This window comes from Thermocatellispora tengchongensis (genome assembly GCF_014202315.1).
Taxonomy (GTDB): domain Bacteria; phylum Actinomycetota; class Actinomycetes; order Streptosporangiales; family Streptosporangiaceae; genus Thermocatellispora; species Thermocatellispora tengchongensis.
In genome coordinates this window covers 241,968-298,090 of record NZ_JACHGN010000007.1, presented here as the reverse complement: position 1 = coordinate 298,090, position 56,123 = coordinate 241,968, and the positions used below count along the sequence as shown (strand labels likewise).

Here is a 56,123-nt window from a genome sequence, read left to right as displayed (position 1 = left end):
GATCGTACGGCGCGCCGCGGAGCAGGACGTCGCCGACGAGCCCGGCGGGTGGCGGCGGGTGATCCTCTCCCCGGTGGTGCCCGGGGTCAACTTCGAGTGGATCAAAGTCACGCTGCCGCCCGGGTGCGACGCCGGCGACTATCCGGCGTACGCGCCCGGATCACACGAGTTCATCGCCGTCGAGTCGGGCACGGTGCGGCTGACCGTGGCCGGCACGCCGTACGAGCTGGGCGCGGGCGACTCGCTCTACTTCGCCGCCGACGCCCCGCACGCCTACGCCAACCCCTCGCACGACACGCCGTGCACGTACTACGTGGCGGCGCTGATCATGCGCTCCCGGATGCCGCGGCGCTGAGCTGGGCCTTCAGCTCCGCTGGGGAGGTGGTCGGGGCCTGGCAGGCGAAGTGGCGGCACACGTACGCCGCCGGGCGGCCGTCGATCAGCGAACGGTGCTCCAGCAGCGGCACCTCCTGCCGCTCCGCGGGCGCCCCACGGGCGATGACCAGCCCCGGGCTGGTGGACATCAGCGCCGCACGGTGCAGCGCCGCGGTCTCGGGGGCGTCGTCGGGGCCGAGCACGGCCACCTCGACCGGGCCCGCGAGCACCGCCTCGGTCACGGCCAGCCCCCACCCGGCGAACCTGGAGTGCTTGCCCGCCAGCACGGACACGGTGCCCAGCGCCGCCTCCGCCGCCTCGCGGTGCCGGGCCGAGCCGGTCAGCGCCGCGTACGACAGCAGCGCGCCCGCCGCGCCGAACTGGCCCGAGGGCGTCGCGTTGTCGGTCGGGTCCTGGGGCCGCTGGAACAGCCGCTCGGCGTCGTCGGCGGTGTCGTAGAAACCGCCCCGGCCGTCGGCGAACCGGTCCAGCACCACGCCGAGCAGGTCGCCCGCGCGCAGGAACCAGCGGGTCTCGCCGGTCACGGCGTACAGGGCGAGCATGCCCTCGGCCACGTCGGCGTAGTCCTCCAGCACCCCGGCGTTCGCGGACGGGCGCCCGTCGCGCGAGGTGCGCAGCAGCCGCACGCCGTTCCAGTGCACCTCGTCCAGCAGCACCGCCGCACCCCGCGCCGCGCGCACCAGGTCGGGGCGGCCGAACAGCGCGCCGGTCTCGGCCAGGGCCGCGATGACCAGGCCGTTCCACGCGGCCACGATCTTGTCGTCGCGCCCCGGCCGCACCCGGAGCTCGCGGGCGGCGAGCAGCGCCTGCCGGATGCGCTCAAAGCCCTCCGGCGGGTCCTCCCGCAGTTGCAGCACCGACATGCCGTGCTCGAAGGTGCCGGCCTCGGTCACCCCGAACACCGACGCGGCCAGCGCCGCGTCCTCCTCGCCCAGCACCTCGCGCAGCTCGGCCGGGGTCCAGGCGTAGAACTTGCCCTCGACGCCCTCGCTGTCGGCGTCGAGCGCCGAGGCGAAGCCGCCCTCGGGGGTGAGCATCTCGCGCAGCAGCCAGTCGGCCGTCTCCAGCGCGATCCGCCTGGCCAGGACCGAGCCGGTCTGCCGCCACCAGTGCGCGTAGACGCGCAGCAGCAGCGCGTTGTCGTAGAGCATCTTCTCGAAGTGCGGCACCACCCAGCCGGCGTCCACGCTGTAGCGGGCGAAGCCCCCGCCGAGCTGGTCGTACATGCCGCCGCGGGCCATGGCCTCCAGCGTGGCCTCGGCCATCTCCAGCGCCCGCGCCGCGGTCGCCCCGCGCTCGCGCGCCGCGTGCCGCAGCAGGAACTCCAGCACCATCGACGGCGGGAACTTGGGCGCACCCCCGAACCCGCCCCGCGCGGCGTCGAAGGACGTGGACAGATCGCGTACGGCCGCCGCCGCGGTCTCGGCCGTCGGCGCGGGCCCCTGCGGCAGCGCGGCCCGCTCGTTCAGCGCCTCGACGATCTTGGCGCCCTGCCCGGTCACCGCCTCGCGCTCCTCGCGCCACACCTGCGCCACCCCGAGCAGCAGCCGCTGGAACTGGGCCCGAGGGAAGTAGGTCCCCGCGTAGAAGGGCGTGCCGTCGGGCGTGGCGAACACCGTCATCGGCCACCCGCCCTGCCCGGTCATCGCCTGCGTGGCGCCCATGTAGACCGCATCGACGTCGGGCCGCTCCTCCCGATCGACCTTCACGCTGACGAAGTGCTCGTTCATCAGCGCGGCGGTCGCCTCGTCCTCGAACGACTCGTGCGCCATCACGTGGCACCAGTGGCACGACGAATAGCCCACGGAGATCAGCAACGGCACGTCACGCCTGCGCGCCTCCCGCATCGCCTCCTCCCCCCACGGCCACCAGTGGACCGGGTTGTCGGCATGCTGCTGAAGGTAAGGAGAGGTCTCGCCACCGAGCCTGTTCATAAACCCAGGCTCTCACATCGTCGGAACAGCACTATGCGGGTGAGGATCACTCGCTGGTTCTTCCGGTCGACGCGGTACTCGGCGATGCCGTACTGGTCACCGGAGGCCGCGCTCCCGGCGCCGGCGAAAAACGTCGTCCATACTCGTGATCGGCAGATTCCCAGCCTCGGCCGCCGCCCGGATGCGGTCACGATCGGGATCGGTGTCGAGCATCGCCCGGCCCCACCAGGCGTTCAGCACGCCGTCCAGCTCCGGGCCCTGGTGGGCTTCCAGAAGCTCGGCGAAGAACCGGGCTCGCCGGCTTCCCCGCAGCGCATTGGAGATGCCGCCGATCGTCCGAAACACCCTCGGCTGGTCTGCCGTGCCCCCGTGGACTGGCTGAGCGCTCATGACACCACCTTTCTCGCTCCTCAGGGGACGACGAGTCCCGGGCCGTCGGCGGGAATCCCATGGGGTCTCACCTGGGGGCGCGGGGGCGGTGCGGATCGGAGGGTGGGGGCGTAGGCTGAGGTCGCGTGGATCTGGACTTCGTCTGCTCGCACGCCGGGCGGCCCGTCGGCGCGCTGACCCGGCGCGATGTGGCGCGGGCGCTGCTGGCCGTGCCCACGGGGGTGGCCCTGGTCGGGCTGCCCGACCTGCGCCGCGCGCTGATCGCGGCGGGCAATCCGCTGAGCGCGCCGTTCTGGGAGTCGGCCAAGGCCACGCTGGGGTCGATCGAGGCCGGGGTGGCCACGATCGGCGACGTGCAGCGCTGGCTGGAGTCCACGGGCAGCGAGCCCATATTGATCACGCGCAGCTACTTCGTCTGGCCCGAGGAGGAAGAGCGCGGGCCGGTCGCCGCCGAGATGTACGACCTGCTGGTCGCCCACCTCGAAGGGCTGGTCGCCGAGGGGCGGATCGACCCCGACGCGCTGGCCCGGGGCGATGTCGCCGCGCGGCACGCGTACGAGGACCTGCAAGAGGAGTGGCTGGACACGCCGCTGCCCGATGGGCGGGTGCCGCGCAACGTGGTCACCGACGAGCAGGACGAGGAGCTGTACGCCGCCTACGACGAGGAGGAGGCGTTCGCGCTGGCCGAGCTGCGCCGCCTGCTCGGCGAGCTGCCCGAGCCGCCGCGCCCCGAGGCCGAGCTGCGCGCCGCGGCGGCCCGGCTGCGCAAGACGCTGGCCGAGCCGGGCTACCCGGGCAACGTGCTGCGGGCCTGCGCCGGGTTCGAGGGGCCCAGGCTCCCCGACGACGACGTGGAGCTGTGGCTCACCGTCGCGGCCGGCGTGGCGGGCCCGATCTCCGACCTGCCCGAGGAGGAGGACACGGTCGAGGAGTTCGTCGACCTGGACGGCGAGCTGCGGCACGAGGACACCGTCCTGGCCTCCCTGTGCGCCATCCACCACGCCGACTGGCTGGCCGCGGTGACCGCGCTGGCCCGGCGCGGCCCCGGCGTGCTCGCCTCCCCCGAGCGGATCGCCCGGCTCATCGCCGAGTCCGAGGACATCGAGGTCGAGTCGGACGATCCGGACGAGGTGGAGGCGACGGAGACCCTGTTCACCTCGGTCACCCCGCTGTGGGCCGCGCTCGGCATCGTGGACGAGGACGAACTGCTGACCCCCCTCGGCTGGTGGGGCCTGCCCAAGGCCCTCGAACGGGCCTGGAGCGCGTCGGGGGAGTGAGGACTCCCTCTCCCGGCGGCCGTTCTATGGGTTCTCTAAGATCCTCGGGTCACACTGGGAACGTGGACGCGCGCATTCTGGTGGTGGACGACGAGCCCAACCTGGCCGACCTCGTGGCGATGGCGCTGCGCTACGAGGGCTTCGAGGTCGCCGCGGTGGGGTCGGGCGGGCGGGCGCTCGCCCTGGTGCCGGAGTTCCGCCCCGACCTGATCGTGCTGGACATCATGCTTCCCGATATTTCGGGCATGGAGGTGTGCCGCAGGCTCAAACTCGACGGCGTGGACACCCCGGTCGTCTTCCTCACCGCCAAGGACGCCACCGAGGACAAGGTCGGCGGGCTGATGGCGGGAGGCGACGACTACGTCACCAAGCCGTTCAGCCTGGAGGAGCTGATCGCGCGGGTACGCGTCGTGCTGCGCCGTACCCGCGTCGAGGAGCGGCGCACCGCCCGGCTGGCCTTCGCCGACCTGGAGATCGACGAGGAGGCGTACGAGGTGCGGCGCGGCGGCCTGCTCGTCGAGCTCACGCCGACCGAGTACAAGCTGCTGCGCTACCTGCTGGTCAACGCCGGCCGGGTGCTGACCAAGCGGCAGATCCTGGACCACGTGTGGGAGTACGACTTCGGCGGCAACGACGGCGTCGTGCAGACGTACGTGAGCTACCTGCGCCGCAAGGTGGACGCGCACGGGCCGCCGCTGATCCACACCGTGCCCCGGGTCGGCTACGTCCTGCGCCTGCCCCGAACGGAGCGGGAGCGCACCGGCGCCGCCGCCGCCGGGAGCCCCTGATGTCACTGCGCGCCCGGCTGACGCTGACCGTGCTGCTCCTGCTGGCCGGAGGGCTGGTCGGGGTCCCCCTGGCCACCTGGGGGGTGACCAAGGACGTCACCGCCGAGCGGGGCCGGGTCCAGCTCGACACCGCGGCGCGGGTGGTGACCCCCATGCTGGCGGCGGGCACCTCGCTGAGCGACGTCTCGCGGGACGCGCCGGCCGGCACCATGCTGCGCGCGGTCGGGGCCGCGGGCGGCGCGCCGTCCTTCTTCGAGGTGCGCGAGCGCGACGGCACGGTGGCCGAGACCCTCGCGTACGACGGGGCGCCGAAGCTGCCGGCGAAGATGCCCGCCGAGCTGTTCCCGCCGCCCGGCGGAGTGAGGTACGGGGGCGACAAGAGCGGCGGCAAGGGGCCGCCGCTCGCCGACGGAGGCGCCTGGCACCTGCGCGCGTCCTGGCTGCCCGACGGGCGCCTCCTCCTGGTGGGGGTGCGCACGAGGGAGATGGACAGCCTGGTCGGGCGGCTGACCGGGGTGCAGTCCGCGATCACGATGCTGGCGCTGGTCGTGCTCGCCGTCATCGCGTTCCGGGCGATCCGCCGCGTGCTGCGTCCGTTGGACGCCATCGCCGCCGAGGCCGGCGCCATCGGCCGCGCCGCCGCCGCCGACGGCGGAGAGGCCGCCGAGGCCCTGCGCCGGCGGGTGGAGCCCGCCGACGAGCGCTCGGAGGCCGGTCGGCTCGGGCTCGCGCTCAACGCCATGCTGGGCCGGATCGAGGCCGCCTTCCGGGAGCGGGAGGCGAGCGAGGAGCGCCTGCGCCGCTTCGTCGCCGACGCCTCGCACGAACTGCGCACCCCGGTCGCCGCCATCCGCGGGTACGCCGAGCTGTTCCGCCGCGGCGCGGCCAGCCGCCCCGACGACCTGGCCAAGACCATGAGCAGGATCGAGTCCGAGGCCACGCGCATGGGCGTGCTGGTGGACGAACTGCTGCTGCTGGCCCGGCTGGACCAGGGCCGCCCGCTGCAACGCGACCCCATCGAGCCCGGCGCGCTCGCCGCCGAGGCGGTCGCCGCGGCCCGCGCGGTCGATCCCGGCCGTCCCCTCACCCTGTCGGTGACCCCGGTCGTGGTGCTGGGCGACGCCATGCGGCTGCGCCAGGTCCTGGACAACCTGCTCGCCAACGTGCGCGGGCACACCCCGCCGGGCACGCCCGCGTCCGTACGGGTGGCGGTGGAGGGCGACACCGTCGTGATCGAGGTCGCCGACGAGGGACCGGGGCTCACACCCGAGCAGCGCGCCCGCGTCTTCGAACGCTTCTACCGCGCCGACCCGGGCCGCTCCCGCGACCGCGGCGGCGCCGGCCTGGGCCTGGCCATCGTCGCCGCCGTCGCCGCCGCCCACGGCGGCGAGGCCACCGTACGCAGCGAACCCGGCCGCGGCGCCGCCTTCACGATCCGCCTGCCCAAGGCCCCCACCCCGGCCCCGGTGCCAACGTTCAGCATCTGAAGCCCGGAATCCGAGCGCTCAGACGCTGAACGCTCAGAGCGCTCAGCCCTCCTGCCCGCGAGCCTCCTCGCCGCCCAGCAGCGAGCGGTACTCCGGGTGCCGGTCGATGTAGCGCGCGATGAACGGGCACCGCGGCACGACCGTCAGCCCGGTGTCACGGCTGGCGTCCAGGGCGGCGGCGGCGAGCCTGCTGCCCAGCCCTTGCCCCTCGAACGCCGGATCGATCTCGGTGTGCGTGAAGACGATCCGATCGTCCTTCAGCCGATACTCCGCGAACCCGGCGAGCGCGCCGTCCACGGTGATCTCGAAGCGCGCGGCCTCGGGGTTGTCGGCAACGGCGATCTCGGCACTCATGCGGAAAGGTCCCTTCGGCGATCCAGGTCGGAGGGGCGATACGAGCGGCGACTCAGCGGGCGCCGTCGCCCGCGGCACGACCCTTGCCCTGCCCGGCCGGCTCGGAACCGGCCTCATCGAGGTCGGCCTCGTGCGGCACCTCGATCTTGGAGATCTGCTTGTTCATCGACTTGATGAGCAAGAACAGGGCAAAGCCCAGCGCGGCGACAACAACGAAGCCGAGCAGCCCCGGGCTCACGTCACCAGCGGCGGCAATAACATTCACACCCACCAGTCTGCCACCAGCCACCCATGCTCCCGCCCCCAGGAGCACGCAACAGGCCGCACGCCGCCGAAGGCCGCCCAGGCCCCGCCGCGCCCCCATCGCGGCCCCCTCCGATCCGTATGGGCGCCATCGTGCCGGAGGGGCGGGTGGCGCGTCTCGTTACACGGCGGGGTGCCGGTTGCCTGCTCCCTGCTCCTGCGTGCCCCGTGTGTGGGGCTCGCAGGAGTCAGGTGTCGGCCCTGCTGGGGCCTCGGCGTGTTCCGTGGGGGGCGGGGTCAGCGGCAGGCGGCGGTGTCGGCTGTGTCTGCGGCGTGGATGCCTTCGAAGAGGTCGGACTCGGGGAGTTCGGTGTCGACCAGGGAGCGGGCCAGGTGGTAGTCCTCGGTGGGCCAGACCTCGGCCTGGAGGTCGGTGGGGCAGACGAACCAGAAGCCGTCGGGGTCTACCTGGGTGGCGTGGGCCAGCAGGGCGCGGTCGCGGACGTCGAAGTAGTCGGCGCACTGCACCCGGGTGGTGACCTCCCACTTCTGGGGGCGGTCCTCCCAGCGGGAGATCCATTCGGCGTACGGGGAGCCCATGCCGCGCTCGGTCATGGCCTCGTGCAGCGCTTCGAAGCGCTCCTTGGTGAAGCCCATGTGGTAGTAGAGCTTGAGCGGCTGCCAGGGGTCGCCGGTGCCGGGGTAGCGGTCGGGGTCGCCGGCGGCTTCGAAGGCCTCGACCGAGACCCTGTTGGTCATGATGTGGTCGGGGTGGGGGTAGCCGCCGTCGTCGTCGTAGGTGAGGATCACGTGCGGGCGGAACTCGCGTACGGCGGCCACCAGCGGGGCCGCGGCGACCTGGAGCGGTTGCACCGCGAAGCAGCCCTCGGGCAGCTCCTCGTCCTCGTTCTCGGGGAGCCCGGAGTCGACGAAGCCCAGGAACTGCTGCCGGACGCCCAGGATCTCGCGGGCGCGTTCCATCTCCTGGCGGCGCACTTCGGCGATGTTGGCCAGGATCTCGGGGCGGTCCATCTTCGGGTTCAAGATCGACCCTCGCTCGCCCCCCGTCAGGGTACAGACCAGCACGTCAACGCCTTCGGCGACGTATCGGGCCATCGTCGCCGCGCCCTTGCTGGACTCGTCGTCCGGATGGGCGTGCACGGCCATCAGCCTCAGCGGTGCAGTCACGGGATTCGGTGTCTCCTCCGGGTCGAGCGGATCAGTGGCCGGGCCGGGCGCGGTCGCGCCGTGGGCGCGGCCGGAGCGCCGTGGGCCGGGTCACTGTGCAAGACAGGTTAGTTTCTCCAGGGCGGGTCACGGGAGCACCGCCCCCGCGGGTCACAATTGTTGTGGATAACGCCGAAGGAGCGCAGGGAGATTCCGCATGGCTAGCAGCGAGGCCGACCAGGGTTGGCCGAACGTCCCGGTGCTGGGCACGCCGGACGATCTCCCCCTCCGCCCCGACCGCCCGTACCGTGCCAGCGGCTCGCAGAAGCGCGGCCGGCTGGCCGTGCACATCGTGATCGCGGTGCTGGCCGCGGTGGCCGCCGGCGGATGGGGGTACGTGATGTGGGCCGCGAAGGGCGAGACCGAGGTGATCCGCGAGGTCGTCTCCTTCGACGTGGCCCGTCCCGACTCCGTGAGGATTACCTACGAGATACACAAGCCTGACGATCAGGCGGCCCTTTGCCGGTTGCGCGCGACCGATACCGATCATGTAGAGGTCGGCACCAAAGAGGTGACTATTCCCGCTGGTGAGGCAAATGTCCGCCGCACCGACTGGCTCGACACGAGTGCCCAGGCCACGTCGGTTCACGTGCAGTACTGCTATCTCGTATAGTGAGACATTTGGGGAAGCGTTCGAGCGGTTAACTTGTTAGCCTTTCGAAATTCAACCGCGCTCGGGCGCGACCGATGGCACTGCCCCCTTACGAGGAAGCAAGGAGAACCCGTGGCCGACTCCCACGACGAGAGCGTCACCTGGCTGACCCAGGAGGCGTACGACCGCTTGAAGGCGGAGCTGGAGTACCTTTCGGGCCCGGGGCGCACCGACATCGCCAAGAAGATCGAGGCCGCCCGGGAAGAGGGTGACCTGCGCGAAAACGGTGGCTACCACGCCGCGAAGGAGGAGCAGGGGAAGATGGAGGGCCGCATCCTCCAGCTCCGCCAGCTCCTCGACAACGCCAGGGTGGGTGAGGCGCCGCGCACCGAAGGTGTGGTCGGCCCCGGCATGACCGTGACCATCCGGTTCGCCGGAGACGACGAAGAGGTGACGTTCCTGCTCGCCTCCCGCGAGGAGAGCGGCGCACCGATCGACGTGTACTCACCGAAGTCGCCGCTGGGCGCGGCGATCAACGGCAAGAAGGTCGGCGAGAAGGCGACGTACACGATGCCGAACGGCCGGCAGAGCACGGTGGAGATCCTCGAAGCCGTGCCGTACGTCGGCAACTGAGCGCCGGCGTCTGATCTCATGGCGTGACGATCCGCCGGGGTCCCGGGGAGGGCCGCCGGCGGGTCGGCGTGCCCGGATTTCAGCCAAGTGCCCCACGTTTTCCGTATAACGCGTGCATACGGGGCATCGAGTACGGCATTCTCGTGTGGCGGCGACGCTGACGGCGGACATCTGAGGCGGGAAGGGCGGTGGTGTCGTGCTCGACGAGCGAGCGCGTGCACAGCCGCACCAGCCCCCGTCCCACTACCCGGCCGTCATCTACGTGCCGCACCCCGGGCACCCGCCGTACCCGCACCATCCGGAGCCCCGGCCCGTTGATCCCGACTCCCGGCTCGGACGCCGCCGGCGGCGGGCGCGGCTCGCGCGGCGGGCGGTGCCGGTGATCGCGGCCCTGCTGGTGGGCGTGGTGACCGCCGACCTGATGCTGCTCGCCGAGCTGACCGGGCGTGAGCAGGACGGTACGTCCCAGGTCGCGCCCGACCCGAGCCAGGCGCGCCGGGTCAGCTCCGGATACGTCGCCGACTCCGGGCAGAACGCCCAGACCGCCGCACCCGTGGCGCCTCTGGGCAAGCTGAGGGTGCCCCACCTGTTCGCGGTCTCCCGGCAGGCGTTCACGCAGCGGGACCTGGAGAAGGCCGCCAAGGTGCGCGGCGTGGCCGCGCTGGAGATCGCCGACGCGGCCGAGGTGTCGCTGGACGGCAAGCGGGTGCAGACGCTGGGGGTCGATCCCTCGACGTTCCGCGCCTTCACCCCCAAGCCCACCGCCGGCTCCGACGCGCTGTGGCGCAACGTGGCCGCCGGGGACGTCGCGGTGTCGTTCGTGCTGGGCAACGACGGCGGGCTCACGCTGGGGCGCACGGTGCCCGGCAGCGGCGGGCGGACGCTGCGCGTCGGGGCGTACGCGACGATGGGCATGGGCTCCATCGACGCCGTCGTCTCCCGGCAGACGGCGCGCGCCCTCGGCATGCCGCAGAACAACGCGCTGGTGGTCAGCGCGCCGAAGGCCGACACCGCCAAGCTGCGCGCCCGGCTGCTGCGCGCCCTGCCCAAGGGCACCCAGATCATCGCGATCAACCCGGTCCTGACCGCCCCGCGCAGGCAGGCCGACACGCCCGGCACCGGGAACACCGGGAGCACCGGCGGCACCGGTGATCAGGCCGCGACCACCGTGCGCGAGTGGCCGGCCGGGTCGCTGATGACGGCCGAGCAGATCCAGGCCATGCTGACCGCGGCGGCGTCCAAGGTGGGCCGCCCGTACGTGTGGGGGGCCGAGGGGCCCGACTCCTTCGACTGCTCCGGTCTGGTGCAGTGGGCCTTCGCCCAGGCGGGCGTACGGATGCCGCGCGTCACCCACCAGCAGTGGGTGACGGGCCCGCAGGTGCCTCTCGACCAGGCCCAGCCCGGCGACCTGCTGTTCTGGCGCAGCGACCCGACCAACCCCGGGTACATCTCCCATGTGGCGATCTACTGGGGCGACGGCAAGATGCTGCACGCGCCCCGCACCGGCGACGTCGTCAAGATCGCGCCGATCTATACCCGCAACCTGGCCGGGGTGGTCCGGGTGAGCCCTCAGGTGGCGGCCGGCGTCTGATCGTTCCCGGGCTGGTCGTCCCTGGGCTGGTGGGCACTGGGGTGGTGGGCACTGGGTCGGTGGTCCGCCGGCTGGTCGTCGCCGAGCGGGAATCCGGCCTCCAGGTAGGCCAGGCACTCGTCCAGGTGCTCGGCGAGCGGGCGGATGGAGACGGGTTGGGCCCCCGGGTCGGCTTCTGACCGGGCCCAGGTGAACATGGCCGGGATCAGCGCGCCGACGAACGCGCCGGAGAGCGCGCGTACGAAGGTGTCGCCGGGGGCGCGGCCGGTCCGGGCGGCGATCGACTCCGCCAGCCGTTCGATGGCGTCCAAGAGGCCGTCCAGGGTGCGGGCGCGCAGCGCCGGGTGGCTGCCGAGCAGCCTGACCCGGGCCTGGATGGCCTGCTCCTCCTCAGGGCTGAACCGCCCGAACGCCTCGCGCACGGCGACGCGCAGGGCCGCGAGCGGGTGCATCGCGGGCGGCTGGGCGGCCAGGAGCTCCAGCACCAGCCGGTCGTAGGCGTCGTAGAGCACGACGGCCTCTTTGGTGGGGAAGTAGCGGAAGAAGGTGCTCTGCGACACCTCGGCCGCCTCGGCGATCTGCTCCACGGTCGTCGCGTCGTAGCCCCGCTCGGCGAACAGTCTCAGGGCGTGCTCCTGGATGGCACGCCTGGTCCTGGCCTTCTTGCGCTCCCGGAGCCCGAGCCTGCGCTGATGTTCCCTCACTTTCTCATTGTGGCGGCGGCGGGCGTGGTCATCGACGGGATTGCGCTGTAATGTTGATTACATGGAAAATGATGAAGCAGTATCACAGGTACGCGGCTGGTTCACCGGGCGGCTGCCCGAGGGGTGGTTCACCGGCCGGCCCGAGGTCGTGCTCGACCGTGAGGAGATCACCGTCGTCGGCGTCCTGGCCGATCCCGAACTCGGCGGCGACGCCTCCGAGGCCGAGCGGGCGGCGGCCGTGGACGGCCTGGTGCGCCGCTTCCGCGAGGAGACCAGGGAGCACCGGATCGAGATCGCCCGGGAGGCCGAGCACCGCTTCCGGCGCAAGGTGTCGTGGGGTGTCACGTGCGGCGGCTCGACAGTGATGTTCACCACACTTTCGGTGCCGGTCATGACCCGGCTGCGGCAGTCGGAGCGCCAGATCCTGGACACCTTGGTGGCGGCCGGAGTGGCGCGCAGCCGCAGCGACGCGCTGGCCTGGTGCGTACGCCTGGTGGGCAAGCACACCGACAACTGGCTGGGCGAGCTGCGCGACGCGCTGCAGCACGTGGACCGGGTCAGGGCGGCCGGGCCCGACGTCGATTCCTGAAGGCGTGCGAGGCGCCCTGCGGCGCCTTCGCGCCCGCGAATTCGCGGCGCCGGACCCGCGCGTGGGCAGGCGATTCGCGAATTTCAGTGGACTATACCTTCAATGGGATTGGTTTAGACCTGTGCCAGTGGCCTAAACCACTCGGCGGCAGTCATTCTTTAACTCGGCGCAGGATGGGTAGTACCTCCGGATCGTCGCGGCGAACGGCCCGCTGACCTCCCCGGAGACGCCATCCCGGGCGGCGGCGACGGCATGTCGCGACGGCGATGGATCGCGTTAATTAACCTGGCTGGAATCACGGTGAAACGTGACGAACGGATGTTGTGGACATCTCGGACGGCGTTTAACCCACTGGTCTACGCCAATTGGATCTAGCGCGGTTTTGTCGTCGATGATGATTTCGCCCTGAGAGTGAGGAGCCGCCGCTGTGTCCATTTCCGTTGAGGCACCCGCCCCGACCGAGCACGCCGCGCTGCGCGCGTGGGTCGATGAGATCGCCGCACTGACCGAGCCCGACCGCGTCGAGTGGTGCGACGGGTCCGAGGCCGAATGGACGCGCCTGACCAACCTGCTCGTCGAGCAGGGCACGTTCGTCCGGCTCGCCAAGCGGCAGAACAGCTTCTACGCGGCCTCCGACCCCACCGACGTCGCCCGCGTCGAGGACCGTACCTTCATCTGCTCGGAGAAGGAGGAGGACGCCGGGCCCACCAACAACTGGATCGCGCCGGCGGAGATGCGGCGTACCTTCGGCACCCTGTTCAAGGGCTGCATGCGCGGACGCACGATGTACGTCGTGCCCTTCTGCATGGGCCCGCTCGGCGGGAACATCTCGCAGCTCGGCGTCGAGATCACCGACTCGCCGTACGTCGTCGTGTCCATGCGGATCATGACCCGCATGGGCGAGGCCGCGCTGCGCCTGATCGAGGAGCGCGGCGACTTCGTCAAGGCCGTCCACTCCGTGGGCAAGCCGCTCGCCCCGGGCGAGCAGGACGTGCCCTGGCCGTGCAGCCAGACCAAGTACATCAGCCACTTCCCCGAGACCAGGGAGATCTGGTCCTACGGGTCCGGGTACGGCGGCAACGCCCTGCTCGGCAAGAAGTGCTACGCCCTGCGCATCGCCAGCGTGATGGCGCGCGACGAGGGCTGGCTGGCCGAGCACATGCTGATCCTCAAGCTCACCCCGCCCAGCGGAGAGACCCGGTACGTCGCCGCGGCCTTCCCCAGCGCCTGCGGCAAGACCAACCTCGCCATGCTCCAGCCCACGATCCCGGGCTGGAAGGTCGAGACGATCGGCGACGACATCGCCTGGATGCGCTTCGGCGACGACGGCCGCCTGTACGCGATCAACCCCGAGGCCGGCTTCTTCGGCGTCGCGCCCGGCACCGGCGAGAGCACCAACGCCAACGCCGTGAAGACCCTGTGGGGCAACAGCATCTTCACCAACGTCGCCCTCACCGACGACGGCGACGTGTGGTGGGAGGGCCTGACCGACGAGCCGCCGGCCAGGCTCACCGACTGGAAGGGCCGTCCCTGGACGCCCGAGTCGGGCGAGCCGGCCGCCCACCCCAACGCCCGCTTCACCACCCCGGCCGGGCAGTGCCCGACCATCGCCAAGGAGTGGCAGGACCCGAAGGGCGTGCCGATCGACGCCATCCTCTTCGGCGGGCGCCGCGCCACCGCGGTGCCGCTGGTGACCGAGTCGCTGAGCTGGCAGCACGGCGTGTTCCTCGGCGCCAACGTCGCCTCGGAGAAGACCGCCGCGGCCGAGGGCAAGGTCGGTGAGCTGCGCCGCGACCCGTTCGCGATGCTGCCGTTCTGCGGCTACAACATGGGCGACTACTTCGCCCACTGGCTGGAGATCGGCCGCCGTCCGGGCGCCAAGCTGCCGCGCATCTACTACGTCAACTGGTTCCGCAAGAACGCCGAGGGCAGGTTCATCTGGCCCGGCTTCGGCGAGAACAGCCGGGTGCTGAAGTGGATCGTGGACCGGATCAACGGCGTCGCCGACGCCGTGCCCACGCCGATCGGCCTGCTGCCCGCCGAGCTGGACACCGAGGGCCTGGACATCGACCCCGAGGACCTCAAGACGCTGCTCAGCGTGGACACCGAGGTGTGGCGCGAGGAGGCCGCGCTCGTACCGGCGCACTTCGAGACCTTCGGCGACCCCCTGCCCAAGGAGCTGTGGGACGAGTACCACGCTCTGGTGGCCCGCCTGGACGGGGAGTCGTAGGGCAGCTCCCCTCCCGTGGAACGGGGTCCCGCCAACGGCGCCGGGGCCCCGTTTCCCCTGTTCCGGGGGCACAATGGAGCCGGGGACACGTCGAGAGGAGGTCGGGCCCATGCCGGTCGGGGCGTTGGGGATCGGCATCGGCTGGCGTCCCGAGATCGACCTGACCGTCGAGCGGCTGCCGGGCGTCGAGTTCGTCGAGGTCGTCGCCGAGAACATCAGCCCGGCCCGGCTCCCCGAGTCGCTGTCCGTGCTGCGCGCCCGCGGCCTGCCGGTGGTGCCCCACGGCGTCGGCCTGGGCATCGGCGGCGCCGAGCCGCCCGACCCAGAGCGCCTGGCCCACCTCGCCGCCTGCGCCGAGGCGCTGGGCTCCCCGCTGGTGAGCGAGCACCTGGCCTTCGTACGCGCGGGCGGGCTGGAGGCGGGCCACCTCCTGCCGGTCCCGCGCACCCGCGAGTCGCTGGACGTCATCGCCGAGAACGTACGCCGTGCGCAGGCGGCCCTGCCCGTGCCGCTGGCGCTGGAGAACGTCGCGGCGCTGTTCGGCTGGCCCGGCGACGAGCTGACCGAGGCCGACTTCCTCGGCGAGCTGGTCGAGCGCACGGGGGTGGGCCTGCTCATCGACGTGGCCAACCTGTACAACAACCAGGTCAACCTGGGCCTGGGCGCCGGAGAGGCCCTGGACCGGCTGCCGCTGGAGGCGCTGGCGTACGTGCACGTGGCGGGCGGCTACGCGCGCGAGGGCGTCTGGCACGACACCCACACCAGGTCGGTCCCCGACGAGGTCCTGGGCGTCCTCACCGCCCTGTGCGACCGCGCCACCCCTCCGGGCGTCCTGCTCGAATGGGACGCCGACTACCCCAGCGACGCCGCCCTCGCCGCCGAGCTGGACCGGATCAGGGCCGCGATCCCCGCATGAGCGACGACGAGCGCACCCTGCGAGCCCGCCTGGCGGCCCAGCAGCACGACCTGCTGGCGGCGCTGGTGGCCGGCGGCGCCCACCCGCCGGGCTTCGACGAGAACCGCCTGCGCATCCAGGCCGCGAGCCTGATCGCCAAGCGCCGCGGCCTGGTCGCCAAGGTCGCCCCCGACCTGGTGCGCAAGCTCGACGGCCGGTTCGCCGCGCTGTTCACCGAGTACGCCCGGGGCCGCCCCAAGCCGCCGGGCGGCTCCCGCGCCGACGCGCGAGCCTTCGCCGCCTGGCTGGCCGCCAACCACCCCGGCACCGCCCCGCAGGCCCCCTCGGCCCGCCCCAGAGGGCTCCTGTCCCGCATCCGCCGCCGCACCTGACCCCGCGACCGGCGGGGACACAAAGCCGCCCCTGCACCCGTCCTCTGGGGCGCGAACCCGGTGCCTGCGCCCGCCCGGTGGGGGCGCGAACCGGTGCCTGCGCCCCGCCCCCGCCCCGCGGGGTGTGACGGCCGACCGCGAACTCGCGGGCTCCTGTGTTCGTCTAACCGGTACACGGGTGGCGCCCTGCCGGCCCTTGCTTCGCCCGGGGGTGAGGATGGAGTTCTTGATGGCCGTGGCGGGCGTGCTCGTCGCGTGGCTGGTGATCGGGGCACGGAACGCGGCGCATCGGGAGCATCGGCGGATCAGGGCGGTGGCCCCCGTGCACGTAGGCGGGCTGGACCACTACGAGCTGGCGTTCCTGGCCGGAGGGCCGCGCCGGGTGATCAACACGGCGATAGCCGTGCTGGCGCGGGGCGGCGACATCCGGGTCTCGCGCGGGGCGCGGGTGTCGCCGGTGCACGGTGTGCCGCCGTCCTCCGAGCCGGTCGAGCAGGCCGTGCTGGACGTGCTGGCGGCGCACCCCGGCGGGATGGAGCTCGCCGACCTCAGGCGGGCGGTCGGCGGCAGCGAGGCCATGGAGCGGCTGCGCTACGGGCTCATAGGGCGCGGCCTGCTCGTGCCCGACGGCGCGTTCACCCCGGTGCGCACGTACGTGCACCGGCTGCTGGCGGTGTCCGGCGGTGCGATCGTGGTGGCGGTGCTGATGATGGCGCTGGTCGCGGCCGGGCCGCCGGTGGCGTCCTTCGCGTCCCTCTTGGGGGTGGTGCTCGCGGGCGCCACCGGCGTCGGCGGGCTCGTCGCGGCGCGGAACCTGCGGCGGGCGCTGCGCAACGTGGTCAGCACGGCGGGGCACGCGGAGCTGACCGCGGCGCGGCGGCTGCACCGCAGGGGCGCGGCGCCGGTGGGGCCCGGCCTGGCGTACGCCGTGGGCCTGCCGGTCGCGCTCTACGGGCTGAACGAGCTGGACGACGCCGCGCTGCAGGAGGAGCTGCTGCGGGAGGAGGCGCGCAGCCAGGCCGTCTCGACCTCGGCCGTGTCGGGGGCCTGCGGGGGCGGGGGCACCTTCGGCGGCGGCGACTACGGGACCGTGGACTCCGGATGGGGCGGCCTCGGCGGCGGCGACTTCGGCGGCGGTGGCGGCGACTCGGGCGGTGGGTCGAGCGGCGGCGGCTGCGGCGGTGGCGGCTGCGGCGGCGGAGGCTGAGCGTTCAGGGCGGAAGCGGCGGAGGCTGAGCGTTCAGGACGGAAGCGGCGGAGGCTGAGCCCTCGGGCCGGAAGCGGCGGAGCCTGAGCCTTCTGGGCGGCAGCGGCGGAGGCTGAGCCTCAGGGCCGAAGACGAGCCGCGGCTCAGTGACGCTGTGGCCTGGCCGACTCCAGGGCGTCGGCGCAGCGGGTCAGGTGCTCGATCAGGGTGGCGGCCTCCTCGGGGGTGAAGAGCGCGGCGAGACCGCGTTCCACGGCGACCGCCGCCTCGTCGGCCTCGCGCAGCTTGGCCGCCCCCTGGGGTGTGACCCGGGTCTCGATGACGTGCTGGTGCCTGGGGTGGGGGGTGCGCTCGATCAGGCCCTGGCGCTCCATCGTGGCCAGCACCGACGACATCGTCTGCGGGGTCACCAGGCAGCGCCGGGCCAGGGCGGCCCCCGACAGGCCGGGCTCGGTCGACAGGACCAGGAGCACGGTGTACTGCGGCACGGTCAGGCCGGAGGGCGCGATGGCGGCGTGCTTGGCCGCGATCAGGTGCTGCTCCGCGCGCTTGATGTAGTGCCCGATGCGCTCGTCGATCGGAAGCCGGCTCACGGGCTCAGCGTACTGGTATCAGATCCCTTATGGTTGTCAGGGAGCGTACATAAGGGGGTATGCCGTGCCTGATCGCACCCATCGCCTCGTCCTCCCGCTCGTGGTCGTCACCGGAGTGGCGGCGGCGACCGGCGCGGCGTACGTCGTGGAGCGGGGTGAGGCGCCGCCCGCCGCCGTCACCGCCGGTCCCGCGCCGTTGCGGGACGGGCAGGCGCCGGAGCCGGACCGGCAGGCGGTCGCGGCGCAGGGCCTGGGGCTGGTCGAGATCGAGTACGTCCTGCACCGCATTCCGACCCACGCCTCCAACCAGATCGCGGTCTGGATCGAGGACGAGCGCGGCGGCTACGTGCGTACGCTGTTCGCCACCAGCTTCACCGCCAACGGCGGCTACGCCCGCCGCCCCATGTCGTTGCCGCTGTGGCGCGAGACCGCCCGCTGGGAGTCGGCCCCCGAGGCGGAGGTCGAGGCCGCGAGCAGGCCCGCCCAGGAGCCGGGGCGGCACACTCTGTACTGGGACGGCACCGACCGGCGCGGCGTGCCCGTGCCTCCCGGCAGCTACACCTACCGGGTCGAGGGCAACCTGTACTGGGAGAACCGGGTGCTGTTCACCGGGACCATCGTCCTGGGCGACACGCCGCGGGAGTCGCGGGCCACGGCGGTCCACCTGCCGGAGTCGGCGCGGGAGCACGGCGTGCTGGTCGAGGACGTGACCGCGCGTTTCTCCCCGGGCGAGCGGCTGGACCCCGCCCTGGTCACCACCTTCACCCGGGGGTCCTGACGTGCGGGCGCTGCGCGGGCGGGTCATGGGCACCGAGCTGCTGCTCGCCGGGCTCGGGCCGGGGGAGCAGGCGGCGGTGCTGGGCCGGCTGCGCGAGGTCGAGCGGGTCTTCAGCCGGTTCCGCCCCGGGAGCGACGTGAGCCGGGCGAACGCGTCGGCCGGGGCGTGGGTGGAGGTGTCGGAGCCGTTCCTGGCCGTGCTGGAGGAGGCGTGCGGCCACTACGCGCGCACGGGCGGGCTGTTCTGCCCGTTCCTGGGCGCGGAGCTGGCCCGCCTGGGGTACGACACGGACTTCGGGGTGGTGGCCGCGCGCGGGCCGGTGCGGGAGGAGCCGCCCCCTCCCGTGCCGGAGCGGCCGGTCATCGAGGTGGACCGGGAGCGGCGGCGGGTGCGCCTGCCGCCGGGGCTGGCGGTCGATCTGGGCGGGTTCGTCAAGGGGTGGGGCGTGCAGCGGGCGGCGGAGGCGCTGCGCTCGGACGGCGTGGCGCGCGGGCTCATCGACGCGGGCGGCGACCTGGTGGCCTGGCGTGCCCCCGGCGACCCGCCGTGGCGGATCGGCGTGGAGCATCCGCTGCGGCCCGAGCCCGTGGGGGTGCTGGAGCCGGCCGCGGGCCTCGTCGCCGTGGCCACCAGCAGCACCGTACGCCGGAGCTGGGCCGCCGAGGGAGGCGGGAGGCTGCACCACATCCTCGACCCGCGGACGGGACGGCCCGCGCGGTCGGGATGCGTCCAGGCCACCGTGGTGGGCGCGGACCTGGCCGCGGCCGAGGTGCACGCCACCTGCCTGGTGATCCTGGGCATGGAGGAGGGGCCCGCCTGGCTGGCCCGCGCCGACCCGTCGGCGGCCTGGATCTGCGTCGGCGCCGAGGGCGAGATGCGCGCCTCGGAGGGCGCCGCGCTGCGGGAGGCTCGCACTTCGAAAGGCAGGGCGTCGTGACGGTCCGCACGATCCTGTTCGCCATCGGCGTCTCGGCGCTGCCGTTCTGCGTGCCGCTGCTCGGGCTGACCCGGCAGGGCGGCGGCGTGGGCGTGGTCGCGGGGGTGGCCGGGCTGCTCGGGGCGTTGGCGATGTGGTGGCAGGTCCTGCTCGGCGCGCGGCAGGTGGCCGCCCGGCTGAGCCGGGACCGGGGCGCGGTCGTGGCGCTGCACCGCTGGCTGGGCGGCTGCGGCGCGTTCCTGGTGCTGGTGCACCCGCTGCTGGAACTGGTCGCCGACCGGCAGGACGCGCTGTACCTGGTGCGGATCGACTTCACCTGGGTGGAGTCGGCGTACATCTCGCTGGGCCGCATCGCGCTCGGCCTGTTCCTGGCCCTGTGGCTGACCAGCACGCTGCTGCGCGCGGCGGTGCGGCACCGGGTCTGGCGGCACACGCACTACGTGTCGTATCCCCTGGTGGCGCTGGTCTTCCTGCACGCGGACGGCGTGGGGTCCTCGCTGTCCGGGCTGCCGTGGCTGCGGGCGTACTGGCTGGCGCTGGCCTGGTCGTTCGCGCTGGTGGTGGCCTGGCGGCTGGCGGCGCCGCTGTGGTCGCGCCGCTACCGGCTGACCGGCGCCGAGCGCATCTCGCCCACCGTCACCCGGTACACCCTGGAACCCGTGGGCCGTCCGCTGCGGCCCGCCCGCCCCGGCCAGTTCTGCCACCTGCGGGCCGGGACGTGGGCCCGCTCGCGGCCGTTCAGCGTGGTGCGCGCCGACCCCGGCACCGGCGTGCTGGAGTTCGCGGTCAAGGACGCCGGGCCGGTCACGCGCAGGCTGCGCGCGCTGCCCGTGGGCGCCCTGCTCCGCCTCGACGGCCCGTACGGGGCGTTCACCAGCCAGGCCCAGGGCGGCGACGCCCCCGCGGTGCTGATCGCGGGCGGCGTGGGCGTGACCCCCTTCGTCGAGCTGGTACGCCGGCGCGGCCGGGCCGTCCGGCTGTACCACGCCGTCCGCGCCCCCGAGGAGGCGGTGTTCGCCGAGGAGCTGGCCCACCGCCTCGGCGAGCGATACGCGCCTCTGCCCCGGCCCGCTCCGGTGCACGACGGCGCGCGCTACTTCGTCAGCGGGAGCCCGCGCTTCGTGGCGGAGGTACGCGCCGACCTGCGCCGCCGGGGCGTGCCGCGTGACCGGCTGTTCACCGAGGGGTTCGAGTGGTGAGGGCGAGAGTTGCCCCGATCTGTCGTTGATGCCGGGTGTCGTGACCACCGTCCGTGGATACTGTCACTGTGTGGGGGGACTTCGCTGCGTGGACGGCTCGTATCTGAGCGTCACGCCGCTGCCGTGCGCCGACAGTGTGGGCGTGCCGTACGAGGTGACGCTGGAGCTGCGCCGCGACGGCGCGCCGTACGGCGTGGTGGGCGAGCGGTGCGGCTGGTTCCTGTCGCGGCTGGCGGCGGAGGTCGCGCGGGCACGGGCCGGGCGGGCCGGGGGGCCGTGCCGGTGGCCCGACCCCGACGACCGCTTCCCCGAGGGCGAGCCGGAGGCCGAGCTGTTCTCCTTCAGGTACCGCTCCCGCAGCGGCGTGGTGGGCGGCGGCGAGCTGCGCTGCCACGTCCGTACGCTGCCCGTGTGGACCCCGCGGGCCGGCGCGGGGCGCGGCGCGGCCGGGCGGTGGCGGGTGACCCGGCGGGCCCTGGTGGAGGCGTGGGGCGGCGAGCGGGTCGGGCTGCGCGCGGTGCTCACCTCGGGCGAGCTGGCCGCGTTCCTGGACGGGCTGGTCGGGGAGGTCGAGGAGTGCCTGACGGCCGCGGGGCGCCCGCGCGGCGGACGGGGGAACATCGCCGGAAGACTGCCGGGAAAGGCGGCCGATACGGCGTCCATGGCCCAGACGGGTCCCGAAGGCGGCGATAATTGCGTGTGACCCGGGCAGAACCCCCCGCCTCGGTGGCGGGCGCCGGAGGGAGGACTCCATGGGTGTGCGCGACCTGGTCTACCGCCTGTACGAGCGCCGGCTCGAAGCCAAGCTGTCGCAGGACCAGATTCCGCGCCACGTCGGCGTGATCGTCGATGGCAACCGCCGCTGGGCCCGTGCGATGGGCCTGGCCGACGTCGCCCGGGGGCACCGCAAGGGCGCCGACAAGATCACCGAACTGGTGGCCTGGTGCCGCGACGCCGGTGTCGAGATCGTCACGATCTGGCTGCTGTCCAGTGACAACCTGGCCCGGCCCAAGGACGAGCTCGAACCGCTGATGAAGATCATCGAGGACGTGGTCCAGGAGCTGGTGGACGACGGCTGGCACATCAAACCCGTCGGCGCCCTGGATCTCCTCCCCGATCACACGGCCCATGTGCTCAAAAACGCAAAAGAAGCGACATCACACCGTCCTGGGCTGATTGTGAACGTTGCAGTTGGGTATGGAGGAAGGCGTGAGATCGCTGATGCGGTGCGCTCACTCCTCCAGGAGCACGCCAGCAAGGGCGCGAGTATCGAGGACCTCGTCGAGGTTCTCGATGTGGAGCACATCGCCGAGCATCTCTACACGCGCGGCCTGCCTGATCCCGATCTTCTCATCCGGACCTCGGGAGAGCAGCGGCTCTCCGGATTCCTGCTCTGGCAGAGCGCCCACTCCGAGTTCTACTTCTGCGAGGCCTTCTGGCCTGACTTCCGCAAGGTGGACTTCCTGCGGGCGCTGCGTTCCTACGCCGCGCGGCACCGGCGGTACGGCTCCTGACCCCGTCACCCTCCCCTCGGCTTCCGTTCCGGGAATCCTGCTGGAAACAGCATGTGAACACCCTCTTTCGGACGACCGAGACCTGTTGGGGATCGGGCATTCAGGACGTACCGTAGTAAGTAGGCGGGAACCTTCCGCCTGCAACGGAGAGGGCCCGCCTTTGCGCAACCACCTGCTGAGGGGGGCCGGAACCCGGCGCTCCCGCGGGATCGGGGCGCCACCGCGGGTCCGGTCCGCATCCCACCTCATCTGGCAGGGCGTCCTGCCTGCAGCAGGCGCCCGGGGGAGAACGCGTGGCAGTGTCCTCGAACCCATCCGCACGCAAGTCGCCGTCTCGCCGTCGTCCCAAGCGACGCACCTACGTGCTTGACACCTCGGTACTCCTCGCCGACCCGGCGGCCATGACCAGGTTCGCCGAGCACGAGGTCGTCCTTCCGATCGTCGTCATCACCGAGCTGGAAGCCAAGCGGCACCACCCCGAGCTGGGATACTTCGCCCGCAAGGCCCTCCGGTACCTCGACGACCTGCGGATCAAGTACGGGCGGCTTGACGAGCCCATGCCGATAGGCGAGGGCACGATCCGGGTGGAGCTCAACCACAGCGACCCGTCGATCCTGCCGGTGGGATTCCGGCTGGGCGACAACGACACCCGCATCCTCACCGTGGCCCGCTCGCTGGCCGCCGAGGGCGCCGACGTGGTGCTCGTGTCGAAGGACCTGCCGATGCGGGTGAAGGCCGCCTCGATCGGCCTCACCGCCGAGGAATACCTCGCCGAGCTGGTCGTGGAGTCGGGCTGGACCGGCATGGCCGAGATCCAGGTGACCACCGACGACGTCGCCTCGCTGTTCGAGCACGGCACCGCCGAGCTGGAGGAGGCCAGGGAGCTGCCCTGCCACACCGGCCTGCGGCTGCTGTCCAGCCAGGGCTCCGCCCTCGGCCGGGTGCTGCCCGACAAGTCCGTGCGCCTGGTGCGCGGCGACCGCGAGGTCTTCGGCCTGCACGGCCGCTCCGCCGAGCAGCGCATCGCCCTCGACCTGCTCATGGACCCCGAGGTCGGCATCGTGTCGCTGGGCGGCCGGGCCGGCACCGGCAAGTCCGCGCTGGCCCTGTGCGCCGGCCTGGAGGCCGTCCTTGAGCGCCGCCAGCACCGCAAGGTCGTGGTCTTCCGCCCCCTGTACGCCGTGGGCGGCCAGGAGCTGGGCTACCTGCCCGGCTCCGAGAACGAGAAGATGGGCCCGTGGGCCCAGGCCGTCTACGACACCCTCGGCGCGGTCACCACGCCCGAGGTGATCGAGGAGGTCCTCGACCGCGGCATGCTGGAGGTCCTGCCGCTCACCCACATCCGCGGCCGGTCGCTGCACGACGCCTTCGTCATCGTCGATGAGGCGCAGTCGCTGGAGCGCGGCGTGCTGCTCACGGTCCTGTCGCGGATCGGCGCCAACTCCCGCGTGGTGCTCACCCACGACGTCGCCCAGCGCGACAACCTGCGCGTGGGCCGGCACGACGGCGTGGTGGCGGTGGTCGAGAAGCTCAAGGGCCACCCGCTGTTCGCCCACGTCACCCTGACCAGGTCCGAGCGCTCGCCGATCGCCGCCCTGGTGACCGAGATGCTGGAGGACATCAGCGCCTGACCGGCGCCCCGGCGCTCACGGGGGGAGCTGCGTGTCGGTGGCCGCGAGATCGCGGAACTCGCTGCACACGTGCTCTCCCCGGCTCCGCGGGCCCCGATCCGGCGACAGCTCGGTGATCTTCACCACCCAGATCGACTTGTCCAGCATCGCGGTGCAGGTCACCTGGGCCACCGCGGCGCGGCTCAGGTGCCGCTCGCCGCGTACGAACACGTGCAGCCGCAGCCCCGTCGGCACCTCCGGGTCGTTGCGCACCGGCTGGCCGTAGTGCGAGATCTGCGTGTCGGCGTGGCTGAACCCGTCCAGCTCGGAGTGCAGCCCGGCCGGCGGGCGCGCGCTCGCCTTGAACAGCGCCTCGATGACGTCCTCGACCGTGCCCGAGGAGACGTACGCGCGGGTGGGCTGCAGCCGCTTGCCGCGCAGCAGGTAGACCGTCTTCAGCGTCGGCTCCACGCTGATCACCGGCGCGCGGCCGACGTCGGCGACGTTGCTCGGCTCGATGCCGCAGCCCGCCGGCAGCAGCAGGGCCGGCAGGAACACGAGCGGCAGCAGACGGCGGATCGTCACGGGCGTTCTCACGGGTGCGGCAGCCAGACCGTGAACAGGGTGCCCGGGTTCTGCGGCCGCACCGAGATCGTGCCGCCGTGCAGCTTGGCGTTGGCCCGCGCGATCGACAGGCCGAGCCCGCTGCCCTGGCTGCGCGTGCGGTCCTTGCCGGCCTTGAAGAACCGGTCGAAGACATGCGGCAGGGCGGCGGGCGGGATGCCCTTTCCGTGGTCGCGCACCTTCACCTCCAGCCCGTTGGCGGTGCCGCGGGCGGTGAGCACCACCGGCGGGCCGCCGTGCTTGAGCGCGTTGCCGACCAGGTTGGCCACGATCACGTCGAACCGGCGCGGGTCCAGCGAGAACGACAGCCCCTCGGAGATGTTGATCCGCACCTTGTCCTCCCAGCCGCGCACCTCCAGGCTGTCCAGCACCGTGTCCGCGACGTTGACCGGCTCCAGGTTCAGCGTCGCGGTGCCGGCGTCCAGCCTGCTGGCCTCGATCAGATCCTCGACCAGCACCCGCAGCCGCCGCACCTCCCGCACCACGATCCGCACCGCCTCCGCCGGCTCCGGGGGCAGCCGCTCGGCCTCGTCCAGCAGCATGTCCGTCACGGCGGTCATCGCGGTCAGCGGCGTACGCAGCTCGTGGGAGACGTCGGCGACGAACCGGCGCGAGATGGCCTCCAGGTTGCGCAGGTCGGCCACGGTCTCCTCCAGCGCGGAGGCGGTCTCGTTGAACGTGGCGGTGAGCTGGGCCAGCTCGTCCTGGCCGTGCACCGGCAGCCGGGTGTCCAATTTGCCGGCGCCGAGCGCGCGGGCGGCGCCGAGCAGGCGGCGTACGGGGAGGAGGACCCGGCGGGCGGAGAACAGCGCCACGCTGAGCGCGATCAGCAGCGTGATCGCGCCCGCCTGGGCCAGCGCCGAGCGCAGGTCGTCGAGCAGCCGCTCCTCTTCCGTGAGCGAGACGAACACGAACACGCTCATCCCGGTCGGCTGCACGCTGCCGTCGCGCATGGTGCGCTGCACCTGGGTGCCGATGATCAGCCACATCCGGCCGTCGATGTACTCCCGCTGCATCGCCATGCGGCGGATCGCCTGGCCGCGCAGCTCGTTCGGCACGTCCGGCAGCCGGATCGTGTCGCCGACGTAGGTGGTGTCGCCGTACTGGACGATCACCTCGCGGTCGGGCCCCCCGAGCTGCTCGCGCAGCTCGTTGATCTCTTCGGCGCTCGGGGGCAGCTCGCCCGGCCACAGCGCGCCGATCGGCAGCGAGATCTGCTCCAGGGTGTGCCGTACGTCGGAGACCGCCGCCCGCTCGGTGCGCTCGATCAGGTTCTGCTTGACCAGTTGGTACCCGATCGTCGCCACCAGCGCCGCGGAGGCCACGGCCACCAGCGTGAACGTCACGATCAGCCGCCCGCGCAACCCGTTCACCAGCCGCGCCGCCGACTTCGGCCGCAGCTTGGCCAGCTCGCCCGGCCGGAGCCCGCGCAGGCCGCGCAACCCGCGCAACCCCCGCAGCTCGCTCAGCCGCCGGGCGGCGTGCAACAGGCTCACGGCGGGCTGAAGCGGTACCCGAAGCCGCGCACGGTGTGGATGAACACCGGATCGGCCGGCACCGGCTCGATCTTGGCCCGCACGCGCTGCACGCACGCGTCCACCAGCCGTGAGTCGGCCACGTGCTGGTGGTCCCAGACCGCGCGCAGCAGGTAGCGCCGGTTGAGCACCTGCCCGGGGTGCCGCACGAGCTCCAGCAGCAGCCGCAGCTCCGTCGGCGTCAGATGGATCTCCCGCCCCGCCAGCGTCACCTTCAGCGCCCCCCGGTCGATCACCAGGTCGCCGAACGTGATCCGATCCGACGAGGCCGACTCCACCCGCCGCAGCACCGCCCGGATGCGCGCGTCCAGCACCCGCGGCTCCACCGGCTTCACCACGTAGTCGTCGGCCCCGGCCTCCAGCCCGACCACCACGTCCAGATCATCCCCCCGGGCGGTGAGCAGGATGATCGGCAACTGATCGATCTTCCGCACCCGCCGGCACACCTCGACCCCGTCGATGCCGGGCAGCATCACATCAAGGATCACGATCTCCGGCCGCCGCGCCCGGATATGATCCAGCGCCTCCTCGCCGGTGGTGTACGAGGTGACGGAGTGCCCTTGCCGGGTGAGCGCCAGCTCCAACCCCGCACGAACAGAAGGATCGTCTTCGACGAGGAGAATGCCGGCCACGCTGTATTTTATGGCGCTCCCCTGCCCGCCACTCCGCACGGGCCAGGACGTCCTTACGGCCCGTGCGCGGCGTAGCGGTGTGTGCCCGTGCCCGTGCCCGTGCCCGTGCCCGTGCCCATGTTCGTGTTCGTGTTCGTGAGGAGGCGGCGGGAGCGCACCGCGTCCACGCAGGTTCCGCCACCCGCCCCCAACCCGCCTGGTGGAGCATCCACCACGCCTACCCGGTGCACACACACCAGGTTCAGGCACGCGCGTGCACGTGTCACGTGCTCAGACGTGCATGGCCAAGCACAGCACAGCCGGACAGGTTCCACCCAGTGCGCAGCACGAGCAGGCACACTCCGGGCATCGCGCTCGGGGAGGGCGTGTCCGTGCCTGTGCCCTGCGCCGGGAGGGCAGGACTGTCGCCCATGCTCCGCACGGGGGCGGGGCTTGCCCCTGGCCTGTGCTCCGCGCGTGCAGGGCGTGCCTGTCGGCCGTGCTCCGCACGGAGGGCTTGCCCCTGGCCTATGTCCTGCGTGGGGAGGGTGTGCTTGTCGCTCGTGCTTCGCGTGGGCCGGGGCTTGTCCCTGGCCTGTGCTCTGCGCGGGCAGGGCGTGCCCCTGCCCGTGCCCCGCACGGGCGGGGCATACCGCCGCCGTGTCCTCCCTCATCGCTCTGGTCGCTTCGCTTCTGCCGCTCCTCTCTGCACACACGACCCGCAACCGCACCCACGCCCACGCCCACGCCCTCAGATCCCTTTCGGCCGAGCCAAGGCGTGCGCGCCCACCCGCTCCAAGCCCCTCACCGCAGCCGGCGCGGGCCGCCGGTAGTAGCCGCCCACCCCGCCTCCCCTGGAGGTGGGGTGGCCGGGGTGGGGAGATGTGACCAATATCACATCCGCTGTGAAGCGTGCTGTTACCTGCGGGTTAGGTCAAAAAGCGGTCAAGTTGGAACCGGACCGGCGCCAACCAACTGTCCCGTTTCGGTTGCGGAGGACCCCCCTCCCCACGGCAAGCTCATAGGTCGTGAGTTCAGGTCCGCAGTTGAGAGAGCGCCCAGCGCCGCAGGGCCAGCGTGCCCGTCGCCGTAGCAGTGGTTCCCGCCGCTCCTCCGCCGCGCCGCGTCCGCCGGCTCCGCGCCGGCAGTCGTGGTGGACGACGAAGCGGATTCTGATCGTCGGTGTCACCTCGGTCGCCCTGGTCGGCGGTGGCGGGTTCGTGGCCTACACCGCGGTGCAGAACGCCAACGCGCCCAAGGGCACCAATCCGCTGACGATCGGTGAGCTCGCCACCATGTTCGGCGGCGGCGACCCGTTCGCGCCCGACCCCGCGGCCGACACGGCCAAGGCCAAGGCCGCCCAGATGCTCAAGAAGCGGGCGCTGGCCGCCTCCCGCGACGACCGGCGCAAGCTCGACCCGGTCGTCATCCCCACGCAGGCGCCCGGCGGCGACGGCTTCCAGCCGATCCCGTTCCCGCCCGGCACCACGCCCGACCCCGGCAGCAACAAGGCCCTGGGCAAGCAGATGATGCTCGCCCGCTGGGGCGAGGACCAGTGGGGCTGCCTGGAGAAGCTGTGGGACAAGGAGAGCCACTGGAACGAGCGGGCCATGAACCGCTACAGCGGCGCCTACGGCATCCCGCAGGCCCTCCCGGGCACCAAGATGGCCAGCGCGGGCTCCGACTGGCAGACCAACCCGGCCACCCAGATCAAGTGGGGCCTGGGCTACATCGCCGGTCGCTACAAGACCCCCTGCGGCGCCTGGGCCCACTCCCAGTCCGTCGGCTGGTACTGATCCATCGGAGACTCGGGCCCTCGGTGCGCCCGAGCCCCGTGTATTGCGAAGCAAGCGCAATAAATAGGCAAGCCTGACGCGCTCGAAGGCGGTCGCGGCGCACGCTGGACCGCATGGGTGTGAAGGTCAGCGTGGTCATGCCGGTTCGCGATCCCGGCGATGCCGCGGACGCGGGCATACGGGCGGTGCTGGAGCAGTCGCTCCCACCGGACGAGTATGAGGTGATCTTCGCCGACCACGGCTCGACCGACGGGACGGCGGAGCGGCTCGACACGGTGGCGGCCGGGCGGGACAACGTACGGGTGCTGCACCTGGACCCCAGCGGCTCGCCGATGCGGGCGCGCAACGTGGGGCTGGCGGTGGCCACCGGCGAGTACGTCTACCTGCTCGACCAGGGCGACCGGCTGGAGCGCGACGCGCTGGCCCGCATGTACGAGCGCGCCGCCGCCACCGAGGCCGACGTGCTGGTGGGCCGGATCGTGCGGGAGCAGGGCTCGCCGCCCGCGGCCTTCGACATCAACCGAGACCGGGCCGACATCCTCAAGGACCGGCTGCTCACCCAGCTCACCCCGCACAAGCTGTTCCGCCGGGCGTTCCTGGAGGACCTGGGGCTGCGCTTCGCCGAGCCGGGCGGGGTGCTGGCGGAGTACGCGTTCGTGCTGCGGGCGTACCTGTCGGCGAAGGTGATCGCGATCCTGGCCGACCGGGTGTGCTGCCACGTGGCCCCGCCGCGCCGCCGCCCGGAGCGGCCGGCGGCGATGGCGGCGGAGCTGCGCGCGCTGCTGGACGTGGTGGACCAGCACACCGTGCCCGGCAAGCTGCGCGACCGCGTGTACGCCCACTGGCTGCGCACCGCCGTGCTGCGTCCCTTCACCAGCCCGCGCTTCCTGGCGTCCTCCCAGGACCGGGCGGCGCTGTTCCGCACGCTGCGTGACCTCACCCTGGACCGCTTCCCGCCCCGCCTGGACCACTACCTGCCCGTGCACCTGCGGGCCGTCGCGGCGCTGCTGCGCGCCGGGCGGCTGGACCAGTTGTTCATCCTGACCGGGATGTCGCGCGGCACCCGCGTACGCGCCGAGCTGCACGAGGTGCGCTGGGACCACGACGTGCTCACGATCGACCTCACCGCGGAGATCGTCCGGTCGGACGGCGTGCCGCTGCGCTTCGGCACCGACCACGAGGGGCGGCTGTACTGGCGGCCCCCGATGCCGATCGAGGACACCGTGCTGCCGCCCGAGCTGGCGGACGTGAGCGACGCGGTGGCGCGGGCGCGGCTGGGCGCGTACATCCGGCACGAGCAGACCGGCGTGACGTACGTGCTGCCCACCACGAGCGAGGTGGAGCTGCTCCGCGACGGCGCGGGCGGGGTGCGGGTGCGGCTCGGCGGCGAGGTCCGGCTCGACGCGGGCACGGCCGCCGTCGGGCACCCGCTGCAGCCGGGGCTGTGGGAGCTGCACGTACGCGCGTACGGCGGCGCCTACCGGGCCCGTGCGCGCGTGGCGGGGGCCGAGGCCCCGCTCAACTGCGTCGGAGTCGTGACGGAGCATCCACGGCGGCTCGTGGTGCCGTACTGGTCCGACGAGGGGGAGCTGGGCGTGTGCGTGGAGCCGCGCTCGTTCCCGGAGTCGATCGCGCTGGTCTCGCCCGGCGCCTCGGTCACCCGCCGCGACGGCCATCTGTACATCGTGGTCCCGGTCCCGTACGTGCCGCCGAGCGGCGGCCCGCCGGTGGAGCTGGTGCTGCGCGAGGGCCACCAGGAGATCGTGGTGCCCGGCCTGGTCGAGCCGGGCGTCCCGGGCAAGCTGGCGGGCCAGCTCGTGGCCAAGGTGCCGCTGCGCCGCCTGGGCGTGGACCACTCGCTGGGGCCGGGCACCTGGACGCCGTACCTGCGTGCCGACGGCCGCGAGACGGGCCTGCGCTTCGCCCTGGACGTCCGGCGCAACCGCCGGGTGGACCTGCGCCGCGCCGTCGCCATGGAGGCCCCGCCGCCGGGCCGGCGCGGGGGACGTCCCCGGCGGCGAATCCCCCTGCTGGGCCCGCTGTGGCGTTTCCTGGGGGCCGGCAGGAGCCGCTACGACCTCTAGGCGCTTCTACGAGGAGGTGGCGGCGGGGGGCTCCTGCGGGGGCCGGGTCATGGACAGCACGTCCAGGATCGCGTCGAGCTGCTCCTCGGTCAGGGTGCCCCGGGCGACGTGGCCGCGGTCCACGACCGCCTGCCGGATCGTCTTGCGCTCGGCCAGCGCCTCCTTGGCGATCTTGGCGGCCTCCTCGTAGCCGACGTGCCGGTTGAGCGGGGTCACGATCGAGGGGGACGACTCGGCGTACTCGCGGCACCGCTCCACGTTCGCGGTGATGCCGTGTACGCAGCGGTCGGCGAGCAGGCGGGAGGCGTTGGCGAGCAGCCGGATCGACTCCAGGATGTTGCGGGCGATCACCGGCAGCATCACGTTCAGCTCGAAGTTGCCCGCGGCCCCGGCGAAGGCGATGGCCGCGTCGTTGCCGATCACCTGGGCGCAGACCATCACCACGGCCTCGGGGATCACCGGGTTGACCTTGCCCGGCATGATCGACGAGCCCGGCTGCAGGTCGGGCAGGTTGATCTCGGCGAGCCCGGCCCTGGGCCCCGAGCCCATCCAGCGCAGGTCGTTGCAGATCTTGTTCAGCGCCACGGCCGTGACCCTGAGCTGGCCGCTGAGCTCCACTATGGCGTCGCGGGCGCCCTGGGCCTCGAAGTGGTCCTGCGCCTCCGTGAACGGCAGTCCTGTGGCCTCACGCAGGCCCGCTATGACCCGCCGGGCGAACCCGGGCGGGGTGTTGATCCCGGTGCCGACCGCCGTGCCGCCGAGGGGCAGCTCGGTGACCCGGGTCAGCGCGGAGTTGACCCGCGCGACCGCGTTGTCGATCTGGGTCGCGTAGCCCGCGAACTCCTGCCCCAGCGTCACCGGCGTGGCGTCCATCAGATGGGTGCGGCCCGACTTGACCACGTGGGCGAACTCGATCGCCTTGGACCGCAGCGCCGTCGCCAGGTGCTCCAGCGACGGGATCAGGTGGTAGACGGTCTCTGTCGTGGCCGCCACGTGGATGGAGGTCGGGAACACGTCGTTGGACGACTGCGAGGCGTTGACGTGGTCGTTGGGGTGGACCGGCCGCCCCAGCGCGGCCTCGGCCAGCGTGGCGATCACCTCGTTGGCGTTCATGTTCGAGGACGTGCCCGAGCCCGTCTGGAAGACGTCGATCGGGAACTCGGCGTCGTGCTCGTTCTCGGCGACGTCGCTCGCAGCCTGCGCGATGGCCTCCGCCATGTCCTTCTCGATCACGCCCAGCTCGCCGTTGACCTCGGCGGCGACCGCCTTGATCAGCCCGAGGGCGGCGATGTGGGCCGGTTCGAGCACCCGCCCGGAGATGGGGAAGTTCTCCACCGCCCGCTGCGTCTGCGCGCGCCACTTGGCCTCGGCCGGAACGCGTACCTCTCCCATGGAGTCATGCTCCACCCGAAACTCACTCATGCCCCCAGTCTGCCCATCCTTCCCCAATCGGATAGCGGGGCATGGCGAGCCATGGCCGCGCATGACCTCATCCGGACACTCGCTCCGCCTCCTCGATCAGGTTGAGGAGGGCGCCGGGGTCGGCCGCGTCAGCCGCTGAGGGCGGAGATGACCAGGATGGCGATCACGGCCATGGCGATGATCGCCAGGCCGACCAGGATGATCATCAGTGCCCGGCCGCCGCCCTCCTTGGCCGCGGGCTGCTGCTGCGGCATGCCCGCGATCGAGAACAGGTCGGTGCCCAGGCCGGGGCCGTCGTGGAACCCGTCGGGCGGCTGGGGCCCCTGCTGGCCCGGGGCCGGGGCGCCCGGTCCGCCCGGAGCCGGGGGCTGGCCGGAGCCGGGGGTGCCCGCGACCGGGATGCCGGGATAGGACGCCTCCTGCCCGTGCGGCGCGGTGAACGGCACGCCGGGACCGCCCGCCGGGTACTGGCCGGGCGGCGGCCCGTAGCCGGGCGCGGCCTGCGGCTGCGGGTACGGCGCGCTCTGCTGGGGCGGGTTGATCGGCGGCGGGAAGGGCGGGCCCGAGGTCGAGACGCCGGGACGCGCCGGATAGCTCGCCGTGGGTCCCGCCGCGCCTCCCGGCGGCTCCGCCGGCTCGCCCGCGGACGGGTGGGCCGGCGGCATGGCCGCCGCCGGGAGCCCCGCCACGGGTGCTGCCGGTGCGGCGGGGGCGTACGGCTCGCCGGGCGTGTGGTGCTGGGGCGCGCCGGGCTCGCCTGACTGGGGCCCCGCCGGGCCGCCGGAAGGGCTGGGCGGGGTGGGGGTGGGCGCCGGTGGCGTGAGGTTCATCCCGCCCTTGGGGCGGATGACCATCATCGTCTGGTCCGGGTCGAACTGCTCCCCCTCCGGCTCGCCCGTCGCGGGCGGAGGACCGGACGGGGCGGGAGTCGGGGCCGCCATCATCGGCGCGGGCTGCGCCGGGGCCGCGGGCCGGGGCGGGCCGGCCTGCTGCGGCGGCGCGGCGGGCCGGGACGCGGGCCGTGCGGGCTCGGCGGGCGCCGGAGGCGGCGGCGGGGCGGCGCGCTCGGCGGCCAGCGCCTGGATCATCGCCGGGGCCGCGGGCGGGGTGGGCTGGGAAGGGGCGCTCAACGCGTCCAGGTCCACCTCCTCCGAGCTGGGCGTGTCGGCGATGGCGCGCAGCATGGCGGCGGCCTTCGACGGCGGCAGGCGCCGGGTGTGGTCCTTCTCCAGCAGGGCTTCCAGCAGCGGGCGCAGCGGCCCCGCCTGGGTGGGCGGGTCGGCGCTCTCGGTCATCAGCGCGGCCAGCGTCTCGGCGACGGTGCGCCGCTCGTACGCCGGGCGCCCCTCGACCGCGAAGTACAGCGTCGCGCCCAGCGACCACAGGTCGGACTCCGGCCCGGTGTACTCGCCCCGCGCCCGCTCCGGGGCGGTGTAGCCGGGGGAGCCGATCACCATGCCGGTCTTGGTGAGGTTGGCGTCCCCGGCGGCCTTGGCGATGCCGAAGTCGGTCAGCACGACGCGGCCCGTCTCGGTGAGCAGGACGTTGCCCGGCTTCACATCCCGGTGCAGGATGCCCTGCGAGTGGGCCAGGCGCAGCGCGCCCAGCAGGTCGGAGCCGATCTCGGCGACCAGGCGCGGCGGCAGCGGGCCCTCCTCGTCGATCACCTGCTCCAGCGAGCGGCCCTCGACGAGCTCCATGATGATCCACGGCCTGCCGCCGTCCTCGATCGCGTCGTAGACGGTGGCCACGGACGGGTGGTTGATCCGCGCCGCGGTACGGCCCTCGCGGAGCATGCGCTCGCGGAGCTCGGCCCGCTGCTCCTCGCTGAGCCCCGGCTCCTGGCGGATCTCCTTCACCGCCACCTCGCGCCCGAGGGAGCGGTCGTGAGCGCGCCAAACGGTGCCCATCGTCCCGCGGCCGATGGGCGTGATCAGCTCGTAGCGTTCTGCGAGCAGGCGCGTCTGCTGTTCCGGCATGAGATAGAAGATAGCGATTCTGAGTTAAGAATCGCTTTCGCCTCGCTTGCGAAGGTCTCGGGGCCAAAACCGTCGGGGCAGGACAGAGCGCAACATGATTGCCATTTGCAGCACCAATGATCTGCTGGACGGCCGGGGCACAGGGGGTTTGCGGTGCAGTCCCTCCGCCGTACGGCGTGGGGGCTGCGGTGTGTGCGGGATTTGACGCGGCACGGCGGGCCGGGACTCCGCCCGGTGCATGCCGCGGTGCGTGGGACGGCGGGTGAACGCGGGGACGGCGATCGGGGGGCCGCTGCGTACGGACTTGCGTGCCGCCTGCCCCAGCGGCTCCTCGGCCGAGCCGCCGGCCGCCACGCGGGCCAGCATCAGCGAGGCCCGCGCCGCGTCGAGCCGGGTCGTCGGGTCGATCCGCAGCAGCCCGACCAGGATCGGGGCCAGCGGGCCCGCCCGCTCCATCGGGATCGGCTCGCCACTGGTGAGCGCGGCCAGCGCCGCGGCGGCGGTGCGCCGCCCGTGCAGCCCCTTGCCCTCGACCGCCGTGTAGAGCGTGGCGCCGAGCGCCCACAGGTCGGCCGCCGGGCTGGCCTTGGCGCCGAGCACCCGCTCGGGCGCGATGTAGCCCGCCGAGCCGAGCACGATGCCCGCCTGCGTGATCGAGGCGTCGCCTTCGAGCGCGGCCAGCCCGAAGTCGGTCAGCACCGCCCGGTCCTCGGTCACCAGCACGTTGCTCGGCTTGACGTCGCGGTGCAGGATGCCCTTGGCGTGCACGGCGCGCAGCGCGCCGAGCACCTGCCGCCCGATCTCGGCCGCCTTGCGCGGCGGCAGCGGCCCCTTCTCCCGGATGAGCTGCTCCAGCGACCGCGCCTGCAGCAGCTCCATCACGATCCACGGCCGGTCGTCCTCGGTCACCACATCGAACACCGTGATCACCGACGGATGCGCGACCATGGCCGTCGCCCGGCCCTCGCGCTCGGTCCTGGCACACAGCTCGGCCCGCAGATCCTCATCCAGAACCAGAGGCAGGCGGACCTCCTTCACCGCCACCTCACGCCCCAGAAGCTCATCGCGCGCTCGCCAAACGGTCCCCATGCCGCCGCGACCGACCGGCTCCGCAAGCCGGTAGCGCGCCGCGAGAAGGTAACCGGAGGGCGCACGCATGGGTGGCAGCTTACCGATTTGCGTAATGCGACCTGTAGAGACAGGGCCGAATATTTGTTGAGTTCTTCTGTCAGGCCCAGTCATCCGCCCGGTCAGCCCCCGTCACCAGCCCCTGTCCGAAAGCTGTGGTGAACGTGTTCGCCCAGCTCACCGCCCTACAGACCGCCCCCGCCGGGGCCACGAGGCCCAGGAGCCCCAACTTCCGCGAGATCACACCCCCGACGACCTCCAGACACCCCCGATCCCCGGTTCCCCCCGCCATCAGCCCCCTACAGAAGGCTGCGGACGGGGCCGGGGAGTGTCCGGGGACGGTGGATCTTCGGTGAAGTGGGGTGGGGCGGGGTGCCGGAGCCTGTTGCTCTCCGGCTGTCTCCTCCCGAGCGTGGCCATAGCCCGCTGGGGCGACCTGCGGGCGGGGAGCGCCCAGGCGGCGACACCACCCCACTTTCCACCCAACACCCGCGACGCGCGTCGCAGCGCGGGATGATGGGCGGCGCGCGAGGGACATCCCGTCGGGGTGCCGGGGTCTCGCGCAAGTGGAGGCGCCAGGCACATGCCATGGCAGGCCCCGGCGGACGACGCGCGGGTGCGGGTGCGGGTGTCGCAGTGGACCGGGGGCATGCGCGGGGCGTCGCGATAGGCAGGGCCCCGGGGGCGGGTGTCCGGATCGACGCCCCATCCGCCGCCACGGCGTGACACCGCCCCCAGCCACGACGCCGCGACCTCGCCAGACGCCGTGCGCACCGGGAGGCGCGCGAGCCCCCGGCGCCGCGACACCACCTCACCTCCCCCCGGCCTGGTCGCCCCCATCCAGGGGATGGCCCGCAGGTCCATCGGGCGCCGGACGTAGCCCTCACCCCCACACGCCACCCCACCGAGCGAGGTGGCCGTGCGGGGGTGGGGGCTGTGTGCGCGGCGTCCAGATGGGCTTGGGGGCTCCGCTGGGTGGGGCCCACTGGGCCGGGGGAGGGCGGTGGTGGGGCGCCTGAGGATCGCGGCTCGTAGGGCGTCTGAGGCGTGTCGCGGAGCGTGGTGCAGTGCGGTGGGTGTCGCGCGGGGGGCGTGGCGGCGGATAGGCGTCGAGCCGGACGCCCGTCCCGGGGCGTCCCCTCTGTCGCGACGCCGCGCCACATGCCTCCCAGCCCGCTGCTCACCCGGCACGCACGCGCCGCCGGCCGGGGCCGTCCGTGGCATGTGCCCGGCGCCTCCACGGCGCGAGCCCTCGGCCGTGAGGTCCTGACGTCCCGGCGGGGGAGCCCATGCGCGGTCCACACAGGGCGCGGGCCCTGTGTGGACCGAGGGTGACCTGGGGGGTCAGGGGGTGGGGCGGCGGCCGATCGTCAGGACGGGGCCGGTGGTGTCCTGGAAGAAGTCGTTGCCCTTGTCGTCTACGACGATGAAGGCGGGGAAGTCCTCTACCTCGATCTTCCAGACGGCTTCCATGCCGAGTTCCGGGTACTCCAGGACCTCCACCTTCTTGATGCAGTCCTGGGCCAGGCGGGCGGCGGGGCCGCCGATGGAGCCGAGGTAGAAGCCGCCGTGCTTGGCGCAGGCGTCGGTGACCTGCTTGGAGCGGTTGCCCTTCGCGAGCATCACCAGGGAGCCGCCCGCGGCCTGGAACTTCTCGACGTAGGAGTCCATGCGGCCGGCGGTGGTGGGGCCGAAGGAGCCGGAGGCGTAGCCGGCGGGGGTCTTGGCGGGGCCGGCGTAGTAGACGGCGTGGTCCTTGAGGTAGGCGGGCATGGGCTCGCCCGCGTCGAGGCGTTCGGCGATCTTGGCGTGGGCGATGTCGCGGGCCACGACGAGCGGGCCGGTCAGGGACAGGCGGGTCTTGACCGGGTACTTGGTCAGCTCGGCGAGGATCTCGGGCATCGGGCGGTTGAGGTCGATCCTGACGACGTCGTCGGAGAGGTGCTCGTCGGTGGTCTCGGGCAGGAAGCGGGCCGGGTCGGTCTCCAGCTTCTCCAGGAACACGCCCTCGGGGGTGATCTTGGCGAGGGCCTGGCGGTCGGCGCTGCACGAGACCGCGATGGCCACCGGGCAGGACGCGCCGTGCCGGGGCAGGCGGATCACGCGGACGTCGTGGCAGAAGTACTTGCCGCCGAACTGCGCGCCGATGCCGAGCCGCTGGGTCAGCTCGAAGACCTTCTTCTCCAGCTCCAGGTCACGGAAGCCGTGGCCGCTGGTGGAGCCCTCGGTGGGGATCGAGTCGAGGTAGCGCGCGGAGGCGTACTTGGCGGTCTTGAGCGCGAACTCGGCGCTGGTGCCGCCGACGACGACCGCCAGGTGGTACGGCGGGCAGGCCGCGGTGCCCAGGGAGCGGATCTTCTCCTCCAGGAAGGCCAGCATGCGCTTCTCGTTGAGCACCGCCTTGGTCTCCTGGTACAGGAAGGACTTGTTGGCGCTGCCGCCGCCCTTGGCCATGAACAGCAGCTTGTACTCGTCGGGGTGGCCGTGCGGGTCCTCGGCGTACAGCTCGATCTGGGCCGGCAGGTTGGTGCCGGTGTTCTTCTCCTCCCACATGGTGAGCGGGGCCATCTGGGAGTAACGCAGGTTGAGCCGGGTGTAGGCGTCGTAGACGCCGCGGGAGATGTGCTCGGCGTCGCGGCCGTCGGTCAGCACGTGGCGGCCCCGCTTGCCCATCACGATCGCGGTGCCGGTGTCCTGGCACATCGGCAGTACGCCGCCCGCGCTGATGCCCGCGTTCTTCAGCAGGTCGAGCGCCACGAACCGGTCGTTGCCGCTGGCCTCGGGGTCGTCGATGATCCGGCGGAGCTGGGCAAGGTGCGATGAGCGGAGATAGTGGGAGATGTCGTGGATCGCGGTCTCGGTGAGCAGCCGCAGCGCCTCCGGCTCCACCTCCAGGAAGCTCCGCCCGGCCGCCTCGACCTTCCGCACCCCCTCCGCCGTGATCAGCCGGTACTCCGTGTCGTCGGCGCCCAGCGGGAGAAGATCGGTGTAGTCGAACTCGGGCATCGTTCCTCGCTTTCGTCCCCTAGAGGGTACGACTTGCGCGCACGCCCGCCGTACAGGCCGGTGAGGATGCCCGCGATCACCAGGCCCGCTCCCGCGAGGTCGGCGGCGGTGGGGGTGGCCAGGCCGAGGACGACGCCGGTGGTGATCGCGCCGACCGGGATCAGGCCGGCGAACAGCCCGGCCACGTCCGCGCCGAGCCGGGGCAGCGCGCTGTACCACATGAAGAACGCGATCGTGGTGACGATCAGCGACAGGTACGCCAGCCCCAGCGCCTCGGGCGCCGTCGGCACGCGCAGGGCCTCCGCGCCGTCCAGCAGCAGCGCGAGCGCCGCGAGGAGCGGCACCGCCAGCGCCGTCGTGTACGCCGACACGCGTACGGCCCCCAGCTTGGGCAGCAGCGGGAGCGCCAGCAGCGAGAAGGAGACCTCACAGGCCAGCGCGCCCAGCGACCACAGCAGGCCCGGGAGGTTGCCGCTGCCCAGGCCGGTCGCCAGCGTGGCCCCGGCGACCACGATCACGGCCCCGGCGACGACCAGCGGGGCCGGGCGCCGCCCGCCGAGCAGGGCCAGGGCGAGCGGCACCGTGGCCAGCACCGTGCCCGCCAGCGACGGGCCGGCGTGCCGGGTGGCCTCGATCACGCACACGTTGAACGCGACCAGGCCGAGGAGCGTGAGCGCGGTCAGCAGCGCCCCCTCGCGGGCCGTGAGCCGGACGAACCGCAGGCCGAGCACCCGGGCGGTGACGAGCAGGATCACGGCCGCCACCGCGTACCGCACCGCCTGGCCGCCGTACACCGGATAGTCCTGGATGAGCCCGGACACTCCGGCCAGTGTGCCGACCAGGAACATCGCGGACGCGGCCATCGCGATGCCGCCAGGTCTCGCATTTCTCCTCATGTCCCCGCATGCTAGGAAGCAATTGGCACTGCGGACGGGTCCAATCGCCCACAGGAATCGAGGACCAATTGGCGGACCTGCACCTCAACCTCGATCTCGGCACGAACGCGTCCGGCGGCATCACCGCCAGGCTCGCCGACGAGCTGCGCGCCGCGATCCGCTCCGGCCGGCTGCCCGCCGGGGCCAGGCTGCCCGCGACCAGGGAGCTGGCCCGGGACCTCGGGGTGTCGCGCGGGGTGGTCGTGGAGGCGTACGAGCGGCTGGTCGCGGAGGGTTTCCTGGTCTCGCGCGTGGGCGCGGGCACGGTCGTGGCGGAGGGTGTGGCCCGCGCGCCCGGCCCCGCCCGCCGGCCCGGCCGCGTCACGCCGTACTACGGGATCAGGCCCACCACGCCCGACCTGGCGGCCTTCCCGCGCGAGCGCTGGCTGGCCGCGCTCAAGCACGCGCTGGCCACCATGCCCAGCGAGGCCCTGGACTACGCCGACCCGGGCGGCGTGGCCGAGCTGCGCGAGGAACTGGCCGCCTACCTGCGCCGGGTGCGCGCCGCCGACGTGACCCCGGACAACGTGGTGATCGTCGGCGGCGTCGCCCAGGGCCTCAGCCTGACGCTGCGCGTGCTGTGCGGGCCGGCGGGGCGGATCAGGCTGGCGGTGGAGGACCCGACCAGCGTGCGGCAGCTCCCCCTGCTGCGCGCGGCCGGCGCGGAGCCGGTCGCGGTGCCGGTGGACACCGAGGGCGTGGACGTGCGGGCGCTGGCCGCGAGCGGGGCCGAGGCGGTGCTGCTCACCCCGGCGCACCAGTTCCCGACCGGTGTGGTGCTCTCGCCGCGCAGGCGCGCCGCGCTGGCCGCGTGGGCGGCCGAGGCGGGGGCGATGATCCTGGAGGACGACTACGACGCCGAGTTCCGCTTCGACCGCGACCCGGTGGGCTGCCTGCAGGGCCTCGCGCCCGACCGGGTGGTGCTGTCGGGCTCGGTGAGCAAGCCGCTGGTGCCGGGGCTGCGGCTGGGCTGGGTGGTCGCGCCCCCGGCCCTGGCCGAGGCCGTACGCGTGGCGCGCGGCAAGCTGGACCTGGGCTCCCCGGTCATCGAGCAGTACGCCCTGGCCCACCTGATCAGGACCGGCTGGTACGACCGGCACCTGCGCCGGATGCGCAGGGAGTACCGGCGCCGCCGGGACGCCCTGGTGGAGGCGCTGGCCCGGCACCTGCCCGAGGTGGTGGTGCGCGGGGTGTCCGCCGGGCTGCACGTGTTCCTGGAGCTCCCGGACGGCTGGGACGAGGAGACGTTCGCCGCCGCGGCCGAGGGCGCGGGGATGCCGGTCGCCCCGGTGGCCCCGATGCGCACGGCTCCGGGGCCGCCCGCGGTGGCGGCCGGGTTCGCCCGGCTCGCGCCGCACCAGGCCGAAGCGGCGGTCCGCGCCCTGGTCACGGCGTTACGGCAGGCTTGATAGTTCATCCATATGTCAGGACATAATCTTGACGAGCGGTCGGGCGTCGCCTAGAACTGGAAGTCCGACACCGATCCTGGAGGCCACATGCGCGTGGGTCTGCTCGGGCTCGGCCGCATCGGGGCGTTCCACGCCGCGACGCTGGCCGCCGATCCCATGGTGAGCGAGCTGGTCGTCGCCGACGAGGACGCCGGGCGGGCGGAGGAGGTCGCCGCGCGCCTGGCCGCGGGCGGCGCCCGGGTCGCGGTGGGCGACGCGTTCCAGGCCGACGCCGTGGTGATCGCGACGCCGACCACGACCCATGCCGACCTGCTCACCCGCGCCTGCGAGGCCGGGCTGCCCGCCTTCTGCGAGAAGCCGGTCGCGTCCACGCTGGAGGAGACCCTTCAGGTGCGCGACACGGCCGCCAAGGCCGGGACCCTGGTCCACATCGGGTTCCAGCGCCGCTTCGACCCCGGCTACGCCGCCGCCCGCGCCGCCCTGCACGCCGGGGAGCTGGGCACGCTGCACCGCGTCCACCTGATCACCGCCGACCCCCGCCCGCCCGCGCCGGGCTACATCCCGCTGTCGGGCGGCATCTACCGCGACTGCCACATCCACGACTTCGACATCCTGCGCTGGGTGACCGGCCGCGAGGTCGCCACCGTGTACGCCACCGGCGCCAACCGCGGCGAGGCGTTCTTCGCCGCGGCCGGGGACGTGGACACCAGCGCCGCGCTGCTCACCCTGGACGACGGCACGCTGGTCACCGTGCAGGGCTCCCGCTACAACGGCGCCGGCTACGACGTGCGCATGGAGCTGGCGGGCACCAGGCGCACGCAGGTCGTCGGGCTCGGCCCGCGGGCACCGCTGACCAGCGCCGAGGGCCTCCAGCCGCCCGGCGAGCCCTGGCCCGACTTCGTCACCCGCTTCCGCGCCGCGTACGAGGCCGAGCTGGCCGCGTTCCTGCGCGCCGTCCGGGGGGAGGGGGAGAGCCCGTGCTCGATCGAGGACGCGCTGGCGGCGCTGATGGTGGCGGAGGCCGCCGAACGGTCCCGCCGCGAGGGGCGTCCGGTGCCGGTCGAGCGGCCGGGGGAGTGAGCGTGCGCCGACACGAGGGAGGAAAGCGGAGATGAGAATCGCGGGTGCGCCGATCTCGTGGGGCGTGTGCGAGGTGCCCGGCTGGGGCGTGCAGCTCGACCGCGAGCGGGTGCTGGCCGAGATGCGGGAGCTGGGGCTGGAGGCCACCGAGCTGGGCCCGCCCGGCTGGCTGCCGCCCTCGCCCGAGCGGCGCGCGGCCCTGCTCGCCCAGTACGGCCTGCGCGGCATCGGCGGCTTCACCCCCATCGCGCTGCACGAGCCCGGCGACGAGCCGCGGGCCATAGCCCGCGCCGCCATGCGCGGCTTCCGCGACGGCGGCGTGGACGTGCTGGTGCTGGCCGCCGCCACCGGCGCCGACGGCTACGACGTACGCCCCGAGCTGAACGCCGCGGGCTGGAAGCGGCTGCTGGCCAACCTCGACGCGATCGTGCGCGAGTCGAAGGAGTACGGCGTGCTGGTCACGCTGCACCCGCACGTCGGCACCATGGTGCAGACCGGCGCCGAGGTCGAGCGGGTGCTCGACGGCTCGCGGGTGCCGCTGTGCCTGGACACCGGCCACCTGCTGGCCGGCGGCACCGACCCGGCCCCGCTGGCCGAGGCCGCCGCGAGCCGGGTCGCGCACGTGCACCTGAAGGACGTGGACGCCGACCTGGCCGACCAGGTGGCCCGGGGCAACCTCACCTACACCGAGGCCGTGCGCGGCGGGCTCTACCGCCCCCTCGGCAGGGGCGCGGTGGACGTGCCCCGCATCGTGCGCGCGCTCACCTCGGCGGGCTACGACGGCTGGTACGTCCTGGAGCAGGACGTGGTCCTCACCGCGACCCCGCCCGAGGGCGAGGGCCCGATCGAGGGCGTCCGCGAGAGCCTGGCGTACCTCAGGGGCCTGGCGTGACCGTCGAGGTGCTGACGATGGGCCGGATCGGGGTGGACGTGTACCCGCTCCAGGTCGGCGTGTCGCTGCGCGAGGTGGAGACGTTCGGCAAGTACCTCGGCGGCAGCGCGACCAACGTGGCCGTGGCCGCCTCGCGGCTGGGCCGCCGGGCCGCGGTGATCACCAGGACCGGCGCCGACCCGTTCGGCGCGTTCCTGCACGACGCGCTGCGCTCCTACGGCGTGGACGACCGGTACGTCACCGAGGTGCCGCACCTGCCGACCCCGGTCACCTTCTGCGAGATCCGCCCGCCCGACGACTTCCCGCTGTACTTCTACCGCCACCCCAAGGCCCCCGACCTGGAGATCCGCCCCGAGGAGCTGGACCTGCCCGCGATCGAGCGCGCCGGGCTGTTCTGGGCCACGGTGACCGGCCTGTCGCAGGAGCCGTCGCGGTCGGCGCACCACGCCGCGTGGGCGGCCAGGGCGCGGCGGCACCCCACGGTGCTCGACCTGGACTGGCGGCCGATGTTCTGGCCCGATCCGAAGGCCGCCGCGGACGAGGTGCGCCGCGCGCTGCCGCACGTCACCGTGGCCGTCGGCAACGTGGACGAGGTCGAGGTGGCCACCGGCGCCCGCGACCCGCGGGCGGCGGCAAAGGCGCTGCTGGCGGCGGGCGTACGGCTGGCGATCGTGAAACAGGGGGGCGAGGGCGTGCTCGGCGTGACCGCGGACGAGGAGGTGGAGGTGCCGCCCGTGCCGGTGGAGGTGGTCAACGGGCTCGGCGCGGGCGACGCGTTCGGCGGCGCGCTGTGCCACGGCCTGCTGTCCGGCTGGCCGCTGGAGCGCACCCTGCGCTTCGCCAACGCGGCGGGCGCGATCGTGGCCGGCCGGCTCGCCTGCGCGCCCGCGATGCCGTACGCGCACGAGGTCGAGGCGGTGCTCGCCGATGGCTGATCACGACGCCGCGCCCACGCTCACCGCACCCGGCATCCGGGCGCTGGCGGAGGCGCGGGCCCGCTTCCCGGAGCGGATCGCGGAGGCCGCGGCGGCGCGGCGGCCGGGGAACCCGCGCCGCGACGGCCAACTGCTGATCATCGCCGCCGACCACCCGGCCCGCGGCGCGCTCGGCGTCGGGGGTCGCCCGCTGGCCATGGGCAGCCGGGTCGAGCTGCTGGAACGGCTGTGCGTGGCCCTGTCGCGCCCCGGCGTGGACGGCCTGCTCGCCACCCCCGACGTCGTGGAGGACCTGCTGCTGCTCGGCGCGCTGCACGACAAGATCGTGGTCGGCTCGATGAACCGGGGCGGCCTGCACGGCTCGGTGTTCGAGTTCGACGACCGGTTCACCGCCTACGACACCGACGCCATCGTGCGGATGCGGCTCGACGGCGGCAAGATGCTGTGCCGGATCGGCCTGGACGACCGGGGCACGCCCGCCACCCTGGAGGCGATCGGCCGGGCGGTGACCGAGCTGGCCGGGCACGGCCTGATCGCGATGCTGGAGCCGTTCTGGTCCCGCTGGGTGGACGGCTCGGTGCGGCACGACCTGTCGCCCGACGCGGTCATCCACGCGATCAACGTGGCCCAGGGCCTCGGCGCGACCTCCGCCCGCACCTGGCTGAAGATCCCGGTGGTCGCCGAGATGGAACGGGTCATGGCCGCGACCACGCTGCCGACGCTGCTGCTGGGCGGCGACCCCGGCGACACGCCCGACCAGGCGTACTCGGCCTGGCGCGAGGCGCTGCGCCTGCCGGGCGTGCGCGGCCTGGTCGTGGGCCGGGCGCTGCTCTACCCGCCGGACGACGACGTGGCCGCGGCTGTGGACACCGCGACCTCCATGTTGGAGGTTGGCTAGGTGACCTACATTGCGGCGGGGACGACCGCTCAGTCGCCGTGGGCGCTGCGGATCACCCCGGAAACGGCGGGCTGGACCTACTGCGGCCTGAGGGTCGCCACGTTGTCCGGCGAGACCCTGGAGTTCGAGACCGGCGGCGAGGAGATGCTGGTGCTGCCGCTGTCGGGCTCGTGCATGGTGGAGTGCGACGGCGTGCGGCTCGCGCTCGACGGCAGGGAGTCGGTGTTCGCCTCCGTCACCGACTTCGCGTACCTGCCGATCGGCACCACCGTCCGGCTGACCGGCGAGGGGCGCTTCGCGCTGCCGTCGGCCCGCGCCACCCGGCGCTTCCCCGTCCGGTACGCCCCCGCCGACGGCGTGCCGGTCGAGGTGCGCGGCGCGGGGCAGTCCACCCGGCAGGTGAACAACTTCTGCGCCCCCGACGCCTTCGAGTGCGACAAGCTGGTCGCGGTCGAGGTGCTCACGCCCGGGGGCAACTGGTCGTCCTATCCGCCGCACAAGCACGACTCCGAGTCCGCCACCGAGGCGGTGCTCGAAGAGATCTACTACTTCGAGGGCGGGCCCGGCTACCAGCGGGTCTACGGCTCGCCCGGCAAGCCCATCGACGTGCTGGCCGAGGTCTCCTGCGGCGATGTGGTCCTGGTGCCGCACGGCTACCACGGGCCGTCCATGGCCGCGCCCGGCTACGACCTGTACTACCTGAACGTCCTGGCGGGCCCGGCCGAGAAGCGGTCGATGGCCTTCTGCGACGACCCCAGGCACGCCTGGGTGCGCTCCTCCTGGGAGGGGCGGCCGACCGACCCGCGCGTGCCGATGACGCCCATCCCCGGGAGGCGACCATGACCGTGAGACTCACCGTCGCGCAGGCGCTGATCCGCTTCCTCGGCCGCCAGTGGAGCGAGCGCGACGGCGTCGAGCACCGGCTGATCGAGGGGTGCCTGGGCATCTTCGGCCACGGCAACGTGGCCGGGATCGGCCAGGCGCTGGCCGCGCAGGGGGCCGGGCTGGGCGACGAGCTGCCGTACTACCTCGCCCGCAACGAGCAGGCCATGGTGCACACCGCGGCCGGGTTCGCCCGCGCCCGCGACCGGCTGTCCACGCTCGCCTGCACCACCTCGATCGGGCCCGGCGCGACCAACATGGTCACCGGGGCCGCGCTCGCCACCATCAACCGCGTCCCGGTGCTGCTGCTGCCCGGCGACATCTTCGCCACCCGGGCCGCCAACCCGGTGCTGCAGGAGCTGGAGGACCCGCGCTCGTACGACGTGTCGGTCAACGACTGCCTGCGGCCCGTCTCGCGGTACTTCGACCGGATCAACCGGCCCGAGCAGCTTCCGCCGGCGCTGATGGCGGCCATGCGGGTGCTCACCGACCCGGCCGAGACCGGCGCGGTCACCCTGGCCCTGCCCCAGGACGTGCAGGCGGAGGCGTACGACTGGCCGGAGGAGCTGTTCGCGCGGCGGGTGTGGCACGTGGCCCGGCCGGTGCCCGAGCCGGCCGCGCTGGAGCGCGCCGCGCGCATGCTCTCCGCCTCGCGCCGCCCGCTCATCGTGGCCGGCGGCGGGGTGATCTACAGCGGCGCGAGCGAGGCCCTGTGCGGCTTCGCCGCCAGGTACGGCGTGCCGGTCGCCGAGACGCAGGCCGGCAAGGGCGCGATCCCGTACGACCACGCGCGCGCGGTCGGCGCGATCGGGCACACCGGCACCGCCGCCGCCAACGAGCTGGCCCGCGAGGCCGACCTGGTGATCGGCGTCGGCACCCGCTACTCCGACTTCACCACCGCCTCGCGCACCCTGTTCCGCGACGCCGCCTTCCTCAACATCAACGTGGCCGCCTTCGACGCGGCCAAGCACGCCGGGCTGATGCTGGTCGCCGACGCCCGCGAGGCGCTGCGCCTGCTCGACGTCCCCGGGTGGCGGGCCGACCCCGGCTGGAGCGAGCGCGCCACCGCCCTGGCCGCCTCCTGGTGGCGGTCGGTGGCCGAGGCGCAGCACGGCGACGGTCTCACCCAGACCGTGCTGCTCGGCATCCTGAACGAGGTCGCCGGGCCGTCGAGCGTGGTGGTCAACGCGGCCGGGTCGATGCCGGGCGACCTGCACCGGATGTGGCGGGCGGCCGGGCCGAAGGCGTACCACGTCGAGTACGGCTACTCGTGCATGGGCTACGAGATCGCGGGCGGGCTCGGGGTGAAGCTGGCCGCGCCGGAGCGCGAGGTGTTCGTGCTGGTGGGCGACGGGTCGTACCTGATGATGGCGCAGGAGATCGCCACCGCCGTGCAGGAGGGCGTCAAGCTGGTCGTGGTGCTGGTGGACAACCACGGGTTCGCCTCGATCGGCGGCCTGTCGGAGGCGGTGGGGGCGCGGCGGCTCGGCACGGCGTACCGGATGCGGGGGCCCGGCGGCGAGCTGGACGGGGCGTACCTGCCGGTCGATCTGGCCGCGAACGCGGCCAGCCTGGGCGCCGACGTGCTGCGGGCGGGCGACCCCGGCTCCTTCCGCGCGGCCCTGGCCAAGGCGCGCGAGTCGGCGCGTACGACGGTGGTGTACGCCGAGACCGTGCCCGGTCCCGGCGGCCCGCCGTCCACCGCGTGGTGGGACGTCCCGGTGGCGGAGAACGCCGAGCCGTACGCCGCCTACCTCACGGCGAAGCGGGAGCAGCGGCCGTACCTCTGATCGGCTGGAAGCCGCGGGCGAGGAGCACGATCAGCGCGGCCAGCGCCAGCGGGGCGGCGAAGGCGACCCGGTAGTCGGCCGCCTCGGCGATCCCGCCCACCAGCGCGGCCCCGACGATGAAGCCGACGTAGTTGAACATGTTGACCCGGGCGATGGCCACCCCGCTGCCCGCGGGGTCCAGCCGCCCGGCGGCGGCGAACGACTGCGGCGCCACCACCGACAGGCCGATGCCGGTGAGGCCGAAGGCCACGATGGCCACCGGCTCGGCCGGGGCCAGCACGATCCCGGCGAACCCGAGGACGGCGACGGCGCCGCCGAGACGCACGATCGCGGCCGGCCCGTAGCGCCTGACCGCGAAGTCGCCGCCCACCCGCACCAGGAACGTCGTGGCCTGGTACGCCGCGAGCGCCAGCGGCACCACGGCGGCCGAGGAGCCGAGCACCCGCTCCATGTAGACCGACCCGAAGTTGGACACCGACGCGTCGCCGACGTACAGCGCGGCCATGGCCAGGCACAGCGGCAGGATGGCCCGCCACGGCACGTGCGCGGCGACCTTCTCCGCGGCCGGCACGTGCTCCTCGCGGGCGCCGTACAGCCAGGTCGCGGCCACGATCGACAGCACCGCGCCCGCCGCCATCGCCACCGCGAACGTCACCGGCAGCCCGAGCCCCATGCCGCCCGCCCACGACGCCTACAGCGCGCCGAGCACCGCCGCGGCGCTCCAGGCGGCGTGGAAGCCGGTCAGCACCGGGCGGGCGTACCGGCGCTCGACCGCGACGCCCTGCATGTTCATGCCCGCGTCCACCGAGCCGAGGCACAGCCCGAACAGCACGTTGGCCGCCACCAGCGCGGGGACGCTCGCCGCCAGCCCGGCCAGCACCACGGCCAGGCAGGCCAGGGGCTGCGCGACCCGCAGCACGGCCCGGCTGCCGAACCTGGCGGCCAGCGCGCCGGCCAGCACACTGCCCGCGCCCGCGATCAGCGGCACGACCAGCAGCAGGACGGACAGCTCGCCGTCGCTGAGCCGGTGCTTGGCCTGCAACGCCGCGACCTGGGTGAGCAGGGTGGCGAAGGTGAGGCCCTGCACGAAGAACACGCCGAACGCCGCCAGCCGGGCCCGCCGGTCACGCGGGTCTGCCATGGGGGACCTCCCGCAAAACATGAGGAGGAATCAGATTCCGCCAGGCTAGGCCCGCCCCGGGCCGCCGTCAATGATCGGTTTCGCGGTTTGACCTTGCCGTAACGTCAACGTTTCTAATGAAGGCATGCGGATCGGCGAACTGGCCGCGCTGGTCGGGGTCTCCACCCGTACCGTGCGGCACTACCACCACCTGGGCCTGCTGCCCGAACCCGAACGCCTGCCCAACGGCTACCGGGAGTACCGGCTGCGCGACGCGGTCGTCCTGGCCCGGGTGCGCCGCCTGGCCGAGCTGGGCCTGTCCCTGGACGAGATCCGCGACGTGCTGGCCGAGGACCGGGGCCGGGACCTGCGCGAGGTGCTGGAGGAGCTGGACGCCGACCTGGCCCGGCAGCAGCGGGCCATCGCCGACCGGCGCGCCCGCCTGGCCGCCCTGCTGGAGCAGGACGACCTCGGCCCCGACGCCACCCTCTCGCCCGACATGGCCGCGGTGCTGCGCGACCTGACGGTCCCCGGCGAGTCGGACTTCGCCGCCCTGGACCGCGAGATGCTGACCCTGATGGACGCCGTGGCCGCGCCCGAAGACCGCGACCACATGCTCGCCCTGCTCCGCCCGCTCACCGAACCCGGCGCCCTCGCCCGCGGACACGCCATCTACCGCCGCCTCGACGAACTGGCCGACGCCGACCCCACCGACCCCCGTATCGAGGCCGTGGCCGCCGACATGGCCGCCCACCTCCCCGAGGCCATGCGCGAGGCGCTGGCCGCCAACCTCCCGGCCTCCGACGACGAGTCCCCCGGCTGGCTCGACGCCCTGAACGCCGAACTCGCCCCCGCCCAGGCCGAGGTCTTCCGCCTGCTCGCCCGCATCGTCAAGGAGCGCCTCGGATGACCGCCCACCCTCGGGCCGAGGTCTCCCACCAGTCCGCCGCCCCCCTCAAGGAGCGCCCCCAGTGACCGCCCGCCCCCAGGCCGGGGCCGTCCGCCACACCGCCCACCAGTTCAAGGAGCGCCCCCGATGACCGCCCACCCCCAAGGCCCCGCCCTGCGCGTGGCGCGCGCCGCGCTCTACACCGCGATCCCCGGCGAACTCGTGCTCGCGGTCCTGCTGATCTCCGGGGTGGAGATCCCCGAACCCATCCTCATCGCCGCCGAGGCGGTGGTCCTGGCGGTGCTCGCCCTGGAGGGAGCCGTGTTCTGGCGCCTGTACCGGGCCGAGCGCCGCACCGGCGCGAACCGCCGCGCCGCCCTCCGCCAGGCCGTACGCCGCCTGGTCCCGGTCCAGGTCCGCCAGATCATGGGCTTCGACACCAAGGGCCTGGTCAGCCTGGTCCTGTGGGCCGCCCGCCGCCGCCACGGCGTGCCCCCGGGCGCGACCGCGGTGCCGTACGCGCGGGAGCAGACCCCGATGCTGCTGGTCATGATCTTCCTGATGGTCGTGGAACTGGTCGCCGTCGAGATCCTGCTGCGCGCCTGGGACGTGCCCGACCCGATCCGCCTGGCCTTCCTCGTGCTGGACGGCTACTCGGTCCTGGCGGCCCTGGCCATGCACGCCTCCTGCGTCACCCGCCCCCACGTCATCACCCGCGACGAACTGCGCATCCGCTACGGCGCCTTCCTCGACGCCCGCATCCCCCGCGCCCTGATCGCCACCGCCCGCCCCGCACGCAACCTCAACGAGACCGGCACGATCACCGTGCGCGACGGCCGCCTGTCCGTCGCGATCTCCCACCAGACCAACCTCGCGATCGAGCTGACCGCCCCCGTCACCATCACCCGCCCCCTGGGCCGCCAGGCCGAGATCACCAGGATCCACCTGCACGTGGACGACCCGAAAGCGGCCCTCGCCGCCCTCACCCAGGGCGACGATCACCCGGCCCAGATCAGGTCGTAGACAGTGACGAGCTCGGCCACGTCATCGACGTCAAGCGCGGGTGTCAGTCGATCAGGCGGGCGCGGAGCTTCCAGACCGCGAGGGACCACATCGCGGCGGCGAACAGGGCCAGTACGCCGACGTGGGCCAGGTCGCCGGGGGTGAGGCGGGCGAAGACGGCGGCGCGGATCAGCTCCACGGTGTGCCACAGCGGGTTGAACCTGGCCGCGGTCGCGGCCCACGAGGGGAGCTGGTCGATGGGGAAGAACGTGCCCGCCACCAGGAACAGCGGGGTGAGCACGCCGGTGATCACGTAGTCGAGGGAGTTGATGGACGGGACGATGGCCGAGACCCACATGCCGAACAGGGCGAAGCCGAGGCCGGTGAGGAAGGCGATCGCGGGGACGAGCAGCATGCCCCAGGACGGGTCGAGGCCGAAGGCCATGCCGACGAGCAGGGGGGCGCAGCCGTAGAGGCCCGCCTTGGCCGCCAGCCAGGACGCCTCGGCGGTGACCAGCTCGTGCACGTCGACCGGGGCGGCCAGCATCGCGTCGTAGGTGTGCTGGAAGGTGCGCCGGATGAAGGTGTTGAACATCCCGCCGAACGCGCCGATGAACAGCACCGCCGTGGCCACCACGCCGGTGGACACGAAGTCGCGGTACTCGTAGCCGTACAGCGTGCCGATGACCGAGCCGAAGCCGTAGCCGAACGCCAGCAGGTACAGCGTCGGCTCCACCAGCGCCGCGAAGGACGTGGAGGCCCAGTAGCGGCGGTAGAGCGCCAGCTCCCGCCGCCACACCGCGCGCACCGGGGCCCATTCGAACACGATCGCTCCTTCGCCGGGGGTCAGTCGGCCGATTCGCCGGTCAGCAGGACGAAGACGTCCTCCAGGTTGGCCGGGCGGCGGATCGGGGGGACGGGCAGGCGGGCGCGCAGCGCGTCGTCGAACTGCTCGGCCTTGAGCAGCGAGATCGACGGGCCGGTGCGGCGGGTCGGCACGCCCGCCTCGCGGGCGATCCGCTCGATCTCGGCGAGCCGGTCGGCGGTGCCGTAGTGCTCGTGGACCTCGGCGCCGGCGTGCTCGGCGATCAGCTTCTCGGGTGAGCCGCGGGCCACCACCCGGCCGCGCGCCATCAGCGCGCAGTCGTCGGCCAGCCGCTCGGCCTCCTCGATGTAGTGGGTGGACATCAGCGTGGTCACGCCCTCATCGCGCAGCCGCGCGATGAGCGACCACAGCTCCTGGCGCACCTGCGGGTCGAGACCCACGGTCGGCTCGTCGAGCAGCACCAGCCGGGGGGAGTGGACCAGGCCGCGGGCGATCAGCAGCCGCCTGCGCATGCCCCCGGAGAGCTTGACCGCGGGCGTGTCGGCACGGTCGGTGAGCTGGGCGAGGGCCAGCGCCCGCGCGACGGCGGCCCGGCGCCCGGCCCGGGGCACCCGGTAGATGTGGGCGAAGACCTCCAGGTTCTGCCGGGCGCTCAGCTCCTCGTCGAGGTTGTCCTGCTGCGGGACCACGCCCATCATGGCCCGCGCCCGCTTGGAGCGGCGCGGCACCGGCAGGCCCAGGACCTCGATCTCGCCCTCGTCGGCGCGCGACTGGGCGGTGAGCAGGCGCATGGTGGTGGACTTGCCGGCCCCGTTGCGGCCGAGGAGGCCGAGGCAGATGCCCTCGGGAACGTCGAGGTCGAGGCCGGCGACGGCCGTGATGCCGCCGTAGCGCTTGACCGCCCCCCTGATGCTGATCGCCGGGCCGGGTGCTGGCATGAGGCCCACTGTAGGGACCGGCACCGACACTTCCGCAACGCGTTTTCCGGCGACTGCCGCGGCACGCCCGCGGGCGCTTATTGTCGAAGCGTGAACGAACGTCCGGGACAGTGGCTCCCCCGTCTGTCCGAGGTCGGCGACCGGCTGGCGGAGGAGTGGCACGCGATCCGCCAGGCCAGGAACGCCGCCGCCTCCTCCTCCGCGCCCGCGCCCGGCGACCTGCGCGCCTCCGACGCCGACCGCGACCGGATCGCCGAGGTGCTGCGCGAGGCCGTCGCCGACGGCCGGCTGAGCATGCCGGAGTTCGAGGAGCGTCTGGAGGCCGTCTACCGCGCCCGCACGCTCGGCGAGCTGGCCACCCTGACCACCGACCTGCTGCCCGAGGAGCAGCAGCCGCTGCGGCTCGGCTCCGGCCAGGTGTCGGCGTTCTTCAAGAAGGAGCACCGCGACGGCCGCTGGGTGGTGCCCGCCGAGCTGTCCGTGACCGCGATGTTCGGCACCACCAGGCTCGACCTCACCGACGCGATCGTGCAGAGCCGCCGCGTCGTGGTCAACGCGACCCTGCTCTTCGGCGGCCTGGAGATCCACGTGCCCGCGGGCGTGGAGGTGGTCCGGGTCACCAAGGACAAGACCACCCGCCTCACCCGCCACCCCGCCGATCCCGAGGCCCCGGTCATCGAGGTGCGCACCGGCGGCTCGCTGGGCGAGGTCAAGGTCAAGGAGCCCCCCAAACGCCGCCGCCGCGGCGGCCGGTGATTGGACGACCGGCCTGAGCCACCGGAGGGACCTTCAGCGGCCTGAGCGTCCTTCGGCGGCCTGAGCGACCGGAGCGGCCTTCAGCCGCCTGAAGGGCCGGTTTCTCAGCCTGCGGTGTCGAAGTTGATCGCGCTGTACGCGCGCAGCTTGGCGAGCTGGTGCTCGCTCTCGACCTTCCGGATCGTGCCCGACCGGCCGCGCATGACCAGCGAGTGGGTCACCGCCGCGCCGCCCCGGTAGCGTACGCCCTGCATCAGCTCGCCGTCGGTGATGCCGGAGGCCGCGAAGAACACGTCGTCCGACTTGACCAGGTCGTCGATGGTGAGCACCTGGTCCAGGTCGAGCCCGGCGTCCAGGGCCCGGCGGCGCTCGTCCTCGTCGCGGGGCCACAGCTTGCCCTGGATCACCCCGCCCAGGCACTTGAGCGCGCACGCGGCGATGATGCCCTCGGGGGTGCCGCCGATGCCCAGCATCAGGTCGATGCCGGTGCCCGCGCGCGCCGCCATGATGGCGCCCGCCACGTCGCCGTCGGTGATGAACTTGATCCGCGCCCCGGTCTCGCGGATCTCCTTGACGATCTGCTCGTGCCTGGGCCGGTCGAGCACGACCACGGTGACGTCGGACGGCGAGGCGCCCTTCGCCCGCGCCACGGCCGCGATGTTCACCGCGGTCGGGGCCTCGATGTCCACCGCCGAGGCCGCCTCGGGGCCGGTGACCAGCTTCTCCATGTAGAAGACCGCCGACGGGTCGTACATCGAGCCGCGCTCGCTCACCGCGATGACCGAGATCGCGTTGTTCATGCCGAGCGCGGTCAGCCGGGTGCCGTCGATCGGATCGACCGCCACGTCGCATTCGGGGCCGCTGCCGTCGCCGACCTCCTCGCCGTTGAACAGCATGGGCGCGTTGTCCTTCTCGCCCTCGCCGATCACGACCACGCCCTTCATCGACACCGTGTTGATGAGCTGGCGCATCGCGTGCACGGCGGCGCCGTCGGCGCCGTTCTTGTCGCCGCGCCCGACCCAGCGGGCCGCGGCCATCGCCGCCGCCTCCGTAACGCGGACGAGTTCGAGAGCGAGGTTCCGATCGGGCGCGCGCTTGCCGGTGGCGAGCGGCGCCGGGACCGAGGACTGTTCGGACATGGTGGTGAGCTCCTTAATGAGAGCCGATCCCGTCAACAGCATCGATCGTAGTTGGCCCGCTTTTCCGGCCTGTTTTGCGGTCGATGGGAGGATAATGTGTGCCCACCACTGAGTAGCGACCCGGAACGGCCGGTGACAGTCGTGACTGTACGCACATCGGAGCGCGGCGCCGCCACTCGCAGCGCGCTCCTGGAAGCCGCGAGGGAGACCTTCATCACCCGGGGCTTCGCCGACGCCGGGGTCACCGACGTCGTCTCGCGGGCCCGCGCCAGCGTCGGTTCGCTGTATCACCATTTTTCTGGAAAAGCCGACCTGTACCTCACCCTGTTCGAGGAGTTCCAGGCCAGGCAGACCCAGCGCACCAAGGCCGCCACCCAGACCCTGCGCGCCGAGGGCGAGTCCGACCCGATGCGGATCTTCATCGCCGGAGCGCGGGCCTATCTCGCCGGCTGCCTGGAGGAGCGCGAGCTGTCCGCGCTGTTCCTGCGCGGCGACGGGCCGCCGGGGTTCGAGGTCGTGATGCGCGACCGGCTGCGGCAGTGGGCCAAGCGCAACGCCTCGCTGTTCGAGCCCGACGAGGACGCCCTGGTGGTGGTGCTCACCGGGGCGCTGGCCGCCGCGGTGTCCGAGGTCACGCTGGCCGAGGACGTCGAGGCCGCGCGCAGGCTGGCCGACGAGGTGCTGGCGATCATCGCCGGCATCCGCCCGCCGGGCGCCGGGGCTTCCGCTCCCGATGCCGGGACCGAGGCCCCGAGCGGGTAGTCTCGCCAGGCGTGGAGCGGTTCACCCAGGGTTTCCTCGGCTACGCGGTCGCGATGGCCGTGTGCCTGCTCGGCGTCGGCGCATTCCTGTTCGTCACGCCGACCGGAGACAGCGAGCACATCCCCAGCGTCGACTACTCCATCGACGCCATCAACGCGCGCAACGCCGCGCCGTACCAGGTGTGGGTGCCGGAGGCCACGCCGAAGGACTGGGTGCCCACCAGCTCGCGCCTGACCGGGCAGGGCGTGGTCACCTGGCGCCTCGGCTTCGCCACCGCCGCCCGCTCGCACGCCATGCTGGCGCAGAGCAACGAGCAGCCGGCCGGCGAGTTCGTCAACCGCATGGCCAACACCAGCACCGCCGTGGGCACGCAGCAGATCGGCGGGGTGACCTGGGAGCGCCGCTACCGCGAGGACAAGAACCAGCGCACCCTGGTGCGGATCCTGCCCGATGTCGCGCTGGTGGTCACCGGGCAGGCCGACTGGCCGGAGCTGGCCACGCTGGCGGCCTCCCTGCGGCAGCAGCCCGCCTCCACCGCGACCCCCGCCCCCTCGCCGTCGGCCTCGGCGTCCGGCTCCTGACCCCGCCCAGACCTCGCCCAGCAGGGGGCGCCGAGTTGACCGGGGCGTGCCGCGCTCGGCGGGGCGCGCCGGGCTCAGCGGGGTGTGATGGGTTCAGCGGGCACGCTCAGCAGGGCTGTCGGTTCAGAAGGGCGTGTCGTCGTCCTTCATCGGGTCCTGGGAGCGGCGGGCCATGGCGGCGGCCAGCTTGACCCGGGCGCCCTGCAGCCACTCCTCGCACACCGCCGCCAGCTTCTCGCCGCGCTCCCACAGCTCGATCGACTGCTCCAGCGTGAGCCCGCCGGCCTCAAGCCGCCGTACGACCTCGGTCAGCTCCTCGCGGGCCTGCTCGTACGACGGTGCCTTCTCCTCTTCTCCTGCCACGTCGCAACCCTAGCCGGTAAGGGGCGTGGTGGAATGAACCGTGTGGCACCGCGATTGGCAACGCATGACGATATTTCGGAGCTTGTCCGGCTGCGGGTGATCTTGGCGGAGCGCATGGCCGCCGACCGCGCGCCCGGCCCCGCCGCTCCAGGCGGCTCGAACGACTCGGGCGGCTCGGCCGGGTTGGACGACCTGGGCTGGCGGGACGCGTACGCGCGCAGCCTGGCCGAACGTCTGCATGACGACGACGTCGCCGTGTTCGTGGTGGACGCGCCCGGCGGCGGGCTCGCGGCCTGCGGGATCGGGTTCGTCTTCCGGCGCTTCCCCGGCCCCGGGCTCCCCGACGGCAGGTTCGGCTACATCCTGGGCATGACCACCGACCCCGCCCACCGCAGGCGCGGTCACGCGCGGGCGATCATGCGGGCGCTGCTCGACTGGTACCGCGACAAGAAGGTGGCCCGGATCGACCTGCACGCGACCTCTGACGGCGACCCGCTCTACCGCGAGTTCGGCTTCTCCATGGACTACCCGGGGCTCAGCCTGCGCCTTGGGTGACCCGTACCGAGATCCGGTCGTCGGGCAGCCGTACCGTCAGCTCCTCGCCCTCCGCGACCTCGGCGGCCTTGCGCACGACCTCGCCGCCGGGCCGCTGCACGATGGCGTAGCCGCGCTCCAGCGTGGCGGCGGGGGACAGGGCCACCAGGCGGGCGCGCAGGTGCTCCAGGGAGTCCTCGGCGCGGTCCAGCGAGCCGCCCAGGCACCGCCTGGCCCGGTCGCGCAACTGCTCGACATGCTCGGCCTGCCGCTCGATCTCGCGCACCGGGTCGGCCAGCGACGGCCGGGAGCGTACGGAGGACAGCCAGGCCAGCTCGCGGTCCAGCCAGCCGCGCACCGTCCGGCGGCCCCGGTCGCGGAGCTGGCGCACCAGCGTGAGCTGCTCGCCGACGTCGGGCACGACCTTCTTGGCCGCGTCGGTCGGGGTGGAGGCGCGCACGTCGGCCACCAGGTCGAGCAGCGGGCTGTCCTGCTCGTGCCCGATCGCGCTCACCACCGGGGTGCGGCACGCCGCCACCGCGCGCACCAGGGCCTCGTCCGAGAACGGGAGCAGATCCTCCAGCGAGCCGCCGCCCCGGGCGATGACGATCACCTCGACCTCGCGGTCGGCGTCGAGCCTGCTCAGC

55 protein-coding genes (2 of these 55 cut by a window edge) are annotated in these 56,123 nt (G+C 73.3%); 33 read left to right on the top strand and 22 right to left on the bottom strand.

The window, feature by feature from the left end:
• Positions 1-355 carry the 3' portion of a helix-turn-helix domain-containing protein gene (locus HNP84_RS18565; protein ID WP_185050986.1) on the top strand. The gene continues 218 nt to the left of window position 1, outside the view, so only the last 355 of its 573 coding nucleotides appear in the window; its start codon lies beyond the left edge, outside the window; its stop codon occupies positions 353-355.
• Here HNP84_RS18565 and HNP84_RS18560 read toward each other — a convergent pair.
• Both HNP84_RS18560 and HNP84_RS18555 read right to left on the bottom strand, forming a co-directional pair.
• Entirely contained in the window at positions 327-2,330 is a 2,004-nt protein-coding gene (locus HNP84_RS18560) for a thioredoxin domain-containing protein (protein ID WP_185050985.1), read from the bottom strand. The genes HNP84_RS18565 and HNP84_RS18560 overlap by 29 nt on opposite strands.
• Before the next feature lie 96 nt (positions 2,331-2,426).
• The gene (locus tag HNP84_RS18555; RefSeq protein ID WP_185050984.1) at positions 2,427-2,720 is read right to left on the bottom strand and encodes a hypothetical protein; all 294 of its coding nucleotides are present in this window, start codon (positions 2,718-2,720) and stop codon (positions 2,427-2,429) included.
• 125 nt (positions 2,721-2,845) lie between these two features.
• On the opposite strand from HNP84_RS18555, the gene HNP84_RS18550 reads away from it, so the two are divergent.
• From HNP84_RS18550 to HNP84_RS18540, 3 genes are all read left to right on the top strand, one after another.
• The gene (locus HNP84_RS18550) at positions 2,846-3,997 is read left to right on the top strand and encodes a hypothetical protein (protein WP_185050983.1); all 1,152 of its coding nucleotides are present in this window, start codon (positions 2,846-2,848) and stop codon (positions 3,995-3,997) included.
• 62 nt (positions 3,998-4,059) lie between these two features.
• The gene (locus HNP84_RS18545; RefSeq protein WP_312925163.1) at positions 4,060-4,785 is read left to right on the top strand and encodes a response regulator transcription factor; all 726 of its coding nucleotides are present in this window, start codon (positions 4,060-4,062) and stop codon (positions 4,783-4,785) included.
• Positions 4,785-6,272 (top strand): sensor histidine kinase, encoded by a 1,488-nt coding sequence (locus HNP84_RS18540; protein WP_185050981.1) that lies wholly within the window; start codon positions 4,785-4,787, stop codon positions 6,270-6,272. The genes HNP84_RS18545 and HNP84_RS18540 overlap by 1 nt, the downstream gene beginning before the upstream one ends.
• 42 nt (positions 6,273-6,314) lie before the next feature.
• Here the strand turns inward: HNP84_RS18540 and HNP84_RS18535 are convergent, their stop codons facing one another.
• The 3 genes from HNP84_RS18535 to mca form a co-directional block, all read right to left on the bottom strand.
• The gene (locus HNP84_RS18535) at positions 6,315-6,626 is read right to left on the bottom strand and encodes a GNAT family N-acetyltransferase (RefSeq protein WP_185050980.1); all 312 of its coding nucleotides are present in this window, start codon (positions 6,624-6,626) and stop codon (positions 6,315-6,317) included.
• Positions 6,627-6,678: 52 nt separating this feature from the next.
• Complete coding sequence (locus tag HNP84_RS18530) at positions 6,679-6,891, bottom strand: hypothetical protein (RefSeq protein WP_185050979.1); 213 nt, start codon at positions 6,889-6,891, stop codon at positions 6,679-6,681.
• 275 nt (positions 6,892-7,166) lie between these two features.
• On the bottom strand, positions 7,167-8,057 hold the full coding sequence (mca, locus tag HNP84_RS18525) for a mycothiol conjugate amidase Mca (RefSeq protein ID WP_312925162.1): 891 nt from the start codon (positions 8,055-8,057) through the stop codon (positions 7,167-7,169).
• A gap of 196 nt (positions 8,058-8,253) precedes the next feature.
• Between mca and HNP84_RS18520 the strand changes: the two genes are divergently transcribed.
• The 3 genes from HNP84_RS18520 (at position 8,254) to HNP84_RS56110 (ending at position 10,912) form a co-directional block, all read left to right on the top strand.
• The gene (locus HNP84_RS18520; RefSeq protein ID WP_185050978.1) at positions 8,254-8,709 is read left to right on the top strand and encodes a DUF4307 domain-containing protein; all 456 of its coding nucleotides are present in this window, start codon (positions 8,254-8,256) and stop codon (positions 8,707-8,709) included.
• 111 nt (positions 8,710-8,820) lie between these two features.
• Positions 8,821-9,321 carry a transcription elongation factor GreA gene (gene greA, locus HNP84_RS18515; protein WP_185050977.1) on the top strand — a complete coding sequence of 167 codons (501 nt, stop codon included), beginning with the start codon at positions 8,821-8,823 and terminating at the stop codon, positions 9,319-9,321.
• 196 nt (positions 9,322-9,517) lie between these two features.
• Positions 9,518-10,912 carry a C40 family peptidase gene (locus HNP84_RS56110; protein ID WP_312925160.1) on the top strand — a complete coding sequence of 465 codons (1,395 nt, stop codon included), beginning with the start codon at positions 9,518-9,520 and terminating at the stop codon, positions 10,910-10,912.
• On the opposite strand, the gene HNP84_RS18505 is transcribed toward HNP84_RS56110, so the two are convergent.
• Positions 10,891-11,616: an acyl-CoA-like ligand-binding transcription factor gene (locus tag HNP84_RS18505; protein ID WP_185050976.1), complete on the bottom strand. Its 726-nt coding sequence runs from the start codon at positions 11,614-11,616 to the stop codon at positions 10,891-10,893. The genes HNP84_RS56110 and HNP84_RS18505 overlap by 22 nt on opposite strands.
• 61 nt (positions 11,617-11,677) lie before the next feature.
• Here HNP84_RS18505 and abmR point away from each other — a divergent pair, with 61 nt between their 5' ends.
• The 5 genes from abmR (at position 11,678) to HNP84_RS18480 (ending at position 16,929) form a co-directional block, all read left to right on the top strand.
• Positions 11,678-12,205, top strand: coding sequence for an ATP-binding transcription factor AbmR (gene abmR, locus HNP84_RS18500; protein WP_185050975.1), 528 nt, complete (start codon positions 11,678-11,680; stop codon positions 12,203-12,205).
• Positions 12,206-12,632: 427 nt separating this feature from the next.
• A complete protein-coding gene (locus HNP84_RS18495; RefSeq protein WP_185050974.1) occupies positions 12,633-14,435 on the top strand; it encodes a phosphoenolpyruvate carboxykinase (GTP) in 1,803 nt (600 codons plus the stop codon).
• 109 nt (positions 14,436-14,544) lie between these two features.
• Complete coding sequence (locus HNP84_RS18490; protein WP_185050973.1) at positions 14,545-15,351, top strand: MbnB/TglH/ChrH family RiPP precursor modification enzyme; 807 nt, start codon at positions 14,545-14,547, stop codon at positions 15,349-15,351.
• Complete coding sequence (locus HNP84_RS18485; RefSeq protein ID WP_185050972.1) at positions 15,348-15,722, top strand: SCO6045 C-terminal-like domain-containing protein; 375 nt, start codon at positions 15,348-15,350, stop codon at positions 15,720-15,722. Before HNP84_RS18490 ends, HNP84_RS18485 begins: the two co-directional genes overlap by 4 nt.
• Positions 15,723-15,939: 217 nt before the next feature.
• A complete protein-coding gene (locus HNP84_RS18480) occupies positions 15,940-16,929 on the top strand; it encodes a TIGR04222 domain-containing membrane protein (RefSeq protein WP_185050971.1) in 990 nt (329 codons plus the stop codon).
• Between the two features lie 143 nt (positions 16,930-17,072).
• Here the strand turns inward: HNP84_RS18480 and HNP84_RS18475 are convergent, their stop codons facing one another.
• Positions 17,073-17,522 carry a MarR family winged helix-turn-helix transcriptional regulator gene (locus HNP84_RS18475; protein ID WP_185050970.1) on the bottom strand — a complete coding sequence of 150 codons (450 nt, stop codon included), beginning with the start codon at positions 17,520-17,522 and terminating at the stop codon, positions 17,073-17,075.
• A 64-nt stretch (positions 17,523-17,586) separates the two neighbouring features.
• Here HNP84_RS18475 and HNP84_RS18470 point away from each other — a divergent pair, with 64 nt between their 5' ends.
• From HNP84_RS18470 to phoH2, 6 genes are all read left to right on the top strand, one after another.
• The gene (locus tag HNP84_RS18470) at positions 17,587-18,300 is read left to right on the top strand and encodes a DUF2271 domain-containing protein (RefSeq protein ID WP_185050969.1); all 714 of its coding nucleotides are present in this window, start codon (positions 17,587-17,589) and stop codon (positions 18,298-18,300) included.
• Position 18,301: 1 nt separating this feature from the next.
• Entirely contained in the window at positions 18,302-19,237 is a 936-nt protein-coding gene (locus tag HNP84_RS18465; protein WP_185050968.1) for an FAD:protein FMN transferase, read from the top strand.
• The gene (locus HNP84_RS18460) at positions 19,234-20,436 is read left to right on the top strand and encodes a ferric reductase-like transmembrane domain-containing protein (RefSeq protein ID WP_185050967.1); all 1,203 of its coding nucleotides are present in this window, start codon (positions 19,234-19,236) and stop codon (positions 20,434-20,436) included. Before HNP84_RS18465 ends, HNP84_RS18460 begins: the two co-directional genes overlap by 4 nt.
• Before the next feature lie 70 nt (positions 20,437-20,506).
• Positions 20,507-21,139, top strand: coding sequence for a hypothetical protein (locus HNP84_RS18455; protein ID WP_312925156.1), 633 nt, complete (start codon positions 20,507-20,509; stop codon positions 21,137-21,139).
• Positions 21,140-21,188: 49 nt separating this feature from the next.
• Positions 21,189-21,950, top strand: coding sequence for an isoprenyl transferase (locus tag HNP84_RS18450; protein ID WP_185050966.1), 762 nt, complete (start codon positions 21,189-21,191; stop codon positions 21,948-21,950).
• A 362-nt stretch (positions 21,951-22,312) separates the two neighbouring features.
• On the top strand, positions 22,313-23,581 hold the full coding sequence (gene phoH2 / locus HNP84_RS18445) for an RNA 5'-3' helicase PhoH2 (protein WP_185050965.1): 1,269 nt from the start codon (positions 22,313-22,315) through the stop codon (positions 23,579-23,581).
• 15 nt (positions 23,582-23,596) lie between these two features.
• Here phoH2 and HNP84_RS18440 read toward each other — a convergent pair whose 3' ends face one another.
• The 3 genes from HNP84_RS18440 to HNP84_RS18430 are packed head-to-tail and all read right to left on the bottom strand — an operon-like array spanning position 23,597 to position 26,351.
• Positions 23,597-24,145 carry a hypothetical protein gene (locus tag HNP84_RS18440; RefSeq protein WP_185050964.1) on the bottom strand — a complete coding sequence of 183 codons (549 nt, stop codon included), beginning with the start codon at positions 24,143-24,145 and terminating at the stop codon, positions 23,597-23,599.
• An 8-nt stretch (positions 24,146-24,153) separates the two neighbouring features.
• Positions 24,154-25,680: an ATP-binding protein gene (locus tag HNP84_RS18435; protein WP_312925154.1), complete on the bottom strand. Its 1,527-nt coding sequence runs from the start codon at positions 25,678-25,680 to the stop codon at positions 24,154-24,156.
• Positions 25,677-26,351 carry a response regulator gene (locus tag HNP84_RS18430; protein WP_185050963.1) on the bottom strand — a complete coding sequence of 225 codons (675 nt, stop codon included), beginning with the start codon at positions 26,349-26,351 and terminating at the stop codon, positions 25,677-25,679. The genes HNP84_RS18435 and HNP84_RS18430 overlap by 4 nt, the downstream gene beginning before the upstream one ends.
• A gap of 1,025 nt (positions 26,352-27,376) precedes the next feature.
• Between HNP84_RS18430 and HNP84_RS18425 the strand changes: the two genes are divergently transcribed.
• Together HNP84_RS18425 and HNP84_RS18420 are read left to right on the top strand one after the other, a co-directional pair.
• Positions 27,377-28,126 carry an aggregation-promoting factor C-terminal-like domain-containing protein gene (locus HNP84_RS18425; RefSeq protein ID WP_246518313.1) on the top strand — a complete coding sequence of 250 codons (750 nt, stop codon included), beginning with the start codon at positions 27,377-27,379 and terminating at the stop codon, positions 28,124-28,126.
• Positions 28,127-28,239: 113 nt separating this feature from the next.
• Positions 28,240-30,210 carry a glycosyltransferase family 2 protein gene (locus HNP84_RS18420; protein ID WP_185050962.1) on the top strand — a complete coding sequence of 657 codons (1,971 nt, stop codon included), beginning with the start codon at positions 28,240-28,242 and terminating at the stop codon, positions 30,208-30,210.
• A 6-nt stretch (positions 30,211-30,216) separates the two neighbouring features.
• Here the strand turns inward: HNP84_RS18420 and HNP84_RS18415 are convergent, their stop codons facing one another.
• From HNP84_RS18415 to HNP84_RS18395, 5 genes are all read right to left on the bottom strand, one after another.
• Positions 30,217-31,632, bottom strand: coding sequence for a class II fumarate hydratase (locus HNP84_RS18415; protein ID WP_185050961.1), 1,416 nt, complete (start codon positions 31,630-31,632; stop codon positions 30,217-30,219).
• A gap of 128 nt (positions 31,633-31,760) precedes the next feature.
• Positions 31,761-33,611 (bottom strand): serine/threonine-protein kinase, encoded by a 1,851-nt coding sequence (locus tag HNP84_RS18410; RefSeq protein ID WP_185050960.1) that lies wholly within the window; start codon positions 33,609-33,611, stop codon positions 31,761-31,763.
• 24 nt (positions 33,612-33,635) lie between these two features.
• Positions 33,636-34,769 (bottom strand): serine/threonine-protein kinase, encoded by a 1,134-nt coding sequence (locus HNP84_RS18405; protein ID WP_185050959.1) that lies wholly within the window; start codon positions 34,767-34,769, stop codon positions 33,636-33,638.
• A 1,314-nt stretch (positions 34,770-36,083) separates the two neighbouring features.
• Positions 36,084-37,745: a fumarate hydratase gene (locus HNP84_RS18400; RefSeq protein WP_185050958.1), complete on the bottom strand. Its 1,662-nt coding sequence runs from the start codon at positions 37,743-37,745 to the stop codon at positions 36,084-36,086.
• The gene (locus tag HNP84_RS18395; protein WP_185050957.1) at positions 37,682-38,641 is read right to left on the bottom strand and encodes a DMT family transporter; all 960 of its coding nucleotides are present in this window, start codon (positions 38,639-38,641) and stop codon (positions 37,682-37,684) included. The genes HNP84_RS18400 and HNP84_RS18395 overlap by 64 nt, the downstream gene beginning before the upstream one ends.
• A gap of 68 nt (positions 38,642-38,709) precedes the next feature.
• Here HNP84_RS18395 and pdxR point away from each other — a divergent pair, with 68 nt between their 5' ends.
• The 7 genes from pdxR to iolD all read left to right on the top strand — a co-directional run bounded on the left by pdxR (position 38,710) and on the right by iolD (position 46,566).
• Positions 38,710-40,089: a MocR-like pyridoxine biosynthesis transcription factor PdxR gene (gene pdxR, locus HNP84_RS18390; protein ID WP_221336399.1), complete on the top strand. Its 1,380-nt coding sequence runs from the start codon at positions 38,710-38,712 to the stop codon at positions 40,087-40,089.
• Positions 40,090-40,176: 87 nt separating this feature from the next.
• Entirely contained in the window at positions 40,177-41,169 is a 993-nt protein-coding gene (locus tag HNP84_RS18385) for a Gfo/Idh/MocA family protein (protein WP_185050955.1), read from the top strand.
• A 31-nt stretch (positions 41,170-41,200) separates the two neighbouring features.
• Positions 41,201-42,061: a TIM barrel protein gene (locus HNP84_RS18380; RefSeq protein ID WP_185050954.1), complete on the top strand. Its 861-nt coding sequence runs from the start codon at positions 41,201-41,203 to the stop codon at positions 42,059-42,061.
• A complete protein-coding gene (gene iolC, locus HNP84_RS18375) occupies positions 42,058-42,996 on the top strand; it encodes a 5-dehydro-2-deoxygluconokinase (protein ID WP_312925150.1) in 939 nt (312 codons plus the stop codon). The genes HNP84_RS18380 and iolC overlap by 4 nt, the downstream gene beginning before the upstream one ends.
• Entirely contained in the window at positions 42,989-43,894 is a 906-nt protein-coding gene (locus HNP84_RS18370) for a class I fructose-bisphosphate aldolase (RefSeq protein WP_185050953.1), read from the top strand. Before iolC ends, HNP84_RS18370 begins: the two co-directional genes overlap by 8 nt.
• Positions 43,895-44,737 carry a 5-deoxy-glucuronate isomerase gene (gene iolB / locus HNP84_RS18365; protein WP_185050952.1) on the top strand — a complete coding sequence of 281 codons (843 nt, stop codon included), beginning with the start codon at positions 43,895-43,897 and terminating at the stop codon, positions 44,735-44,737.
• Positions 44,734-46,566: a 3D-(3,5/4)-trihydroxycyclohexane-1,2-dione acylhydrolase (decyclizing) gene (iolD, locus tag HNP84_RS18360; RefSeq protein ID WP_185050951.1), complete on the top strand. Its 1,833-nt coding sequence runs from the start codon at positions 44,734-44,736 to the stop codon at positions 46,564-46,566. Before iolB ends, iolD begins: the two co-directional genes overlap by 4 nt.
• Here iolD and HNP84_RS53130 read toward each other — a convergent pair.
• The gene (locus tag HNP84_RS53130; protein ID WP_246518312.1) at positions 46,532-47,239 is read right to left on the bottom strand and encodes an MFS transporter; all 708 of its coding nucleotides are present in this window, start codon (positions 47,237-47,239) and stop codon (positions 46,532-46,534) included. The genes iolD and HNP84_RS53130 overlap by 35 nt on opposite strands.
• Positions 47,240-47,257: 18 nt before the next feature.
• Entirely contained in the window at positions 47,258-47,707 is a 450-nt protein-coding gene (locus tag HNP84_RS53125; protein ID WP_246518311.1) for an MFS transporter, read from the bottom strand.
• Between the two features lie 124 nt (positions 47,708-47,831).
• Between HNP84_RS53125 and HNP84_RS18350 the strand changes: the two genes are divergently transcribed.
• Both HNP84_RS18350 and HNP84_RS18345 read left to right on the top strand, forming a co-directional pair.
• The gene (locus tag HNP84_RS18350; RefSeq protein ID WP_185050950.1) at positions 47,832-48,596 is read left to right on the top strand and encodes a MerR family transcriptional regulator; all 765 of its coding nucleotides are present in this window, start codon (positions 47,832-47,834) and stop codon (positions 48,594-48,596) included.
• Positions 48,597-48,722: 126 nt separating this feature from the next.
• Positions 48,723-49,598, top strand: coding sequence for a hypothetical protein (locus tag HNP84_RS18345; RefSeq protein WP_185050949.1), 876 nt, complete (start codon positions 48,723-48,725; stop codon positions 49,596-49,598).
• Positions 49,599-49,641: 43 nt separating this feature from the next.
• Here the strand turns inward: HNP84_RS18345 and HNP84_RS18340 are convergent, their stop codons facing one another.
• Positions 49,642-50,403, bottom strand: a complete 762-nt coding sequence (locus HNP84_RS18340; RefSeq protein ID WP_312925146.1) for an ABC transporter permease — start codon at positions 50,401-50,403, stop codon at positions 49,642-49,644.
• Between the two features lie 20 nt (positions 50,404-50,423).
• Entirely contained in the window at positions 50,424-51,341 is a 918-nt protein-coding gene (locus tag HNP84_RS18335; RefSeq protein ID WP_185050948.1) for an ABC transporter ATP-binding protein, read from the bottom strand.
• Between the two features lie 90 nt (positions 51,342-51,431).
• Between HNP84_RS18335 and HNP84_RS18330 the strand changes: the two genes are divergently transcribed.
• Positions 51,432-52,097, top strand: coding sequence for a DUF1707 SHOCT-like domain-containing protein (locus tag HNP84_RS18330; RefSeq protein WP_185050947.1), 666 nt, complete (start codon positions 51,432-51,434; stop codon positions 52,095-52,097).
• A gap of 104 nt (positions 52,098-52,201) precedes the next feature.
• Here the strand turns inward: HNP84_RS18330 and glpX are convergent, their stop codons facing one another.
• Entirely contained in the window at positions 52,202-53,236 is a 1,035-nt protein-coding gene (glpX, locus tag HNP84_RS18325) for a class II fructose-bisphosphatase (protein WP_185050946.1), read from the bottom strand.
• A 141-nt stretch (positions 53,237-53,377) separates the two neighbouring features.
• Here glpX and HNP84_RS18320 point away from each other — a divergent pair, with 141 nt between their 5' ends.
• Complete coding sequence (locus HNP84_RS18320; RefSeq protein WP_312925144.1) at positions 53,378-53,998, top strand: TetR/AcrR family transcriptional regulator; 621 nt, start codon at positions 53,378-53,380, stop codon at positions 53,996-53,998.
• Positions 53,999-54,009: 11 nt separating this feature from the next.
• On the top strand, positions 54,010-54,579 hold the full coding sequence (locus HNP84_RS18315; RefSeq protein WP_185050945.1) for a DUF4245 domain-containing protein: 570 nt from the start codon (positions 54,010-54,012) through the stop codon (positions 54,577-54,579).
• A gap of 123 nt (positions 54,580-54,702) precedes the next feature.
• On the opposite strand, the gene HNP84_RS18310 is transcribed toward HNP84_RS18315, so the two are convergent.
• Positions 54,703-54,942: an exodeoxyribonuclease VII small subunit gene (locus HNP84_RS18310; RefSeq protein WP_185050944.1), complete on the bottom strand. Its 240-nt coding sequence runs from the start codon at positions 54,940-54,942 to the stop codon at positions 54,703-54,705.
• Positions 54,943-55,056: 114 nt separating this feature from the next.
• Between HNP84_RS18310 and HNP84_RS18305 the strand changes: the two genes are divergently transcribed.
• Positions 55,057-55,497 carry a GNAT family N-acetyltransferase gene (locus tag HNP84_RS18305; RefSeq protein WP_221336398.1) on the top strand — a complete coding sequence of 147 codons (441 nt, stop codon included), beginning with the start codon at positions 55,057-55,059 and terminating at the stop codon, positions 55,495-55,497.
• Here the strand turns inward: HNP84_RS18305 and xseA are convergent.
• Positions 55,478-56,123, bottom strand: the 3' portion of a protein-coding gene (gene xseA, locus HNP84_RS18300; RefSeq protein WP_185050942.1) for an exodeoxyribonuclease VII large subunit. Its footprint extends 566 nt past the window's final position; only the last 646 of its 1,212 coding nucleotides appear in the window; the start codon falls outside the window, past its right edge — the gene reads right to left on this strand; it ends in the stop codon at positions 55,478-55,480. The two genes, HNP84_RS18305 and xseA, sit on opposite strands and share 20 nt — an antisense overlap.

What these genes read in the sequence shown, in the direction of transcription:
- HNP84_RS18560 (WP_185050985.1), bottom strand. Translation starts at nt 2,330, where the DNA reads ATGAACAGGCTCGGTGGCGAGACCTCTCCTTACCTTCAGCAGCATGCC.
- HNP84_RS18555 (WP_185050984.1), bottom strand. Translation starts at nt 2,720, where the DNA reads ATGAGCGCTCAGCCAGTCCACGGGGGCACGGCAGACCAGCCGAGGGTG.
- HNP84_RS18540 (WP_185050981.1), top strand. Translation starts at nt 4,785, where the DNA reads ATGTCACTGCGCGCCCGGCTGACGCTGACCGTGCTGCTCCTGCTGGCC.
- HNP84_RS18535 (WP_185050980.1), bottom strand. Translation starts at nt 6,626, where the DNA reads ATGAGTGCCGAGATCGCCGTTGCCGACAACCCCGAGGCCGCGCGCTTC.
- HNP84_RS18520 (WP_185050978.1), top strand. Translation starts at nt 8,254, where the DNA reads ATGGCTAGCAGCGAGGCCGACCAGGGTTGGCCGAACGTCCCGGTGCTG.
- abmR (WP_185050975.1), top strand. Translation starts at nt 11,678, where the DNA reads ATGGAAAATGATGAAGCAGTATCACAGGTACGCGGCTGGTTCACCGGG.
- HNP84_RS18490 (WP_185050973.1), top strand. Translation starts at nt 14,545, where the DNA reads ATGCCGGTCGGGGCGTTGGGGATCGGCATCGGCTGGCGTCCCGAGATC.
- HNP84_RS18485 (WP_185050972.1), top strand. Translation starts at nt 15,348, where the DNA reads ATGAGCGACGACGAGCGCACCCTGCGAGCCCGCCTGGCGGCCCAGCAG.
- HNP84_RS18480 (WP_185050971.1), top strand. Translation starts at nt 15,940, where the DNA reads ATGGAGTTCTTGATGGCCGTGGCGGGCGTGCTCGTCGCGTGGCTGGTG.
- HNP84_RS18450 (WP_185050966.1), top strand. Translation starts at nt 21,189, where the DNA reads ATGGGTGTGCGCGACCTGGTCTACCGCCTGTACGAGCGCCGGCTCGAA.
- HNP84_RS18420 (WP_185050962.1), top strand. Translation starts at nt 28,240, where the DNA reads ATGGGTGTGAAGGTCAGCGTGGTCATGCCGGTTCGCGATCCCGGCGAT.
- HNP84_RS18415 (WP_185050961.1), bottom strand. Translation starts at nt 31,632, where the DNA reads ATGAGTGAGTTTCGGGTGGAGCATGACTCCATGGGAGAGGTACGCGTT.
- HNP84_RS18410 (WP_185050960.1), bottom strand. Translation starts at nt 33,611, where the DNA reads ATGCCGGAACAGCAGACGCGCCTGCTCGCAGAACGCTACGAGCTGATC.
- HNP84_RS18405 (WP_185050959.1), bottom strand. Translation starts at nt 34,769, where the DNA reads ATGCGTGCGCCCTCCGGTTACCTTCTCGCGGCGCGCTACCGGCTTGCG.
- HNP84_RS18400 (WP_185050958.1), bottom strand. Translation starts at nt 37,745, where the DNA reads ATGCCCGAGTTCGACTACACCGATCTTCTCCCGCTGGGCGCCGACGAC.
- HNP84_RS18395 (WP_185050957.1), bottom strand. Translation starts at nt 38,641, where the DNA reads ATGAGGAGAAATGCGAGACCTGGCGGCATCGCGATGGCCGCGTCCGCG.
- HNP84_RS18385 (WP_185050955.1), top strand. Translation starts at nt 40,177, where the DNA reads ATGCGCGTGGGTCTGCTCGGGCTCGGCCGCATCGGGGCGTTCCACGCC.
- HNP84_RS18380 (WP_185050954.1), top strand. Translation starts at nt 41,201, where the DNA reads ATGAGAATCGCGGGTGCGCCGATCTCGTGGGGCGTGTGCGAGGTGCCC.
- HNP84_RS18370 (WP_185050953.1), top strand. Translation starts at nt 42,989, where the DNA reads ATGGCTGATCACGACGCCGCGCCCACGCTCACCGCACCCGGCATCCGG.
- iolD (WP_185050951.1), top strand. Translation starts at nt 44,734, where the DNA reads ATGACCGTGAGACTCACCGTCGCGCAGGCGCTGATCCGCTTCCTCGGC.
- HNP84_RS53130 (WP_246518312.1), bottom strand. Translation starts at nt 47,239, where the DNA reads ATGGGGCTCGGGCTGCCGGTGACGTTCGCGGTGGCGATGGCGGCGGGC.
- HNP84_RS53125 (WP_246518311.1), bottom strand. Translation starts at nt 47,707, where the DNA reads ATGGCAGACCCGCGTGACCGGCGGGCCCGGCTGGCGGCGTTCGGCGTG.
- HNP84_RS18350 (WP_185050950.1), top strand. Translation starts at nt 47,832, where the DNA reads ATGCGGATCGGCGAACTGGCCGCGCTGGTCGGGGTCTCCACCCGTACC.
- HNP84_RS18345 (WP_185050949.1), top strand. Translation starts at nt 48,723, where the DNA reads ATGACCGCCCACCCCCAAGGCCCCGCCCTGCGCGTGGCGCGCGCCGCG.
- HNP84_RS18335 (WP_185050948.1), bottom strand. Translation starts at nt 51,341, where the DNA reads ATGCCAGCACCCGGCCCGGCGATCAGCATCAGGGGGGCGGTCAAGCGC.
- glpX (WP_185050946.1), bottom strand. Translation starts at nt 53,236, where the DNA reads ATGTCCGAACAGTCCTCGGTCCCGGCGCCGCTCGCCACCGGCAAGCGC.
- HNP84_RS18305 (WP_221336398.1), top strand. Translation starts at nt 55,057, where the DNA reads ATGGCCGCCGACCGCGCGCCCGGCCCCGCCGCTCCAGGCGGCTCGAAC.